The 57,671-nt window shown below is 62.4% G+C and carries 40 protein-coding genes and 4 tRNA genes (2 of these 44 cut by a window edge); 8 read left to right on the top strand and 36 right to left on the bottom strand.

From position 1 onward, the window contains the following. From JX292_RS02690 to argS, 3 genes are all read right to left on the bottom strand, one after another. Positions 1 to 871, bottom strand: partial view of a homoserine dehydrogenase gene (locus JX292_RS02690; protein ID WP_204861152.1) — the 5' portion only. It extends 419 nt beyond the left edge of the window; 871 of the gene's 1,290 nt are visible here — the first part of the coding sequence; its start codon is at positions 869 to 871; the stop codon falls past the left edge of the window. 241 nt (positions 872 to 1,112) lie between these two features. Then, positions 1,113 to 2,633 carry a diaminopimelate decarboxylase family protein gene (locus JX292_RS02685; RefSeq protein ID WP_204861151.1) on the bottom strand — a complete coding sequence of 507 codons (1,521 nt, stop codon included), beginning with the start codon at positions 2,631 to 2,633 and terminating at the stop codon, positions 1,113 to 1,115. 209 nt (positions 2,634 to 2,842) lie between these two features. Next, positions 2,843 to 4,507, bottom strand: a complete 1,665-nt coding sequence (argS, locus tag JX292_RS02680) for an arginine--tRNA ligase (RefSeq protein WP_204861150.1) — start codon at positions 4,505 to 4,507, stop codon at positions 2,843 to 2,845. 74 nt (positions 4,508 to 4,581) lie between these two features. Here argS and JX292_RS02675 point away from each other — a divergent pair. The 3 genes from JX292_RS02675 (at position 4,582) to JX292_RS02665 (ending at position 7,077) form a co-directional block, all read left to right on the top strand. Further along, a tRNA-Arg gene (locus JX292_RS02675) sits at positions 4,582 to 4,655 on the top strand. A 219-nt stretch (positions 4,656 to 4,874) separates the two neighbouring features. Further along, positions 4,875 to 5,813, top strand: a complete 939-nt coding sequence (locus JX292_RS09080) for an NADP-dependent oxidoreductase (RefSeq protein WP_275586145.1) — start codon at positions 4,875 to 4,877, stop codon at positions 5,811 to 5,813. A gap of 58 nt (positions 5,814 to 5,871) precedes the next feature. Further along, positions 5,872 to 7,077, top strand: a complete 1,206-nt coding sequence (locus tag JX292_RS02665; protein WP_204861148.1) for an alpha/beta hydrolase — start codon at positions 5,872 to 5,874, stop codon at positions 7,075 to 7,077. Positions 7,078 to 7,159: 82 nt separating this feature from the next. Here JX292_RS02665 and JX292_RS02660 read toward each other — a convergent pair whose 3' ends face one another. Continuing rightward, a complete protein-coding gene (locus tag JX292_RS02660; RefSeq protein ID WP_204861147.1) occupies positions 7,160 to 7,621 on the bottom strand; it encodes a helix-turn-helix domain-containing protein in 462 nt (153 codons plus the stop codon). 296 nt (positions 7,622 to 7,917) lie between these two features. On the opposite strand from JX292_RS02660, the gene hrpA reads away from it, so the two are divergent. Further along, the gene (gene hrpA / locus JX292_RS02655; RefSeq protein WP_204861145.1) at positions 7,918 to 12,360 is read left to right on the top strand and encodes an ATP-dependent RNA helicase HrpA; all 4,443 of its coding nucleotides are present in this window, start codon (positions 7,918 to 7,920) and stop codon (positions 12,358 to 12,360) included. A gap of 300 nt (positions 12,361 to 12,660) precedes the next feature. Here the strand turns inward: hrpA and JX292_RS02650 are convergent, their stop codons facing one another. The 7 genes from JX292_RS02650 to glnA form a co-directional block, all read right to left on the bottom strand. After that, positions 12,661 to 14,046, bottom strand: a complete 1,386-nt coding sequence (locus tag JX292_RS02650; RefSeq protein ID WP_204861135.1) for a hypothetical protein — start codon at positions 14,044 to 14,046, stop codon at positions 12,661 to 12,663. A gap of 166 nt (positions 14,047 to 14,212) precedes the next feature. Continuing rightward, positions 14,213 to 15,205 (bottom strand): HNH endonuclease, encoded by a 993-nt coding sequence (locus JX292_RS02645; protein ID WP_204861133.1) that lies wholly within the window; start codon positions 15,203 to 15,205, stop codon positions 14,213 to 14,215. Between the two features lie 547 nt (positions 15,206 to 15,752). Next, positions 15,753 to 15,824 (bottom strand) — tRNA-Val (locus tag JX292_RS02640). Between the two features lie 24 nt (positions 15,825 to 15,848). After that, positions 15,849 to 15,919, bottom strand: a tRNA-Cys gene (locus tag JX292_RS02635). Positions 15,920 to 15,966: 47 nt separating this feature from the next. Continuing rightward, positions 15,967 to 16,039, bottom strand: a tRNA-Gly gene (locus JX292_RS02630). 377 nt (positions 16,040 to 16,416) lie between these two features. After that, positions 16,417 to 19,752, bottom strand: coding sequence for a bifunctional [glutamine synthetase] adenylyltransferase/[glutamine synthetase]-adenylyl-L-tyrosine phosphorylase (locus JX292_RS02625; RefSeq protein ID WP_204861131.1), 3,336 nt, complete (start codon positions 19,750 to 19,752; stop codon positions 16,417 to 16,419). Positions 19,753 to 19,901: 149 nt separating this feature from the next. Then, positions 19,902 to 21,242, bottom strand: a complete 1,341-nt coding sequence (gene glnA / locus JX292_RS02620; protein WP_204861129.1) for a type I glutamate--ammonia ligase — start codon at positions 21,240 to 21,242, stop codon at positions 19,902 to 19,904. Positions 21,243 to 21,550: 308 nt separating this feature from the next. Between glnA and JX292_RS02615 the strand changes: the two genes are divergently transcribed. Both JX292_RS02615 and panB read left to right on the top strand, forming a co-directional pair. Then, entirely contained in the window at positions 21,551 to 23,368 is a 1,818-nt protein-coding gene (locus JX292_RS02615; RefSeq protein WP_204861115.1) for a geranylgeranyl pyrophosphate synthase, read from the top strand. Positions 23,369 to 23,421: 53 nt separating this feature from the next. After that, complete coding sequence (gene panB / locus JX292_RS02610) at positions 23,422 to 24,336, top strand: 3-methyl-2-oxobutanoate hydroxymethyltransferase (RefSeq protein ID WP_204861114.1); 915 nt, start codon at positions 23,422 to 23,424, stop codon at positions 24,334 to 24,336. Between the two features lie 139 nt (positions 24,337 to 24,475). Here panB and JX292_RS02605 read toward each other — a convergent pair whose 3' ends face one another. Further along, positions 24,476 to 24,730: a hypothetical protein gene (locus tag JX292_RS02605; protein ID WP_204861113.1), complete on the bottom strand. Its 255-nt coding sequence runs from the start codon at positions 24,728 to 24,730 to the stop codon at positions 24,476 to 24,478. 262 nt (positions 24,731 to 24,992) lie between these two features. Between JX292_RS02605 and map the strand changes: the two genes are divergently transcribed. Further along, positions 24,993 to 25,904 carry a type I methionyl aminopeptidase gene (gene map, locus JX292_RS02600; protein ID WP_204861112.1) on the top strand — a complete coding sequence of 304 codons (912 nt, stop codon included), beginning with the start codon at positions 24,993 to 24,995 and terminating at the stop codon, positions 25,902 to 25,904. 103 nt (positions 25,905 to 26,007) lie between these two features. Continuing rightward, the gene (gene ppgK, locus JX292_RS02595) at positions 26,008 to 26,859 is read left to right on the top strand and encodes a polyphosphate--glucose phosphotransferase (RefSeq protein ID WP_239653595.1); all 852 of its coding nucleotides are present in this window, start codon (positions 26,008 to 26,010) and stop codon (positions 26,857 to 26,859) included. Positions 26,860 to 26,994: 135 nt separating this feature from the next. On the opposite strand, the gene nrdR is transcribed toward ppgK, so the two are convergent. From nrdR to dinB, 24 genes are all read right to left on the bottom strand, one after another. Next, positions 26,995 to 27,450: a transcriptional regulator NrdR gene (nrdR, locus tag JX292_RS02590; protein WP_204861110.1), complete on the bottom strand. Its 456-nt coding sequence runs from the start codon at positions 27,448 to 27,450 to the stop codon at positions 26,995 to 26,997. 205 nt (positions 27,451 to 27,655) lie between these two features. Beyond that, positions 27,656 to 31,198: a DNA polymerase III subunit alpha gene (gene dnaE / locus JX292_RS02585; RefSeq protein ID WP_204861108.1), complete on the bottom strand. Its 3,543-nt coding sequence runs from the start codon at positions 31,196 to 31,198 to the stop codon at positions 27,656 to 27,658. A gap of 135 nt (positions 31,199 to 31,333) precedes the next feature. Beyond that, positions 31,334 to 32,308, bottom strand: coding sequence for an RluA family pseudouridine synthase (locus JX292_RS02580; RefSeq protein WP_204861106.1), 975 nt, complete (start codon positions 32,306 to 32,308; stop codon positions 31,334 to 31,336). Between the two features lie 66 nt (positions 32,309 to 32,374). Further along, positions 32,375 to 33,043, bottom strand: coding sequence for a signal peptidase II (gene lspA / locus JX292_RS02575; RefSeq protein ID WP_239653594.1), 669 nt, complete (start codon positions 33,041 to 33,043; stop codon positions 32,375 to 32,377). 284 nt (positions 33,044 to 33,327) lie between these two features. Further along, a complete protein-coding gene (locus tag JX292_RS02570; RefSeq protein ID WP_204861105.1) occupies positions 33,328 to 33,861 on the bottom strand; it encodes a DivIVA domain-containing protein in 534 nt (177 codons plus the stop codon). A 325-nt stretch (positions 33,862 to 34,186) separates the two neighbouring features. After that, the gene (locus tag JX292_RS02565) at positions 34,187 to 34,486 is read right to left on the bottom strand and encodes a YggT family protein (protein WP_049332665.1); all 300 of its coding nucleotides are present in this window, start codon (positions 34,484 to 34,486) and stop codon (positions 34,187 to 34,189) included. A 10-nt stretch (positions 34,487 to 34,496) separates the two neighbouring features. Then, positions 34,497 to 35,273: a cell division protein SepF gene (locus JX292_RS02560; RefSeq protein WP_204861101.1), complete on the bottom strand. Its 777-nt coding sequence runs from the start codon at positions 35,271 to 35,273 to the stop codon at positions 34,497 to 34,499. A 227-nt stretch (positions 35,274 to 35,500) separates the two neighbouring features. After that, positions 35,501 to 36,352 (bottom strand): YggS family pyridoxal phosphate-dependent enzyme, encoded by an 852-nt coding sequence (locus JX292_RS02555; RefSeq protein ID WP_204861099.1) that lies wholly within the window; start codon positions 36,350 to 36,352, stop codon positions 35,501 to 35,503. 35 nt (positions 36,353 to 36,387) lie between these two features. Then, complete coding sequence (locus tag JX292_RS02550; RefSeq protein WP_204861762.1) at positions 36,388 to 37,239, bottom strand: polyphenol oxidase family protein; 852 nt, start codon at positions 37,237 to 37,239, stop codon at positions 36,388 to 36,390. Between the two features lie 139 nt (positions 37,240 to 37,378). Beyond that, a complete protein-coding gene (gene ftsZ, locus JX292_RS02545; protein WP_204861088.1) occupies positions 37,379 to 38,560 on the bottom strand; it encodes a cell division protein FtsZ in 1,182 nt (393 codons plus the stop codon). A gap of 198 nt (positions 38,561 to 38,758) precedes the next feature. Continuing rightward, the gene (locus tag JX292_RS02540; protein WP_204861085.1) at positions 38,759 to 40,288 is read right to left on the bottom strand and encodes a cell division protein FtsQ/DivIB; all 1,530 of its coding nucleotides are present in this window, start codon (positions 40,286 to 40,288) and stop codon (positions 38,759 to 38,761) included. Between the two features lie 9 nt (positions 40,289 to 40,297). Next, positions 40,298 to 41,800: a UDP-N-acetylmuramate--L-alanine ligase gene (gene murC / locus JX292_RS02535; RefSeq protein WP_204861083.1), complete on the bottom strand. Its 1,503-nt coding sequence runs from the start codon at positions 41,798 to 41,800 to the stop codon at positions 40,298 to 40,300. Then, positions 41,800 to 42,900, bottom strand: coding sequence for an undecaprenyldiphospho-muramoylpentapeptide beta-N-acetylglucosaminyltransferase (gene murG, locus JX292_RS02530; RefSeq protein ID WP_204861080.1), 1,101 nt, complete (start codon positions 42,898 to 42,900; stop codon positions 41,800 to 41,802). The genes murC and murG overlap by 1 nt, the downstream gene beginning before the upstream one ends. A 181-nt stretch (positions 42,901 to 43,081) precedes the next feature. After that, positions 43,082 to 45,100 (bottom strand): putative lipid II flippase FtsW, encoded by a 2,019-nt coding sequence (gene ftsW, locus JX292_RS02525; RefSeq protein ID WP_204861078.1) that lies wholly within the window; start codon positions 45,098 to 45,100, stop codon positions 43,082 to 43,084. A gap of 175 nt (positions 45,101 to 45,275) precedes the next feature. Next, complete coding sequence (gene murD / locus JX292_RS02520) at positions 45,276 to 46,865, bottom strand: UDP-N-acetylmuramoyl-L-alanine--D-glutamate ligase (RefSeq protein ID WP_204861068.1); 1,590 nt, start codon at positions 46,863 to 46,865, stop codon at positions 45,276 to 45,278. Then, positions 46,865 to 48,070 carry a phospho-N-acetylmuramoyl-pentapeptide-transferase gene (gene mraY, locus JX292_RS02515; protein WP_204861066.1) on the bottom strand — a complete coding sequence of 402 codons (1,206 nt, stop codon included), beginning with the start codon at positions 48,068 to 48,070 and terminating at the stop codon, positions 46,865 to 46,867. Before mraY ends, murD begins: the two co-directional genes overlap by 1 nt. A gap of 6 nt (positions 48,071 to 48,076) precedes the next feature. After that, positions 48,077 to 49,687 (bottom strand): UDP-N-acetylmuramoyl-tripeptide--D-alanyl-D-alanine ligase, encoded by a 1,611-nt coding sequence (locus tag JX292_RS02510; RefSeq protein WP_204861063.1) that lies wholly within the window; start codon positions 49,685 to 49,687, stop codon positions 48,077 to 48,079. A 3-nt stretch (positions 49,688 to 49,690) separates the two neighbouring features. Further along, a complete protein-coding gene (locus JX292_RS02505; RefSeq protein ID WP_204861061.1) occupies positions 49,691 to 51,445 on the bottom strand; it encodes a Mur ligase family protein in 1,755 nt (584 codons plus the stop codon). Between the two features lie 168 nt (positions 51,446 to 51,613). Beyond that, entirely contained in the window at positions 51,614 to 53,479 is a 1,866-nt protein-coding gene (locus JX292_RS02500; protein ID WP_204861058.1) for a peptidoglycan D,D-transpeptidase FtsI family protein, read from the bottom strand. A gap of 59 nt (positions 53,480 to 53,538) precedes the next feature. Then, positions 53,539 to 54,543 (bottom strand): amino acid ABC transporter ATPase, encoded by a 1,005-nt coding sequence (locus tag JX292_RS02495; RefSeq protein ID WP_239653593.1) that lies wholly within the window; start codon positions 54,541 to 54,543, stop codon positions 53,539 to 53,541. A 62-nt stretch (positions 54,544 to 54,605) separates the two neighbouring features. After that, positions 54,606 to 55,664: a 16S rRNA (cytosine(1402)-N(4))-methyltransferase RsmH gene (gene rsmH / locus JX292_RS02490; protein ID WP_204861055.1), complete on the bottom strand. Its 1,059-nt coding sequence runs from the start codon at positions 55,662 to 55,664 to the stop codon at positions 54,606 to 54,608. A 144-nt stretch (positions 55,665 to 55,808) separates the two neighbouring features. Continuing rightward, on the bottom strand, positions 55,809 to 56,240 hold the full coding sequence (mraZ, locus tag JX292_RS02485; protein ID WP_204861053.1) for a division/cell wall cluster transcriptional repressor MraZ: 432 nt from the start codon (positions 56,238 to 56,240) through the stop codon (positions 55,809 to 55,811). Positions 56,241 to 56,852: 612 nt separating this feature from the next. Next, on the bottom strand, positions 56,853 to 57,257 hold the full coding sequence (locus JX292_RS02480) for a DUF3040 domain-containing protein (RefSeq protein WP_239653592.1): 405 nt from the start codon (positions 57,255 to 57,257) through the stop codon (positions 56,853 to 56,855). 260 nt (positions 57,258 to 57,517) lie between these two features. Then, positions 57,518 to 57,671, bottom strand: the final stretch of a protein-coding gene (gene dinB, locus JX292_RS02475) for a DNA polymerase IV (RefSeq protein ID WP_204861758.1). The gene runs 1,217 nt beyond the window's last position; only the last 154 of its 1,371 coding nucleotides appear in the window; its start codon lies off the right edge, out of view; it ends in the stop codon at positions 57,518 to 57,520.

Raw genomic sequence — 57,671 nt, 5'->3', positions numbered from 1 at the left:
CGTTCTCCGCCTCAACAAACACGGCGTTGAACGCACCATGCACACCAGCCAACGGATGCTGGCGCGGAATCAGGGTCGGGTTCACACGGATGTTCGCGCCGTCCTCCCCCTCACGCTCGCAAATAGCCAGCAGCTTAATGACGTAGCCATCGGCGTCTGCGGCCGCAACATCATCGGCGGTGATAGCGGTAATGCCCTCAGTATGCACATCATCAATCGTGAAATCCGAGTGGAACGCCAGCGAAGCAACAATAGCGGCCTTCGACGCGGCATCGTGACCCTCAACGTCAGCGGTGGGGTCAGCCTCAGCATAGCCGAGCTTCTGGGCGTCAGCCAGCGCATCCGAGAAGGAGGCGCCGGTAGTGTCCATCTGATCAAGAATGTAGTTGGTGGTGCCGTTCATGATACCCAGCACACGGGTCACACGGTCACCAGCCAGGGAATCACGCAGCGGGCGAAGAATCGGAATCGCACCGGCCACGGCAGCCTCATACGACAGCTGTGCACCGGATGCGTCAGCGGCCGCCTGCAACTCCATACCGTGCTTAGCCAGCAGAGCCTTATTACCCGAAACGACAGACTTGCCAGCATTCAGCGCACGCAAAATGCGGGTGCGCGCCGGCTCAATGCCGCCGGTCAGCTCTATTACGACATCGGCTGCATCAATCAAAGCCTCAGCGTCGGTGGTGTACAACGAGGGGTCGGCATTCCAGTGGCGAGTTGCCTGGGTATCACGCACAGCAATGCCGATCAGCTCGACAGGCGCACCAATGCGCTTCGCAAGAACGGCGTTATCCTCTACCAGGATGCGCGCCGCCTGGGAACCGACATTACCGGCACCCAGCAGGGCAACTTTGATCTTGTCAGCCACGATAGTCTCTTTCTACGGTCGTTCCGGGGCGTTCCCCCGGGATCTCTTCGGGCTACGGTGCGGTGCGCTACACGGAGCACGCACTCTACACCACTTTATCAAGAGGCAGGATGAAGCTATCGGCCTCAAGCTGCGACTTTTATTCTCTGAGATGAGGCATCCCTCACAGTCGAGGGGTGCCCGGTGTACAGGGTCACGAAGCCCTGCCCTCTCTGCGACTCATCGGCAATCTACCGGAATTTTAGATATCCGACCCCATGTCCAGGGAGAGCATGTCGTCCTCACTCTGGCGGCGAATCATCACGCGAGAGGGGCGGCCCTCAGCGGTCGCAATCACCGGCGGTCGAGTCAGGAAATTGTAGTTCGACCCCAACACGTAGCAGTACGCGCCAGTCGCCGGAACCGCCAGAATATCGTCGGCCTGCAGGTCAGCGGGCAGGTAGCAGTAACGCACCACAATATCGCCGGATTCGCAGTGCTTACCCACCACGCGGCAGAGCACCTGCTCACCCTCCGGGGCGCGGTTCGCCAGAGTCGCCGAGTAGTCCGATTCGTACAGCACCGGGCGGGCGTTATCGCTCATGCCGCCGTCCACCGAGACGTAACGGCGCACACGAATCTCGCCGTTCTCGTCCTCGATACTCACATTCTTGATGGTGCCCACCGTGTACAGGGTCGCACCCGAGGGACCCGAAATCGAGCGGCCCGGCTCGAAGGACATGTGCGGAATGGCCATGCCCAGGCGCACACAAGTGGCCGCCACCGAAGCGGCGATGGATTCGGTCACCTCGGCAATGGAGCGGGGACGATCAGCCTCAGTGTAGGCGATGCCGTAGCCGCCGCCCAGGTCCAGCTCCGGCAGGGTCACGCCCAGGTCGCGGTTGAGGCGGTTCATGAACTCCAGAGCGGTGGTTGCCGCCTGTTCGAAGCCCGCCGCCTCAAAAATCTGCGAACCGATGTGGCAGTGAATACCGCGGAATTCCAGGGAGTCGGTCGCGTTCAGGATCGCCGCCGCCAGCGTAGCGTAGGACTCGGAGGCATCCACACCCCAATGCTCCAGCTCTGCCTCGTCCAGGCCGGCCAGCGCGGCGGTACCCGGCTGCAGGGACATGCCGAACTTCTGGTCCTCGTGCGCGGTCGCAATCGATTCGTGGGTCGAGGCGTGCACGCCCGGGGTAATGCGAATCAGCACCGGGACGGGCGGGTAGGGCTCCTCCCCCTCCGCCACGCGCTCTGCGGCCAGCTCGGCGTACACCCGCTCAATCAGCTTAATCTCATCCACCGAGTCAGCCACCACGCGGCCCAGGCCGTTACGAATCGCGCGGGCAATCTCAGCCTCCGACTTGTTGTTGCCGTGCAGAGCGATGTGCTGACCGGGCATACCGCCGCGCAACGCCAGCGCCAGCTCGCCACCAGAGGCGGTATCCAGGCACAGCCCTTCCTCACGCACCCAGCGAACAACCGCGGTGGACAGGAAGGACTTACCGGCGTAGTAGACGCTCACCTGCGCGCCGTGCGCGGCAAAAGCCTGTTCAAATGCGGTGCGGTAGGCACGGGCGCGAGTGCGGAAAGTCGTCTCGGAGAAGACATACTGCGGGGTGCCGTGCTCCGCGGCCAAATCACTGACAGCCACGCCGTCAATGCAGAGCTCCCCCTGCTCATTGCGGGCGAAGGATTCGGTCCAGATGCTTCGGGACAGGTCGGCGGGGTTCTCGGGCAGGGTCAGCCATTCGGGGCGGTAGAGGGAACGAGCTTCACTCATCGGGTCTCTTTCTGGATGCTCTTGTTTCTGGATGCTTTTGCGCACCGCACGCGAAGGCGTAGATTCTCGCGGCACGGTAGCGGTTCTCTGTCTGTGAAGGGGATGAAAGGTGAAGGGTACTGCCAGCCGGGGTGCCGAAGCCACCGGCGGCGGCATACATTCAACCCCCGGCCCCGGCAATACCGGGTCGGGGGTTGAATCGAGGGGTATTACATGCGCTCGGGTGCGCTCACACCCAGCAGGTTCAGGCCGTTAGCCAGCACCTGCTGTGCCGCGTTATTCAGCAGCAGGCGGGTGCGGTGCAGGTCGGTGACCTCCTCGCCCGCCTTCGGGGCCACGCGGGAGACGCCGTACCAGCTGTGGTAGGCCGAGGCGAGCTGCTCCAGGTAGCGGTTCACGCGGTGCGGCTCGTAGAACTTCGCGGCGTCGCGCACAGCAGCGGGGAACTGGCCGAGCACGGCCAGTAGCTCACCGTCAGCGGCGGAGTCGAGCAGGGAGGTGTCCACGCCGTCCTCAAGCTTCACGCCGGCCTCCGCGGCGTTACGCGCCACGGCGACGGTGCGTGCGTGAGCGTACTGCACGTAGTAAACCGGGTTCTCGTTGCTCTTGGAGGTCAGCAGGCCCAGGTCGATGTCGATGGGGGTGTCCACCGAGTAGCGGGTCAGCTCGTAGCGGGCTGCGTCAACGCCCACGGCCTCGACCAGGTCCTCGAGGGTGACCACGGTGCCAGCACGCTTGGACATGCGCACGGGCTTGCCGTCCTTGACTAGGTTCACTAGCTGGCCAATCATGACCTCAATCTGGTCGGCGCGGTAGCCGAGAATCTGGGCGATGGCCTTCAAACGGCCCACGTAGCCGTTGTGGTCCGCACCGAGCATGTAAATTGCCACGTCAGCGGGGTTCTCGGCACGGGTCATCTTGTCCTGATAGTAGGCGATATCGCCCGCCACGTAGGCGTGGTGACCGTCAGACTTGATAACCACTCGGTCCTTGTCGTCGCCGTAGTCGGTGGTGCGCATCCACCAGGCGCCGTCAGCCTCGAAGAGCTGGCCGTTCTCGCGCATGGTGTTCAGCAGGGCATCCACCTTGCCGCCCTCGAACACGGAGTTCTCATGGAAGAACACGTCGAAGTGGGTACCGAAGGCCTCCAGGGACTCCTTGATCTGGTCGAACATCAGGTGGGTACCGATTTCGCGGAAAATCTCTTCGGGGTTCTCGGCCTCGAGCGCGTCGGGGCGCTGAGCCAGAATCTGATCCTTAATGTCGACGATGTACGCGCCAGCGTAGCCGTCCTCAGGGGTCTCCTCACCGCGGGCGGCGGCAATCAGAGAGCGCACGAAGCGGTCAATCTGGGTGCCGTGGTCGTTGAAGTAGTACTCGCGCACGACCTTGGCGCCCTCAGCCTCCAGCACTCGGGCGAGCGCGTCACCCACGGCGGCCCAGCGGGTGCCACCCAGGTGGATGGGGCCGGTCGGGTTCGCGGAGACGAACTCAAGGTTAATGGTCTTGCCGGCGAACTTGTCGCTGCGGCCGTAGGCCTCGCCCGCCTCAACGATGGTGGCGGCGAGCTCACCAGCTGCCGCGGCGTCCAGGGTAATGTTCAGGAAGCCGGGGCCCGCGATATCCACGGAGGCCACGCCGGGGATGGCGCCGATCTTCTCTGCCAGAAGAGCTGCTGCCTCGCGCGGGTTCTTGCCCACCTTCTTGGCGAGCTGCAGAGCGACGTTGGTGGCCCAGTCGCCGTGGTCACGGGACTTGGGGCGCTCAACTCGGACGGCGGGCAGTTCAGCGCCCTCCACGAGGGTCAGCTGGCCGGAGGAAATGGTTTCTTCAAGGGCAAGCGCAATGGCTTCGGAGAGTTCTTCAGGAGTCATAAGAACCTATTCTAGCAAGCATTGGGTCGGGGCTGACCGTTTATTCGGCGCATATCTGATACCATGGTGGGGTTGCCTCTGTAGCTCAGCGGATTAGAGCACCAGTTTCCGGTACTGGGGGTCGAAGGTTCGAATCCTTTCAGGGGCACGATGTTCTTATTCGAGAGGGAACACGGGAGCCGATACTCGCACAGCGGGTGTCGGCTCCTTTTTATTTCTCAGGTTATGTCTCGGGCAGAAACATCAGAGACTGGACACCTCCGCTCCCTTATTGTCCCGGGACCTCACAGTTGAGAGAATAGACAACACGCACACCGTTCAAATAAGCACGACAACACCACACCAGCGGAGGTAAACCGTGACCACCATGCGCCAGATCCAGCTCACCGAATGGGGCGACGAAAGCGTTCTGCACGAGGCGACCGTCCCCATCCCCTCCCCGGTGCGCGGTCACGTTCTCATCAAGACCGTCGCCGCGGGCGTGAACCCCATCGACGTGACCACCCGCAAGGGCCTGGGCCCCGCCGCGCAGCTGGCCGACCCCTCCTATAGGCCCTTTGTGCCCGGTTGGGATGTAGCCGGCACCGTGGTCGCCACCGCCGGCGACTACACGGGCTTCTCCGTCGGCGACGGCGTTTTCGGAATGGTGACCTTCCCGTACCCCGGCGGCGCGTACGCCGAGTACGTCCTCGCCCCCGCCTACCAGCTGGCCAAAGTTCCCTCCGACGTTCCCTGCGCCCAGCTTGGCGGTGCACCGCTCGCCGCGCTGACCGCCTACCAGTCACTCTTCGAGGTGGCGCGTCTGAAGGAAGGTGAGCGCGTACTCATCCACGCCGGTGCCGGAGGCGTCGGCCACCTCGCCGTGCAGCTGGCCGCCCAGGCAGGTGCGCAGGTTTTTGCGACGGCTTCCGCCGCGAACCACGAGTTTGTGCGCTCGTTGGGCGCCCAGCCGATTGATTACCGCACCGAGGACTTCCGCGCCGTACTGGGTCAGACCATGGACGTGGTGCTCAACTCGACCGGTAAGCAGACCTTCCTCGATTCGCTGGAAGTGCTGGTTCCGGGCGGGCGCATCGTGACGCTGACGAATCCCGACCCGCTGGAGGTGGCCCGCGAGCGCGGGTTCGAGGCGCAGTGGCTGACCGCGCACCCGGACCGCGTTCAGATGCAGGAGATTGCCCGGCTCATGTCTCTGGGTCTATTGAAGGTGCATGTGGAGAAGATTTTCCCCCTCGCCGAGGCAGCCGCAGCTCAGGAGCTTATGGCTTCCGGCCACACGTGCGGCAAGATTGTACTGGTTCCCTAAAGGACTTACAGAGAACAAAATCTATGAGAGACCGAGATCTTAAAGAACGGGCTGATTCATGCTAAATTCTGAGGCTGCGCAGAGCGTTATGAATGACGAGTATCGCTCCGGTTTTTACCGCCCCGAGGGGTTTTTCGACGGTCTATCCCTGCCCGGCTACGGGGATGAAACGCCCGTCACGAGGGAGGCCTTCGCCTACGACTTTTACCCCGCGCGCGGAGCTGAGAATTCTAATGTTGATAAGAAGTCCGGTATTGCTGAAAAGTCCGGCGCTACTGAGGGTTCCGATAGCACTGAGTCCAGTAGCGATGGGTCCAGCAGCGTTGAGCCCGCTCCCCTGCTCATCTGGGTGCACGGCGGCGCCTGGCGCTTCGGCACGAATCAAGGCCTGCGCGAAGTAGACATCATGACCCCCGAGGGACCGCGCACGAACCGGCAGACCCTCATGCGCCGCACCCTGCAGGAGCACGGCTGGGCGGTCGCATCCATCAATTACCGCTACTCGCACCAAGCGATTTTCCCGGGCGACCTGCACGATGTGAAGGAGGCGGTGCGCTTCTTCCGCGCCCGCGCCGCTGAGTTCGGCATCGACCCCGAGCGCATCGCAATTGCTGGTGGAAGCGCCGGCGGGCACCTGAGCATGATGGCCGCCCTGACCGGCCCCGACACAGCCGGCTACGCGGGCGGGGACCCCGAACTGCACGAGTACTACGAGGGGCGCGCCTCCAGTAGCTACCCGCCAGTAAGCTCAACGGTTGCCGCGGCTGTCCCCTTCTACGGGGTTAGCGACCTGCGCACTATCTTCACCGACCGTCCCCTCGCCGGCTACGCACTGGACCATCCCGAAGATGACGGCGCCGAGTGGCGCCTGCTGGGTTGCGACTACCCCCTATCTGAGGAGCACGAGTGGGTAGAGCACGTGCCCGGTATTGGCCGGGAGCGCGCCGCGCAGAATTGGGAGCGGGCGCATCCTTTGGACCTTGCGCGTGGAGTGCACGCTAGTGGCCCCACCGGCGAAACCTGCACCGACAAACAAAGCAAGGAACACACGACAAGCGGGAAGAGCGCACCCATCATGCTGGTGCACGGCATTGCCGACTCGTGCGTTCCGTACCAGCAATCGGCGCGGGTGTATCAGGCCCTGCGCGCGCGGCAGACGCCCACCGATATGGTGCTGGTTCCGGGCGCTGAGCACGGGGATCCACGCTGTTTTACTCCCGAAATCGTTCAGCGGATGCTGTCATTCCTAGAGGCTACCGTGTAGGCGGTTCAATACCTGCCGTGGGGCCGCCGGTTGATTCATAGACCCTGGACCACCGCATGGCTCAGTCCGTTGAACACTCAGCTTATCGGCTACGGCGGCTGACGTACTCGTGTTCGAGGCGGTAGCGCTCCACATCGTCGAACGCCACGCGGCGGTGCGTATTGATACGTTCGAAGGGAATCTCGCCGCGTTCAAGTAGCCGCACAATGGTCGGTCGTGATACCCCCAGGTAGTCGGCGGCCTCCTGGGTGGTCATGAGGCGATCCTGACGGACCACGCACACCTCTTTACGGTCGGCAAAGGCGCGAGCCACCGAGGTGATGGGGCCGTACATTTCGGGGGAAATCTGCACCCTTTCCCCATCACCAGTCACGAGGTACAGGGTTTCCGAGGAGCTCAGGCGTTCAAAGTGCGTGCGAAGACTCGCGTGAACGAGGGCTTGGAATAGCTCTTCGCAACGGTGGTGAATTTCTTCGTGGCGTACGTCCTCGCAGCAGCCCAACACTGCAGTGTGTGAGGGGCTGTACGTCTTAGAGGTCGGCATAGTCGCTCCTTCATTCCTGTGTTATACACCACTGTAACACCTGAACGAAAGTATCGAAAGGAAGTCGAGGAAGATGTTTATTTCGTATCCGTCATACTTGAAATACCAATGATCAATTTATTGATTTTTCCATGAATATTGATGGACTTTAAACTACTTTAATTTCAGCCTTGTGGGCATCAAGATGATGTGACTTCCGTTTCGATGTCGGCAAATCCCCCAAATATGACGCAATATTCGCCCGGTGCATACTCCCGTTCCCCGCTACGAAAGGGGGCGAGTACACTAAATAGGATATGTCTGAGCAGAAAACCCATCACGCAGATAAGACCTCCCGCGCGCCTCAAACCGGGGCCCCCCGAACCGCCCCCACCATGGCGAGCATGGCCGCCGCCATCCACGCGGCCAAGGTGCGCGCCTCCGAAAAGAGCACCAAAAAAAGCGTTGAAAAGCCCGCTAGCAAGAACGCCGAGAAAACCGGCAACAAGAACGCCGTAAAGAACGGCACGCAGAAAAATAACACCGACCGCGGCGCCTCTCGATCCAACCGACGCGGAGGCGGCAACAAGCGTAACCAGCAGGGCGGCAAGCAGAACCGCACCGCACCGCACCGCTACGAGCCGTTCATTCCCGAGGTCATCACCTACCCCGAAGAGCTGCCCGTCAGCGAACGCCGCGAAGACATTATGAACGCGATTCGTGACAACCAGGTCGTCATCATCGCGGGTGAAACCGGCTCCGGTAAAACCACCCAGATTCCCAAGATGTGCCTCGAGCTGGGCCTGGGCGAGAAGGGCCTCATCGGCCACACCCAGCCGCGCCGCCTCGCCGCGCGCTCCGTCGCCGAACGCATCGCCGAAGAACTCGGCCAGAAAATCGGTGAAACCGTCGGCTACCAGGTGCGATTCACCTCCGAAGTCGGCGAACACAGCGCCATCAAGCTCATGACCGACGGTATTCTGCTCGCCGAAATCCAGAACGACAAGCTGCTGCGCCGCTACTCCACCCTCATCATTGACGAGGCGCACGAACGCAGCCTGAATATCGACTTCATCCTCGGCTACCTCAAGCGCATCCTGCCGCAGCGCCCGGATCTGAAGGTTATCATCACCTCTGCGACCATCGACCCGGAGCGCTTCGCTCGCCACTTCTCCCCCAGCTACGTGCCGGGCAAGGGCATCGTCGACGAAAACCTCAGCGACGAAGAACGCGAAATCGCCGAAGCAATCCTGCCCGACGACGCGCCGCCCATCATCGAGGTCTCCGGCCGCACCTACCCCGTCGAAATCCGCTACCGCCCCCTCAAAGGCGAAGAAGACGCCTACCTGGACGACGAGGAAGTGGACGAAGACCGCGACCCCACCGATGCTATCCTCGATGCCATCAAGGAGCTCGCCAAAGAAGCTCCCGGCGACATCCTCATCTTCTTCTCGGGCGAGCGCGAAATCCGCGACGCCAAGGACGCCATCGAGGCGATGGTTCTCAAGTCCCCGCGACTAAACTACGAAGTGCTACCCCTGTACGCGCGCCTCTCGCTCGCCGAGCAGCACCGCGTGTTCTCCCCCGGGTCCCGCCCGCGTATCGTGCTCGCCACGAACGTTGCCGAAACCTCACTGACCGTGCCCGGTATCAAGTACGTCATCGACACCGGTACCGCGCGCATCTCGCGTTACTCGGCACGCACCAAGGTGCAGCGCCTGCCCATTGAACGCATCTCGCAGGCAAGTGCCAACCAGCGTTCCGGTCGATGCGGCCGCGTCAGCGACGGTATCGCGATCCGCCTCTACTCCGAGGAAGACTTCGCCTCGCGCCCCGAATTCACCGACCCCGAAATTCTGCGCACCAACCTCGCCGCCGTCATCCTGCAGATGATCGCAATCGGCGTGGTGCGCGAACCCGGCGACATCTCACGCTTCCCGTTCGTGCAGCCGCCCGCATCCCGCGCTATTAACGACGGCGTGAACCTGCTACGCGAACTCGGCGCGCTCACCGAACGCACCCGCCGCAAGGGACGCGGCGGCAACAACAGCGCAACCCTCACCGCCATCGGCCGAGCCATGGCGGCCTTCCCCGTGGACCCGCGCCTGGCCCGCATGATTATCGAAGGCAGCCGCCGCAACTGCGCCAAGGAAATGATGGTGCTCGCCGCAGCCCTGACCATCCAGGACCCGCGCGAACGCCCCGCCGACGTACGCGCCGAAGCCGACGCAATGCACGCCCGCTTCGTCGACGACACCTCCGACTTCTCCTCCTTCCTGCTGCTCTGGGACTACATCAACGAGCAGCAGGCGGCGTTGTCCTCCTCGCAGCTGCGCAAGATGTGCCACCGCGAATACATCAACTACCTGCGCATCCGCGAATGGCAGGACCTCTTTGCTCAGCTGCGCGAAATGGGACGCACCGCCAACATTCACGCCAGCGGCGGCCGCGATATCAACGCCTCCGCCCACGAAATCGACATCCACAAGAGCCTGCTCTCCGGTCTGCTCTCCCAGGTAGGTGTCAAGGAAGAACGCGAAAAGGACTCCAAGGGACGTACTCGCGGCCCCCGCGAATACCTCGGCGCACGCGGCACTAAATTCGCCATCTTCCCCGGCTCCGGCCTATTCAAAAAAGGCCCCGACTGGGTACTCTCCGCCGAACTCGTCGAAACCTCCCGCCTATGGGCACGCACCAACGCCTCCATCGACCCGCAGTGGATTGAAGAAATCGGCAAGCACCTCATCAGCGTGCAATACTCCGAACCGCACTGGTCCCTCAGCTCCGGCGCGGCCGTCGCCTACGCCAAGGGCACGCTCTTCGGCCTGACCATCTACGCCGACCGCCCCGTGCAGTACGCCCGCGTGGACGCCGCCGCGGCCCGCGAAATCTTCATCCAGTCCGCCCTCGTCGAAGGCCAGTGGCACACCCAGCACAAGTTCTACCTGCGCAACCAGCGCGCCCTCGCCGAGGTCGAAGAGCTTGAGGCACGCCTACGCCGCCGCGACCTGCGCGTGGACGACTCCGTGCTCTTCGCCTTCTACGACGCACGCATCCCCGCCCACGTGACGGATGTGCGTGCCTTCGACAAGTGGTGGAAGCAGGCACGCCTCGAAGACGACAACTTCCTGGACTTCAACCCCGAGAAGCTCATCAACGAGGAAGCCTCCGACTACGACGACTCGCAGTTCCCGCGACAGTGGGTGCAGCGCACTGACAGCGGCGAACTGACCCTCGACCTGCGCTACGAATACGCCCCCACCGCCGGCATCGGAGGCGCCCGCACCGACGCCGCCAAGCGCGACGGCGTAGCCGTGCAGGTGCCGATTCTCTTCCTCAACCAGCTGAGTCCCGAACCGTTCCGCTGGCAGATTCCCGGCCTGCGCCACGAACTCGTGACCGCGCTCATCAAGTCGCTACCCAAGGCGATTCGACGCAACTTCGTGCCCGCACCCGACGTGGCACGCGCCGCCTGCGCCGCCCTGGAAGAGGACTACTCTCCCGCAACCGACGAGCTGCTCCCCTCCCTCGCGCTCGTGCTACGCCGCCTGCGCGGCGTGGTCGTCGAACCCGAAGCCTTCAACTGGGACGCCGTGCCCGAGCACCTGAAGATGAGCTTCCAGGTGCGCAACGCCCGCAATAACATCCTGGGCGAGGGCAAGGACCTACGAGCCCTGCAGCAGCAGCTGCACAAGGAGATTCGTAGCGCCCTCGCCGACTCGCTCGGCGCATCCGACGAGGCCATGGCGAAGATGGTTGCGCTCGCCCAGGGCGGCACTGGCAACTCGGCTGACTCCGCTCGCCCCGGCGCTAAGAAGGGCGCGAAGACCCCCGGCGCCCAGGCCAACGCGGGTGCATCCGGCGGAGTACGCGAGGTCACAGGCCTCACCGCTTTCCCCGCCGATATGTTCCCCGACGGAGCCATTCCCCGCAAGGTACAGCGCGTCATCGCGACCCAGGCGGTCAACGGCTACCCCGCCCTCGTGGACGAAGGCTCCAGCGTGGGCCTGCGCATCTTCCCCACCGAAGCAGAGCAGCTGCACGCGCAGCGTCGCGGCATCATCCGCCTGCTCCAGCTGCAGGTGCCCTCGCCCGTGCGATACGTAAGCGAACACCTCTCCCACAAGGAGAAAATCGTCTTCACGCAGAACCCGCACGGCTCCATCGACGAACTCATCCGCGACTGCACCGTCGCGGCGCTCGACCACCTGGTGCCGCACACGCCCATCTTCACGCAGACCGAATACAGCGAGCTCTACGAGCACGTACGCGCCGAACTCATCGAGACAGTCTTCGACGTCACCAAGCTCGTCGCCGAAATCCTCTCCGAGGCCACCGCGCTGAAGAAGGCTATCAAGAAGGCAACCTCGCTGACGACCATGCACGCCGTCTCCGACGTGAAGGCTCAGATGGAGAACCTGGTCTACCCCGGGTTCGTGGCGCAGACCGGCTACGACCAGCTGGTTCACCTGCCGCGTTACCTGAAGGCCGCCCAGGTGCGCCTGACGAAGCTCGGACCGAACCTACACCGCGACAACCAGCTCATGCTCACCGTGCAGGATTTGGAAGACTCCTACGATAACGCGGTCAAATCGCTACCGGCCGGCACCATCGTTCCGGATGCGCTCCGCCGCGTGAACTGGATGATCGAGGAGCTACGCGTCAGCTTCTTCGCCCAGGAGCTCGGCACCGCCTACACGGTCTCTGAGAAGCGCATTGCGAAGGCTCAGCGTGAGGCACTGGACGCTATCAAGCGCTAGCTTGCGAGAGTACGGGTTGTGCGGATGGCGGTGTTCGTCCTCGCTCCTACAGGGACACCCGCCCTCGCAGAGCTCGGGCACCCTGATGTCGCTACGGACGACACCGCCTGTCCGCGGTAGGTTCCCGCCTCAGCGTGCTCTTTGCTATATTGCAGGTGCAGCCGCGTTTTCCGGAAGCGCCCTCAGGGTGTCAACCCGGACGCTCTCCGATGCGGAGCGAGGAGAGGGCGGAGCGTCCGGGTGACGGGTGCCCCTGCGTAGGCGCGGAGGAAACATGCGGCGCACCGCCCCTCAAGCGCCTCAGCGGGAGAAGCGTTTAGGCAGCCCCGCCTCGCAGAAAGTCACCGTCACCGAACCGTTACCGCGGTCATGCATCCACTGCGGCGCGTTCTCAGCCGAAACAATCGCACCCTCGCTCACCGACGGTGCAATGTACGAGCCGCCCGCGCCACCGGCGCCACCCTGCATCGTGTAGCCGATGCCCTGACGTACGCCGGTCGGGCTGTTCAACCACTTCTGGGTCAGCACGATTGAGGAGACGGACTGTGCCGCGCCGGAACCGCCGCCGCCGTAGCCTGCGCCGCCGCCACCGGACACCACGGACTGGTAGCCGTTGAAGTTCTGTGCGTACGCGCCCTCGTCGTTGTAGATGTCCAGGTCCCAGCTGCGGTCCTCGTAGGTGCCCTTCTCATGCACGCTGGCGGGGTTCTCATCCAGCTGGTAGGAGTATGCGCCCGCACCGTCGCCGCCGTTGCCCGCGAAGCCGCTCGTGCCCGCGTTACCGGCAACAAACTGGCTGAACAGCACCTGGTTGTTGGTGGTTTCAAAGCCGATGATGGGGCCGCTTGTCGGCAGGGTGCCCGCCGCGCCGCCTGCACCGCCAACGCCCGCTGCGCCGCCGAAACCAGAGTTGTAGGTCAGGACCTTGGTGCGTTCAGCGTTGTAGATTTCGGAGCCGGGGGTGCCGTTGGAGCCTGCCGCCGCGGAGGCGCTACCCGCCGCGTCGAACTGCGGGGAGGCATCCGAGCCGAGGGCCGCCACGCCGGCGTCAATCTGACCGTTGAGGTTGGAGTACCAGGGGTCTGCGTAGGACACGCCGGAGGTGGTCATGCCCGCGCCGCCACCGCCGCCAGCCACAGCGATTACGGTGCCGTCGATGAGCAGTGCGGAGGAGCCGCCGCCTGATGCGGCGTAGACCTGGCTCTTGGAGTTCGCCGGGTTGGGGTATTTGGCGTCGACCTGCGCGGTGACGTTGGCGGGGATGGTGTAGGCGGGTACGGAGCCGCCGTTGCCGTAGCCTTCACCGCCGGCGGTGGGGGTGAGGGAGCCGTCACCGATACCGCCTGCCGCGGCGATGATCTGCACGGTGGAGCCGGGGGTTACGGGGATGATGCCGCTAACCTTCGCGCCGGAGCCCGCCGGGGTCATGCGGTTGTTGGTGCCACCCGCGCCGCCGACCAGTTCGAAGCGGAGCTTGTGGACGTTGTTGGGCACGGCGAAGCTCTGCACGGTTTTGGCGCCTTCCTCGGTGCCGGAGATGTTGTACGCCGGGCTAGCTGCCAGGATGCAGTCGTTCGTGGCGGCCACGGATGCTGCGTAGGAGGGGATGGTTGCGGAAGCTGCGACGACCGGTGCCGCCCAGGCTGCGCCAGCGACGAGCTTGCGGCGGGTCATGGAAGTAGACATGGTATGCCCTTTATTCAGGTGGGGTGATGTGTTTGTGGCGCGGCGCCGATTTTCTTTCCAAAGCAAGCCTCGAATTGCTTGCTTTGGAAAGAAAATCGGCGCCGCTCAAAAGAATACCCTTAACCTCAGCTTTAACGTAAATTTCAATGATTATCGCTCATCGGGCCTATACGCGCAGGGCTCGCCCACGCACACAACGCCAGCAGAGGGTCTGCAGGTTCTCAGGCTCGTTGTTGCCGCCTTCGGATAGCGGGACCTTGTGGACGACCTCTAGGATGAGGATTCGTTCACGCATGATGGAGTTGCCGCATCCGGGGTTTTGGCAGGTGTAGTTGTCGCGTTCTTTGATGCGTTGGCGTAGCTGGGCGGTCATGAGGGTGCGTTCGCCGCCTTCGGGCCATGCCCAGCGTATTTTGCGTTCGAGGGTTTCGGAGAGCGCGTCGAGGGTTGGGGTGTCGAGGGTGACGGTGACGGCGCGGCTTTCTTTGCCGTTGAGTGAGGTGTATTCGAAGCGGTAAACGGGGTACGGTACGGTCAGCCCCACGTGGTAGACGTTGAGTTTGCTCCAGAACTCGTCGGCGTAGTGCTTGGTGATGAACTGGGGCGGGTTGATATGTGCGATCATGTCGTCTTCGCGGCGTCGCACGTTGTCGACGGCGGTTTCGAGGCGCGCGATATCGTCGGAGAGGCGCTGCACGTCTTTGAGGGTTTGCAGGTCAGCTTCGATGTGGAAGTATTTGGTGAGGCTGCCGATAGGGTCCCGCTCGGCTTCGAGAACAACCTGTTGGGAGGAGTTATAGACGTGCGGGTGGCGTTCTTCGGGTTTCTTCCGCAGCAGCGTCTTCCAGGTTTTGGGTTGCTGAACTTCGACGGTGGCGAGGTGGCCATACATGCCGTTGGTGGAGGTGCCGAGTTCGTAGATTCCGTGCGTGTAGATGTCGTGTATGTAGCTGGAGACTTCGTTGTATTCGCTGGCGAGTGTGGCGGTGCGTTGGCGGTGCGTCTGGAATTCTGGGGAGGCGAAGTATCGGTTTTTGCGAATAACCCGTACGAGGAGCACAATCAACCAGATAATGGCAACACCAAGGATGACATGCGAGAACGAGAGGGCAAGGCATCCTAGGAGAATGATGCCAGTCCATTTAAAGAAGGACTTCACGAATATTTTTCCTTTTGTGATACGACAACGTATCTGTGAGTGATAGATTTCCTCCATTAGGGTATCGGAGGCAGGTGTCCTGCGCAAAGCATTTGGTCATGTCGGAGACGTGTAGGCTTCCGCGCCGCTCCCTTCCTTCGCTCCTGCAGGGGAACCCGCCGCACCCGGACGCTCCGCTCTTCCTTGCTTCGCTGCGGAGAGCGCCCGGGCGGGCACCCTGATGTCGCTTCCGGAAGGTGCGGCGCTGGGGCACAATTTCAGCTCACCTGTCCGGCGGAGCCAGCAGAAGACCGAGAAGGCGACAGCCCCCTCCCCTCCCAGTTCGTTATGCCGGTATCGCACACAAGCCCTGCGCTTACTGAACCGGGGTCGAGTGTTTTACCTACGGGGCGGAGGGATGGTGTCCTCCGTCGTGACATCAGGGTGCCCGAAGCGAAGCGAGGGCGGGTTCCCTGTAGGAACAAGGAGGGCACTAGCCCTCCGCAAACCAAGAAAATAAAAAGTTAAACACAAAAGCCCTGATTCCGAAGAATCAGGGCTTCATCTGTGCGCGATACTGGGATCGAACCAGTGACCTCTTCCGTGTCAGGGAAGCGCGCTACCGCTGCGCCAATCGCGCTCACAAAACAGTTGTTTTGTTGCGAGGTGAGGACGGGATTCGAACCCGCGTACACGGCTTTGCAGGCCGCTGCCTAACCACTCGACCACCTCACCGCATACGCTCCACGAGGGAACGTGTTCGAACTCTTGGAGTCCTTACGAGCGGTTGACGAGACTTGAACTCGCGACATCCACCTTGGCAAGGTGGTGCTCTACCAACTGAGCTACAACCGCATATCAGCGTATTCAATTTGAATCATTCCGCGGAGTTTTTCTCTCCGTCGTGCTGACAGGTAAATACTATACGGGGTTTTTGAGTGTTTGCCAAATCCTTTACTAGACACCCCGTGTTCCGCGTGTTTCCGGGACAAAACGGGGTATTTTACTTCTTTTTTGGGTCATGCGAGCAAAATTTATTTTCATGGTGCCAGTCACATTTTGGGTTCTGAGGCAATGGGTTCTGCGACAAAGGCCGTTCCGGTTACGGTGAGATCTGAGAGAGCAAAGTCCGCAGAAAAAATTTCAGAGAACGCAGCAAGAGGGGTGGGAAACAAAGTTCCCCACCCCTCCCCTATGAAAACCGCGTCCGCTAAAACGCTTGGCTCATGGTTTTAGAGCTCGTCGAAGAAGAGACGCTCATACACCTTGCGGGCGTTGCGGGTCTGGCGCAGGTAGTCCTCCTCGAGGGCGCGGGCGCTGCCGGCGGGGTATCCGCACCAGCGCGCAATCGCCTCCAAATCATCACGACCCGATGGCAGGGTGTCGGATTGGCGCACGCCGCGTAGCACGTTGCCGCCACGAATCTTCGTGGCGAGCAGCCATGCACCACTGAGCACCTCGGCGTCCGCGGCGGTGACCAGGCCCGCCTCGACCGCCGCATCCAAAGCCTTCAGCGTGGAGGTGGTACGCAGGCCCGGCACGGCGTGTGCGTGGCGCAACTGCAGCAACTGCACGAGCCACTCGACGTCCGACAGGCCGCCGCGGCCCAGCTTGAGCTGGCGGGTGCGGTCCGCGCCGTGAGGCATGCGTTCGTTCTCCACGCGTGCCTTCATGCGACGAATCTGTTGCACCTGCTCGGGCGTGAAGGTGACCGGGTAGCGGTACGGGTTGATAAGCTCCACGAAGACCTCGCCGAGCTCGGAGTCACCTCCGATGAGGCGGGCGCGGGTGAGCGCCTGGAACTCCCAGGTTTCCGCCCAGCGCTCATAGTAGGAGCGGTAGGAGTCGAGGGAACGCACGATGGCCCCTTGCTTGCCCTCGGGGCGCAGATCGGCATCCACTTCGAGGGGACGTTCGGCACGAATCGGGGGCTTGACGGGCTGCTTGAGCAGGGCGAGGGTGCGGTTCACGATGCGCGCGGCCTGTTCCTGCGCGGCGTCCTCGTCAGCACCCTCAAGGGGCTCGTGGACGAACATGACGTCCGCGTCAGAGCCGAAGCCGTTCTCGGCCCCGCCGAGGCGACCCATGCCAATGATGGCGATGCGGGTGAGCAACCGCTCCCCCACTGATTCCCCAGGTTCAGCGCCTTCCGGTGCCGCCTGGAGCTCGCGCAGAGCAATCTGCAGCGCCGCACCGATCGTGCACTCGTCAATGGCAGCCAGGCCGGCGCAGGTATCCTCAATAGTCACAATGCCCAGAGTCCAGCCCATGGCGGTGCGCAGGGTTTCGCGGCGGCGCAAGTAGCGCACAGCACGCATTGCCTCGACCGCATCAGCGTGACGAGCCAGCAAAGAAGACACCTCGGAAGCGAGCGCTTCCTCCCCCAGCGGTTTGAGGTCGGCCACCTTATCCAGCCATGCAATGGACGCGGAGGCATCCTCCAGCAGGTCGGTCATGAGGCGCGAACTCGACAGTAGCTGGCTCAGGCGCTCGGCGGCGGCCGGCGAGTCACGGAGCATGCGCAGGTACCAGCTGGTACTGCCGAGCGATTCGGAGACGATGCGGAATCCGAGCAGGCCGGCGTCCGCATCCACACCGCGGGCGAACCAGCCCAGTAGCACGGGCATGAGGTGCCGCTGAATATCTGCACTGCGCGAAAGACCCGTGGTGAGGGCCTTGATGTGGCGCATGGCGCCGCGCGGGTCGCGGTAGCCGAGGGCGGCCAGACGGTCCTGTGCCGCCTGCTCGCTGAGGACCACCTCGTCGCGGCTGAGTGTGGAGACAGCGGCCAGCAACGGGCGGAAGAAGATTCGTTCGTGGAGCGAACGGACGTTCCGTTTAATTTTCCGCCACGCTTTCAGCATCTGCTCGGCAGAAAGCGTGCCGTTGCGTTCCGGGGAGAGAATCGAGCGGGCCAGGGCACGCTGTTCGGCTTCCTTCTCGGGCATCAGGTGGGTACGGCGCAGCTGCTGCAGTTGGATGCGATGCTCCAGCACGCGTAGCTTCTTGTAGTCACGGCTGAACGTCTCAGCGTCGGTACGGCTGATGTAGCTGACCGCCGTCAGCGCGGCCAAAGAATCTACCGTGGACTTGGTACGCACCGCAGGGTCGGTTCGGCCGTGCACGAGCTGGAGCAGCTGCACGGTGAACTCAATATCGCGCAGGCCACCCGGGCCCAGCTTGATTTGGCGGTCCACCTGGTGCGAGGGGATATTGTCGGTCACGCGGGCGCGCATCGCCTGCACGGATTCCACGAACCCGTCGCGGGCGGCGGACTCCCACACGAAGGGGTCAATCGCGCGGGCGTAGCGGGCACCCAGCTGCGCCGAACCGGCGATGGGTCGTGCCTTGAGCAGCGCCTGGAACTCCCAGTTTTCGGCCCAGCGCTTGTAGTACTGCACGTAAGATTCGACGGTGCGCACGAGCGGGCCGTCCTTGCCCTCGGGGCGCAGGTTCGCGTCGACCTCCCAGAGGGCGGGCTCGGGTGCGGGGCCCATGATGGCGCGGGTGAGGGCGTGCACGAGCTCCGTGCCGATGGTGGAACATTCGTTCTCGGTGAGCTTGAGCGGGGCGGTCTCCCCCTCCGCCCCGGCGCCGGGCGCGGTACCGGGTTCGACCGGCGCGACCACGTACACCACGTCGACGTCGGAGATGTAGTTCAGCTCGCGGGCACCGCACTTGCCCATGCCGATAATCGCCAAATCCAGGGCATCCACGGCCTCACCGCGGCGAGGCGCCGCTAGGCCGGGGCCTAGCCCCTCCGCCACCTCGGTGCGCGCGATGGCGAGCGCCCCCTCCAGCGCGGCGGCGGCCAGGTCGGCGAGGTGACGGCCGATGGTCGGCATCATCTCTACCGGGTCTTCGCAGCACACGTCGATCATGGCGATGCGCGCCAGGGCGGCCCGGTAGGCCACGCGCAGGGTTACGTAGCCGTCCTTGCCGGTCTGTTCGGCGGCCGCGCGCGGACGCTCCGCGTGCGGGTCGGCGCCGAGAGCGGTGAGGATATCGCGGCGGTAGGGGGTGTCCAGCGGTGCGATGGGGGTCAGGAATTCCCCGTCGGTTTCCGGCAGAATCGAGGCCGGATGCTGGGAACGAATGAGCGCACTCTCAGCCGGGTACACCTGTGTGTCGAAGAGCGGGTCGATGAGCTCGGGATGGCGGTAGAGGAAGTCACCAATCGCCTGGGAAGCACCGAGCAGGCGGTACATGCCGAATTCTTCCTCGCCGCGGTTCGCGCGCTCGGCGACCGCCGGGTGCTTCTCGATAAGGCGCACAAGGGCGGGCAGGGCGATATCCGGTGAGGGGGCGAGGCGCAGCCCGGCAAAGAGCGCATCCTGCGAGACGTTCTTCAGTTCGGGCGCGTTAAGCCAGCGTTCTGCCTTGGACGGGTCGTGGAAGCCGGTGGCAATCATGCGGGTGCGCAGGCGTAGCTGGGCTTTGCGTTCGGCTTCGGCGCGTTGCTCGTCATCAAGCGCGTCGGGAGCAATCTCGGTGAGCGGCTTGGGTTCTTTAGCAGGATCAATAATGCGGATGAGCCCGGTGGCCGGGTAGTGGGAGCTGTCAGTCATAGCGTGAGAACCGTGGGTAGAGAGTAGAACCGTGGGGTGGGGAGTAGAAATTTAGGCGAAAACAGGTAATGCTGATACGCCTGTGGGCGGCACCCACCGGTGTGTTACCGGTTGCGGGTACCGCCCCGTTCCGTCAGCAATCGCCCAATTTAGAGGATTCCGAGGTTGTACTTGAGCTCGTAGGGGGTCACCTGCGCCTGATACTGGTCCCAGTCGGCACGCTTATTGCGCAGGAAGTGGTCGAAGACCTGCTCGCCCAGAACCTCGGCCATGAACTCGGATTCCTCGGTGATGTTAATGGCTTCACGCAGGGAGGCGGGCAGCGGGCTGTAGCCCATAGCGCGACGCTCGGCGTTGGTCATGGCGGCGAGGTCTTCGGTCACGGCGGGCATGAGCGGGTACTCGTTCTCGATGCCCTTCAGGCCGGCAGCCAGGATCACGGCGTAGGCCAGGTAGGGGTTGGAAGCCGAGTCGAGGCCGCGGTACTCGATGCGGGCGGACTGCATCTTGTTCGGCTTGTACAGGGGTACGCGCACGAGGGCGGAACGGTTGTTGTGGCCCCAGGAGACGTAGGAAGGTGCCTCGCCGCCGCCCCAGAGTCGCTTGTAGGAGTTGATGAACTGGTTGGTGACCGCGGTGAATTCGGGGGCGTGCTTGAGGATGCCCGCGATAAAGTGGCGCGCGGTCTTGGAGAGCTGGTATTCGGAGCCGGCTTCGAAGAAGGCGTTGGTGTCGCCCTCGAAGAGGGAGAAGTGGGTGTGCATGCCGCTACCGGCGTACTTGGTGAAGGGCTTAGGCATGAAGGTGGCGTACATGCCCTGCGAGTAGGCGACCTCCTTGATGACGGTGCGGAAGGTCATGACGTTGTCCGCGGTCTGCAGGGCATCGGCGTGACGCAGGTCAATTTCGTTCTGACCGGGGCCGGTTTCGTGGTGGCTGAACTCCACGGAGATGCCAACCTCTTCGAGCATAGTCACGGCCTTGCGGCGGAATTCCTGCACGATGCCGCCGGGGGTGTGGTCAAAGTAGGATTCGTGGTCCACGGGCACGGGGAAGCCGTCTGCACCGAGCTTGGAGGACTCGAGCAGGTAGAACTCAATTTCAGGCGAGGTGTAGCAGGTGAAGCCCATCTCAGCTGCCTTGTTGAGCACGCGCTTGAGCACACCGCGGGTGTCGGAGGCACTGATTTCGCCGTCGGGGGTGAGCACGTCGCAGAACATGCGGGAGGTGATGTCTTCCTCACCGCGCCAGGGCAGGATCTGGAAGGTGGAGGGGTCGGGCTGCAACAGCATGTCGGACTCATAGACGCGGGAGAAGCCTTCGATGGAGGAGCCGTCGAAGCCCAGGCCCTCGTCGAAGGCGCTCTCAACCTCGGCGGGTGCGAGTGCGACGGATTTGAGGGTTCCGACTACGTCGGTGAACCAGAGGCGGATAAAGCGGATATCGCGTTCTTCGATGGTGCGCAGTACGAATTCCTGTTGGCGGTCCATGGGTGGCCTCTCGCTTGGGGTGCCGGTGCGTCGGGGCGCATCCTTGCGGGGTGCGAGCACCGGGTGTCTGTTCCTTGTCCCTCTAGCCTATCGGGTTCGGCGGCGCGAGGGGCGGGCGCGAGGTTTCGTTTGTGTAAATTCTCACCGCGAGGCTCCCCAGCCGGCGCTCTCTCCTTTCGACGCTCGGCACCTCGCGTGCTCCCTCCCCCGTTCGGCCCGTCTCGGCCAGTTTCCGTCGAGGCCCGTCCGCATACCGGCAAATAACCGTCGGCGCGGTGACGCCGTATTCGCCTTGCCATAATGGACGTATGCTACATTCCCTCCCTCTCTCTTCAGTCGCGCAGATTCCGCCAGCGGCCGGTATCGTGGGTGCCGACCCCACCGGTTTAGAGTGGCTACTGCTGGTCGCGGCGCCGATTGTTTTCCTCGTCATCTATCTGGCTTGCCTCATGGTGATTGCCGCGTTTGGCCCGCTGGTCATGAGGAACAACAGGTCTGGTGGCACGACCTACCTGTTGGATCGGCCCTCCCGCATCGCGTTTAAGACTCGTAACGTGGCGCTGTTTGCGCTGATTGGTGCGGCGGTGGAGCTTCACTGGCTCGGTTACACGGGCCGGGTGGGGTCGAGCGTCGTGATTCCGATTGTTCTCTTCACGTGGTCGTGGAAGTTCGCGTTCTTCTTCCTGCCCCTTCAGCTGATTCGTTCCTGGTATGTGCAGGCGACGCGCGGCAAGTATGACGCGCTCTCGGCCGAGGGCGCTCAGCGTCGAGAGAAGCTGAACGGGAAAAGCGCCTACGCGGTGTCGAAGATGATTCAGCGCAACCCGCAGCAATTCGCGATGAACAAGGAACTGCATACTCAGGCGCGCGCCCAGAAGATTGCGGTGGTGCGTCCTTTCCAGAATCTTGATGAGGCGGGCAAGAAGCGCCGCACGAACTACACGGTGGAGCTGGCGCTGGCGCAGATGCAGCTGCGGCAGATGAACCCCGGCAAGCTCCCCTCGGAGGCCTTTGGGGAGAGCATCCTGGGCGTCGGCACCGCTGCCTATTCGCCGAAGTCGGTGGAGCAGACCTGGCTGACGCTGTGCACGGAGCGAGTGAACGCGGTGGATGCGCCGAGCTACCCGGATTCGCTGTACCCGGTGTCGGCCCGTTTCTCGCTGTTTACCACGATGTCGTTGTTGCAGCCGGTGATGGGTCGTCCCTATTCGCCCTTTGCCGCTGAGGACGCCACCCGTTTTACTTCCCGAGATTTCTCCGCCGATACGGTGCGTCTGAAGGCGGGGGAGCTGGGCAAGAAGACCCTGGGGCAGAGCGGAATTTTCCGTCAGATTCACGAGCGTCTTCTGCCGCTGCATCAGCAGCAGCCTCAGCTGGTGGATCGCCGTGCCCTGGCGTACTGCGGTGCTCTGCGGGCAACCGTCGCGAAGGCTGAAGTGGAGAGCCAGCGCTTGACGAGCCAGGTGCTGGCGGCGGTGGCTTCGGAGCGCGGCGTGCTGCCCTACGGCCTGTTCTCGCAGGTAGCCGAGGACTATCAGCGGGTTCAGCGCCTGTTGAATCTGATGGTGAAGGCGACGGCCGACGTTCAGCGCTTCGTGAATTCCGTGGACGCCCTCGTGCAGATTTACGCGCAGGCGGCGCAGCCCTCCGGCGTGGCCCACGAGAAGGCGCAGATGGAGTACATCGCCGCTCTTCTGGACGTTATTGTCTTCTCCTCGCACGCCCCGCTGGCCGGTTCGGTTCAGGCGTCTTACGCCCTGCTGAAGGCAGACTATGAGGCGTTTACGTTCAATAGCTCGGATGAGTTGAGCCGCAGCTACTGGCTGCAGTATTCGAAGAACGCGGTGAGTGCCTGCGATACCGGTCTCTCTCAGGGTTACGAGGGTTTCTTCGGCTCTGACGAGGCGGCCTTGAAGGCGTTGGAGTCCTACGCTCAGGATGTGGTGCAGGAAGTCTGCAACTACTCAGTCATGCAGGTCTACTGGGATGCCATGGTGCAGCAGGCGCTCCTTCAGCGCGATTTGCCGCGCGAGTTCGAGGAGGCCTCCCTCGCCATTCCGGAGCTTCTGCGTAAGAATACGAATGCGTCATTCCCAACCTACTACATCAACCTCATCTGGAACTAGGTCCGGACAAGCGGTGCGCTAGGGTGAAGCCGTGCAGGGTTAGAATAGTCAGCATGACTACTGAGCGTTCTTCCGAGATCTCTTCACCCTACGCGGCACAGCCTGCCGCAGCCACCGTTTCTACCACCGCGCCCACTAACGCGTCGAAGCCTTTTGACCTGGATGCCGTCAAGAAGGTGCGCACTGTTCATTTGGCGCAGGCGAAGGCGACCGGGCAGAAGTTCTCCATGCTGACCTGCTATGACGCTCTGACCGCGCAGGTCTTTGACCGCGCCGGCATCGAGATGCTACTGGTGGGTGATTCTGCAGCGAACGTGGTGCTCGGTTACGAGTCGACCCTGACCATTACTCTGGACGAGATGATTCCGTTGGTCGCGGCGGTTTCTCGCGGTGCATCCCGCGCCATGGTGGTTGCTGACCTGCCGTTTGGTTCTTATGAGCAGTCGCCGCAGCAGGCGGTGGCGAGCGCTGTTCGCCTCATGAAGGAGGGCGGCGCGCACGCGGTCAAGATTGAGGCCGATGCCTCGATGACCGAGTGGATTCGTGCTCTGGTGCGTACCGGTATTCCGGTGGTGGCTCACGTCGGTTTCACCCCGCAGTCGGAGCATGCCCTCGGCGGTTTCCGGGTGCAGGGTCGCGGCGAGGCTGCCGAGCGCGTCCTTGAGGATGCCGTGGCGCTGGCTGAGGCTGGCGCGTTCTGCGTGCTCATGGAGATGGTGACCGCGGAGACCGCGCACCGCGTGGATGAGGCAGTCGGCGCGGTACCGACCATCGGTATCGGTGCGTCGAATGTGACGACCGGTCAGGTTCTGGTCTGGCAGGACATGATGGGTCTGCGTGAGGGCCGTGTGCCGCGCTTCGTGAAGCAGTTCGCGCAGATTGGCAAGGTCATGGAGGATGCTGCCCGTGCCTACCGTAATCAGGTTCGTTCGGGAGAGTTCCCGACTGCTGAGCACACCTTTGAGTAGGCTTGAGGTATAGAAAACTTGAGAAAAGTGAAGGCCCCCGTATCCGGTGTTTCCGGGTTCGGGGGCCTTCTGCAGGTGTAGGGGGTATGCGCCCATCGGGTTCGAGATTCCGATTGTGTTGGGCTTTTAGAGTTACGTTTTAGAGCAGGCCGCTGTCCTTATCCCATGCTTCGTTGCGTTCACGGGCGCGGTCCATGGCGTGGGCCGCCTCCTCGTAGGTTTTGAAGGGGCCCCACAGGGAGGTGACGGCGCTCTGCTGGCCGCGTTCGACCTCGCCGGTGGCGAGGTTGTACCAGTATTCTTCATCCTGGGGGCTGGCGTCGGTAGCGGCGTGCAGGGTCTTTTCGACCACCGATTGGATAGCTTCGCTCAGATGGCCTTTCTTCTCGCTCATGGTGCTCCTTTGACGGTTTTGAGTCAGTATGTCCAGCATCTCATACGCGTACGCGTGTAGCAATGAGGCCGGTGCGGCCTCTCAAGCAGCGTTCTCCTTCTCGCGGCCCGCTTCCATCTCGTCCCCGATCTCGACGCTGGCAGGCCGCCGACGGTCCTGAAACTTTATTCACAATCTGGGAAAAAGGTACGGGTTTCGTTTTGCCCAATTTTCCGTGCCTCCGCACCAGACAGATACCCCTCAAGCCCGGTAAGATGAAGCTATGTCTTCAACCAAAACGAATTCCTCACACAACTTGCCCGCCGAGCCCGGCCACGCACCCGTCGGTTGCCTAACCCCCGGACGCGTCAGCCCGATGCGCCCGGTCCCCTCGCACATTGTTCGTCCCGAGTACGTGGGTAAGCCCACCGCCAACGAGGGTAACGACTCGAACATGTACACCCCCGAGGAAGTTGAGCGAGTCCGTGCCGCCGGCAAGATTGCTGCCGGTGCCATCGTTGAAGCATCCAAAATTTGTGTACCCGGCACCACCACCAATGAGATTGATGTGCTGGTTCACGAGTACATCTGCGATCATGGCGCGTACCCCTCGACCGTTGACTACCGCGGCTACCCCAAGTCCGTGTGCACTTCCCTGAACGAGGTCATCTGCCACGGCATCCCGGACACCACGGTGCTGGAGGACGGCGACATCCTCAACTTGGACGTCACCGCATACCTGGACGGCATGCACGGCGATACCAACAAGACCCTGCTCATCGGCAACGTGGACGAAGAGTCTCGCCTGCTGGTTGAGCGCACCGAGGAGGCCCTCAACCGCGCGATTAAGGCTGTGAAGCCCGGCCGTCAGGTCAACGTGATTGGTCGCGTCATTGAGAAGTACGCAGCACGTTTCGGTTACGGCGTGGTCCGCGACTACACCGGTCACGGCGTGGGTCGTGAGTTCCACTCAGGCCTCATCATCCCCCACTACGATGCGGCACCCGCCTACGACACCGAAATTCGCGAGGGCATGATTTTCACGATTGAGCCGATGCTGACCCTCGGCACTATCCAGTGGGATTTGTGGGATGATGATTGGACCGTCGTCACTCGCGACCGCAAGCGCACCGCGCAGTTCGAGCACACCCTCGTGGTGACTGCCGACGGCACTGATATTCTGACTCTCCCCTAGGTCCCCCCAGTTCTTTCGGCCATCAGCCGAATCTCTCCATTTATTATCACTCGTTATCACAGACATGTTCCTTCCGTGAATTACGGAGGACAGAAAGGGAATCATGGCTAACTACGCTGAGCCCAGCCTCATCAACGAGCTACCCGCACCCACCCCCAAGGACCTGCAGATTGGTGTTGACATCGGAGGTACCGGCATTAAGGGCGGCATCGTCGACCTGCGCACCGGCGCCCTCGTTTCGGACCGTTTCCGTATCGACACCCCGAAGCCCGCAACCCCCGAGGCCGTGGCAGAAGTTGTTCAGCGCGTTGTGGCCGAGCTGCAGGGCCGCGACTTGGCTCCGGACCCCGAGTCGGCCGTGGGTATCGATTTCCCCGCCGTGGTGAAGAACGGTATGGTCTTCTCCGCCGCTAACGTGGACGATTCCTGGATCAACACCGACCTGGAGCAGGTCATGAGCGAGGCTCTGGGCGGCCGCACCGTCTACGGCCTCAACGACGCCGACGCAGCCGGCCTGGCCGAGGCCACCTACGGCCAGGGTCGCGATCGCGACGGTCTGATTGCCGTCATCACCCTGGGCACCGGCATCGGTTCCGCACTCATCAACGACGGTGTGCTGATTCCGAACACCGAGCTGGGCCACCTGGAAATCGACGGCCACGACGCCGAATCTCAGGCTTCTGCCCGCGCCCGCGAGGTGCATGAGCTGTCCTGGAAGAAGTACGGCAAGCGCCTGTACCGTTACTTCGACCACGTGCAGATGCTCTTCTCCCCCGACCTGTTCATCATCGGCGGCGGCATCTCGAAGAACCCCGAGAAGTTCATGCCGTACTTCGAGAACCACATCCGCACCCCCATGGTGATGGCAACCCTGCGCAACAACGCGGGTATTGTCGGCGCGGCTCTGTGGGCTGGCGGGATGCTGCGTGAGCGTAAGCGCCGTGGCGAGGCCTAAGAGCCCGCTCCCCCGCTAACCCGCGCGGACCGCAACGGTACCGCGGCAAGGCGGCTAAACGCAGTAGAAGGGGCCGTCTTCCGAATCATTCGGAAGACGGCCCCTTCTGTACACCTCTATAACCTCTAGCAGACACTACGGGTTAATGCGGTCCTCACGCAGACGAGCGATCGCTTCTTCAAAGTCCTCGAGGTTCTCGAAGGCCTGGTACACGCTCGCGAAGCGCAGGTAGGCGACCGCATCCAGCTTGGACAGCGGCTCCAGGATGGTCAGGCCCACCTCGTGAGCGTTAATTTCTGCCAGGCCACGGGCACGGATTAGCTCCTCGACCTCCTGGGCCAGCTTGGCGAGGTCGTCCTCCCCCACGGGGCGGCCCTGGCAGGCCTTGCGCACGCCTGCGGCAATCTTGGAGCGGTCAAAGGGTTCGGTCACACCGGAACGTTTAATCACCGAAATGGTGGTGGTTTCGACCGTGGTAAAGCGGCGAGCGCAGGAGGTACACTGACGGCGGCGGCGAATGGCGGCGCCGTCATCGGTGGTGCGGGAGTCGATAACGCGCGAATCGGTGTGCTTGCAATAGGGGCAGTACATGCGTTTCTCCTTGGCTGGGCGCTCGGTGTGGCGCCCGTATATACAGCGCTCAAGAATATTTATACCTATTCTAACGCGAGACACGGCGGATGTGCCGAATAGTGACGTTGAATATACGCAAATATACGCTCAGGGTGGACTCCAACGTTTATGAACGTTCGGAATCCACCCTGAGCGGTACCCTCCTCACGGAGCTCTTCTGCCTTTAGCGACGAATACAGCTCGGACCGAAAATCGTCTTGATCTCACCGAAGAGGCTCGGGTTCGGTTCCACGCGCACACTCGCGTCCAGAAGCACCAACTGCTCCTTATCGCGGGTACGGATGAGCATGCGCACATCCGCAGTGCCCTTGTGGTCGCGCAGGGTCTCCTTCAGCTCGCGCAGCTTCGCCTCGGTCACCAGGTATTCGGGCACCGCAATCGTGATGGGTGCGGCGCGGCCGTCGTCGCTGATTTCCAGAATCTGCAGTTCCTGCGCGCTCATGTTCACGCTACCGTCGTCGCGGCGCTGCACGCGGCCTCGAATCGAGCAGATGAGGTCGTCCGCCAGGGCGGCGCCCATCGTCTCGTAGGCGCGGGAGAAGAACATGACCGTAATGGTTGCACCCGAGGGGTCCTCCAGCTCCACCGAGGCGTACTGGTTACCGCTGGACTTGGCGATGCGACGCGAAACGCCGGTAAGCATGCCCGCAATCGTGACGGTTTCGCCGTCGCGCACGTGCGAGTCCTCGCTAATAATGTCGTGCACCGAGTGGGAGGCGGCGTCCGAAAGGGCGCGTTCCAGGCCACGCAGCGGGTGGTCCGAAACGTACAGGCCCAGCATGTCGCGTTCGAAGTTCAGCTTCTCGCGGCGATCCCATTCGGGCACGTCCGGGATGGTCACGGTCAGCTCGTCGCCCAGGGCGTCGTCCATGCCGAGGGAGCCGAAGAGGTCGAACTGACCCGCCGCCTCCTTACGCTTGACGGCCACGGCCGCATCCACCGCCGCCTCGTGGATGAGGGACAGCGAGCGGCGGGTGTGGCCCAGGTCGTCGAAGGCGCCGGCCTTAATGAGCGACTCGATGGTGCGCTTGTTGCACACCTGTAGCGGCACCTTCTTCAGGAAGTCGTTGAAGGACTCGTAGCGACCCTTCTCCTCGCGGGCGGCGACCATGCCCTCGACCACGTTCGCGCCCACGTTACGGATCGCTCCCATGCCGAAGCGGATGTCCTCACCCACGGGGGTGAAGGTCAGGGAGGATTCGTTGACGTCCGGGGCGAGCACGGTGATACCCATGGCGCGGCACTCGTTCAGGTATAGCGCGAGCTTGTCCTTGTTATCGCCCACACTGGTCAGCAGCGCGGCCATGTACTCCTGCGGGTAGTGCGCCTTCAGGTAGGCCGTCCAGTAGGACACCAGGCCGTACGCGGCGGTGTGGGCCTTGTTGAACGCGTAGTCCGAGAAGGGCAGCAGAATATCCCAGAGGGCTTTCACGGCGCCCTCGGAGTAGCCGTTAGAAATCATGCCGTCGTGGAAGGTGGCGTACTGCTTATCCAGCTCCGCCTTCTTCTTCTTACCCATTGCACGGCGCAACAGGTCTGCCTCACCGAGCGTGTAGTTCGCGACCTTCTGGGCAATCGCCATCACCTGCTCCTGATACACGATCAGGCCGTAGGTGGTGTCGAGGATGTCCTTCAGCGGCTCGGCCAGCTCGGGATGAATCGGCTCAATTTCCTGTTTGCCGTTCTTACGTAGCGCGTAGTTGGTGTGCGAGTTTGCACCCATCGGGCCGGGGCGGTACAGCGCGAGCACTGCCGAAATGTGCTCGAATTCCTCGGGCTCCATGAGCTTGAGCAGGGCGCGCATGGGGCCACCATCGAGCTGGAACACTCCGAGGGTGTCGCCTCGGGCCAGCAGACGGTAGGATTCGGGGTCATCCAGCGACAGGGACTCCAGCTCCAGGTCAATGCCTCGGTTGTTCTTAATGTTCTCGATGGCATCGGAAATAATCGTGAGATTACGCAGACCCAGGAAGTCCATCTTGATTAGGCCCAAGCCCTCGCAGGTGGGGTAATCAAACTGGGTGATGACCTGGCCGTCAGCCTCGCGGCGCATCACGGGAATCACGTCCACCAGGTTCTTGCTGGACATAATCACGCCCGCGGCGTGCACGCCCCACTGACGCTTCAGGCCCTCCAGGCCCTTCGCGGTCTCGAACACCTGGCCGTAAATCTTATCGACCGGGTCCTCGATGAGGGTGCGTAGGTCGGCGGCCTCAGCGTAGCGCTTATCCTCCTCGTTGTACACGTTGGCCAGGGCGATGTTCTTGCCCATGACATCCGGCGGCATGGCCTTGGTCAGGCGCTCACCCACCGAGTACGGCTGGTCCATCACGCGGGAGGCGTCCTTAAGCGCCTGCTTCGCCTTAATAGTGCCGAAGGTGACAATCTGCGCAACCTTGTCCTCGCCGTACTTATCGGTCACGTAGTCGATGACCTCGCCGCGGCGACGATCGTCGAAGTCCACATCGAAGTCGGGCATGGAGACGCGGTCGGGGTTGAGGAATCGCTCGAAGATCAGGTCGTGGTCGAGCGGGTTCAGCTCGGTGATGCGCATCGCGTACGCCACCATGGAACCCGCACCGGAGCCACGGCCGGGGCCCACACGAATACCGTTGCGCTTAGCCCAGTTGATGAAGTCCGCCACAACCAGGAAGTAGCCGGGGAAGCCCATGGAGGTAATGACCCCCACCTCGTACTCTGCCTGTTTACGGACCCTATCGGGAATACCGTCCGGGAAGCGGTAGTGCAGGCCCTTCTCGACCTCCTTCACGAACCAGGATTCCTCGTTCTCCCCCTCGGGCACGGGAAAGTTCGGCATGTAGTTCGCCTTGGTGTTGAACTCCACGTTGCAACGCTCAGCAATCTCGAGGGTGTTCTCGCAGGCACCGGGAATATCGCCGAAGATCGAGTACATCTCCTCGGGCGAGCGCAAGTAGAAGTTATCCGCATCGAACTTGAAACGTTTGGGGTCGGTCAGGGTCGAGCCAGACTGCACGCACAGCAGCGCCGCGTGAGCGGTGTGGTCTTCCTGACGGGTATAGTGCAGGTCGTTGGTGGCCACGTAGGGCAGGTTCAGCTGCTTAGCCAGGCGGTGCAGGTCCTCCTGCACGTTGCGTTCGATGTCGAGGCCGTGGTCCATGACCTCGCAGTAGAAGTTGTCCTTGCCGAAGATATCGCGGAAGTCGCTGGCGGCCTGCAGCGCCTCGTCGAACTGGCCCAGGCGCAGGCGCGTCTGAATCTCGCCGGAGGGGCAACCGGTGGTCGCGATCAGGCCCTTCGAGTAGGTCTGCAGCACATCGCGGTCCATGCGCGGCTTGTACAGCTGACCCTCGAGCGAAGCAATGGAGGAGGCACGGAAGAGGTTGTGCATGCCCTCAGTGGTCTCGGCCCACATGGTCATATGGGTGTAGGCGCCACCACCGGACACATCATCGCGGGAGCCGTCGCCCCAGCGCACACGCGAACGGTCAGTACGGTGCGTGCCGGGGGTCAGGTAGGCCTCCACGCCGATGATGGGCTTAATGTCGTGGGCCTTGGCCTGGCGCCAGAAGTCGAAGGCGCCGAAGAGGAAACCGTGGTCGCTGGTGGCCATGGAGCTCATGCCCAGCTCCTTGGCATAGCTGAAGAGGTCGCCCAGGCGCGCGGCACCGTCCAGCATGGAGTACTCGGTGTGCACGTGCAGGTGCGCAAAGTCTTTGGTTGCCACGGATATCTCCTGAAGGTGTGGGGGTTGTTCCGGCCGATTCGTTTGACGGTCGGCGGGGCTGTAGCCCCGGGGTGAGCCGCGCGATGCCGGGCCGGGGCCCGGGCGGCTCTTTGGCTGAGCTGGGGTGTGCGATATCTACCCGAGCTGCACGCGGCCCTCGCGCAGGGCGTTGAGTGCGTAGGCCAAATCCAGCGGGTACTCACTGGTGAAGCTCACGCGCTCGCCGGTGGCGGGGTGCTCAAAGCTGAGGTGGTGGGCATGCAGCCACTGGCGGGTCAGGCCCAGCTCGGCGCTAAAACGTGGGTCAGCGCCGTAAGTCAGGTCGCCGCAGCAGGGGTGCCGCATCGCCGAGAAGTGCACGCGAATCTGGTGGGTTCGGCCGGTCTCCAGGTGAACCTCCACCAGGGAGGCTGGGCCGAAGGCCTCGATGACGTCGTAGTGGGTGATGGAATTACGGCCACCCTCGACCACCGCGAACTTCCACTCGTTACCGGGGTGACGGCCAATCGGCGCGTCAATCGTGCCGCGTAGCGGATCGGGCAGGCCCTGCACCAGCGTGTGGTAAATCTTATCGACCGTGCGCTCCTTGAAAGCACGCTTGAGTTCGGTGTAGGCGCGCTCGCTACGGGCCACGACCATCAGGCCGCTCGTACCCACGTCCAGGCGGTGCACGATGCCCTGACGCTCGGCTGCGCCGGAGGTGGCCACGGAGATACCCTCGCCCATCAGCGCGGAAATCACGGTGGGGCCATGCCAACCGGGTGAGGGGTGCGCCGCCACGCCGGCGGGCTTATCCACCACGACAATATCGTCGTCCAGGTACACGATGCCGAAGCCGTCCACCTTCTCGGGTCGAATATCGGCCAAATCGCGCGGCGCCGGGGCATCCACGACGACCACATCTCCTGCGGAGAGCTTGTACGACTTACCGACCTTCACGGCGCGCCCACCGTTGGTGATGCGCACGTGCCCGTCGCGAATCCACCCGGAGGTGCGGGTGCGCGGCGCATCGAGGGCACCGGCGAGCGCGGCGTCCAGGCGCATTCCAGCCAGGGCGTCCTCAACGGTGAATTCGGCGCGGATGCGCTCCGCGGTGGTTTCCTCGCTCATGATTCTCTCCTCGCGCTGCGGTCTGTGCTGTGGGTTGCGGTCTGTGCTGTGCGTCGTGACGTGCCGTTAGGCGTCAGCGTTCTCGCCGTCAGCTTCCTCGTTCTTCGGGGTCTTAGCCTTCTTCGAGGCGCTCTCCTGCGGAGCCTTCGTGCCGTTGAGGTTCAGACCCATGAAGTTTAGGAGCACGACGAGCGCCATGCACACGCTAATCGCCGAGTCCGCGACGTTGAAGATGGCGAAGTTCGGCACCGAGATGAAGTCCACCACATGCCCGGAACCGAAGCCGGGCTCACGGAAGAGGCGGTCAAAGAGGTTGCCGCAGATGCCGCCGAGCAACCCACCCAGCGACAGGGTCCAGGCCAGTGAGCGCGTGCGGCGCAACAGGTAAAGCACCACGATGACGGCAGCCACCATGACGAGGGTAAAAATCCAGGTCACATTCTCGCCCATGCTGAACGCGGCACCCGAGTTACGAATCGAATACCACCACAGCAACCCGTCAATAACGGTAATGCGCTCCCCCAGATGCATCTGAGTAACGACCAGGTACTTGGTCCCCTGATCCACTGCGAAGACGAGTACGGCCAGCACCAGGGCACTCAGCCAAACGGTGCGGCCGCCCAGGATGCGCGGTGCGCGGCCGGTGCTCTCGACAGCCTGTGTGGTGCTCCCCACGGCGGTTTCCGCGGTATGTACGGGGGCCGAGGATTCAGCATGATTCGGGGTGGTGGGCAAGGCTCTCCTCGGGTCGTGTGAATAGTGGCGACGGCAACGGGACGGTCCCCGCGGCGACGCGCTACGGTGCCTCTCTAGCTTAGCAAATGAGGGGAAATCCTCGGGCGCAGCCCGTCGTCTCGTCACTGCCTCCCGCGCGAGGCGGCGAGATGGTCAGGCCCCTCTCAAAAGCGCAAAATACCGCCCGGTTCCTTATCCGCGGCTTAGGCCTAACCCGCAAGTGCGGGCCGATAAGAATCCGGACGGTAGCACCGTAGCACCCCTCGGCGGGGTCGTGCGGCGCTTTAGGCGGAAGCATCGATGGGCTTGAGGTTCTTCAGCTCCTCCACCTGGGTGTTCAGGTGGTCCAGCAGCTTGGTGCGGTAACGGCTCTCGAAGCCACGCAGTGCCTCCACGGCAATTTCCAGCTCTTCCTTCTCGTCGGTCAGGCGAGCCAGAACCTCTTCGCGCTGCTGTCGAGCCTCGCTCACGAGGGCGTCGGCCTTCTTCTCTGCCTCGTCCAGCAGCTCGGCCTTAGCCTTCTCACCCTGGGCCACGTAGTCGTCGTGTACCTTCTGGGCCATAGCCAGCAGGGCTGCGGCGTCCTGAGCGCCAGCGGCGGAGGGAGCATCCTGGGAGACAGCGGCAGCCGGGGATGCGGGGGCCGAGGCGGAAAGCTGCTCCACCTGACGCTCCAGGGCGTCACGTTCGGAGTACAGGGCACGCAGCTCAACAACGAGCTCGTCCAGGAAGTCGTCGACCTCGTTGCGGTCGTAACCGGACTCCTCGGTCACGATCTTAAAGCTCTTCGTAATCAGGTCTTCGGGGGTGATGGCCATGTGGCTTCTCCTCTAGTACGGGTTGGGTTCGAAGTTGAGTGCGCCGATGGGGCAACCCGGCGGGAGCGTTCGGCCCCCGCATCGGGCGCGGTGTGCCGCATCGCGCAGACAGTCGTTGGCACCCATTTTACTATCATTGGACCTCGGCTCCGGGGTTTCTGCCGCGCAGCCAACAAAATATGCGCATGGCGCAACGGCCCCGGCCCCCGCTCCCCCGGAGCGTTTGCGCACGTCCGTGGCCCATTAAGCGGGTGTATCCCGTTAAACGTGTGCGCCCCGCAGAATGTTGAGTAACATTCCGCGGGGCGCATCCAGGCTCCGGTCGTTAGGAGAATCGGGCGGTCAGGCTCATCATGGGGCCCAACAGCATCGACACGACCACAATCAGAATCAGAAAACCGGTATCCAGCGCGACATTACCCACGCGCACCGGAGGAATCACTCGGCGCAGCTTCTCCATAGGCCAATCCGTCACAGCGTAAACGGCGCTCGCGCACAACAGAGCGATACCCTTGGGACGCCAACCAGGTGCGAACATACGTACCCAGTCGAAGAGCATACGCAACAGCATGAAAACGTAGAACAGGTACAGCGCAATCGTTACGAGAGCGAAAAGATAACCCATTACTCAGCCCTTAGCCCTGGTCGAAGGGAAATTCACCCTCGGAGTTGAAATCTGCGGCGTTCTCAGAGTTTGCGACACCCAGCACCTCAAGGTTGGAGGGAGTCAGCAGGAAAACCTTCGAGGTCACACGCTCGATGCGACCCTCCAGCGCGAAGGCCAGACCGGAGGCAAAATCCACCAGGCGCTTAGCGTCGGCGTCGGGCATCTCCTCAACGTTCATAATCACGGGGATGTTCTCGCGGAACGCCTCACCGATGATCTTTGCGTCATTGTAGGAGCGGGGGTGGATGGTGGTGATACGACGCAATTCGTCCTCTTCTTCCTCGTAACCGTAGGTGTATCCGTTGGTCTCTTCGGGCTCATAGCCCTGGTCGTAGTAGCCGTCGTTCGAGTAGGTGTCGGCATACTGCTCGGTGTATTCGGTGTTCGGCACCGGGGCGTCCTCCCAATGGTCTGCGGGCTCACTCGCGGGCTCGTTCCGAGGCTCATCGCCTCGGCGACTCTCGCGAGATTCCTCCGCCTCGTCTGTGGTTTCGGGTATGTACGGGTGTGCGGCTGCGGGCGCAACGTGCTCAGCTGCGGTGTGTTGTTCCCCCTGCGAGAGATCCCGATCAGCGCGCCCGTCGGCTCGGGACTCTTCGATATGAGCCTCCGCGCGGTCCGAATGCTCCTGGGAGCGGGGCTCCTCGGGCGCAGTATCCGCGGTGTTGGAGTCCTGGGCGTCAGAGTCCTTGGCGTTGTAAGGCTCCAGGCCGAGGAAACCCGCCAGGCGGCTTTGCTTCGGCATGCTTCTCTCGCTTCGCTAGGGTACAGGGACAGGCTACTGAATACGGGCGGCCGCCTGTTGAGGTGGTGCCTCTCGAGGAACGCCGCGGGCGGGCCCCTCGTTCAGAAGGTTCGGTCGCACATCAAAACGTCGTGCACCGGCATGTATATATTACCAGCGTAGAGGCTCTTCCAGCCGGTAGAACAGCGTCCGGATTCTCACAGCGGCGGCATATCTGCCCGCCGTCTCTAGTGTGCGGGGCGGCGACCCATGATGTCGCTACCCACGCGCACACAGGTGGAGCCCCAGCGGACGGCCGCCTCCAGGTCACCACTCATACCCGCCGAGATTTCAGTCGCATGCGGCAGGAGCTCGCGCAGCCGGGCCGCCAAACCGTAGAGCTTCTCGAAAGCGACGTCCGGGTCCGCATCCAGAGGCGCCACCGCCATCACGCCGGCGCACCGCAGGTTCGCATGGTTCTCGATGCGTTCGGCCAGTTCTAGAAGCTCCGAGGCGCTCGTGCCGCCTCGCGCGCCCTCGGCGGCATGGCCGGCCGTCGCCTCCTCAGCCAGGGAGACCTGCACCAGGCAATCCAAGCCGCCGTTTTCCAGGGCCGCGGGGGCCGGTGCCTCCCCCGCCTCGTAACGGGCCAGCTGATTCGCGTAGGCCTTCGCTAGGGCATCGGCCAGTGACGGGCGGTCTACAGAGTGCACGCTGGAGGCGTACTTGACCACGGACTTCGCCTTATTCGTCTGAAGCTGGCCGATAAACGCCCAGTGCGGGGGCTGCACCGCACGCTGCTCGCAGTAGGAGGCCAGCTCGCGGGCCTTCGCGCTGGCCTCCTGGTCGCGGTTCTCACCGAAGAGGGTCACGCCTCCGTCCAGCAACGCCGTCGCATCCGAGGCCGGGAAAAACTTGGTCACAGTCACCAGGCGTACGGGCGCGCTCTGCTCGGTGCGCACTCCGCTATGATCATGCTCCGCCGCTCGGATGCGCTCAAGCACGCGTCGGTAATTCTGCAACAGCTGCTCGGCGCGTTCGGGGGTGTACCCCAAATCCTGCGCTTCGACGTTCACGCCGGATCCGTTCGGTTCAGACATTTTGTTCTCCTTCAGCGACTCTATCTTCAGCGGCTCTATGCGGCGGGCTCTGCTAGCTTCTCAACCCACACCAGGCCCGCGATGCGCCCGGGCTTCTCGCCACGGTTTGTAAACCCGCGATGCGAGTACACGCTCGGCTCCTCGTAAGTGCAGCGGGCGCACTCCGTGGAAACCTCCACGCCGGCGGCCTCCAGCACCGCGCGGGCGCCGGCCGGCAGGTCCAGGCCCGGGGTGTTCGCACCCGTCACCGAATGCACCTGCGGGATCAGCTCGGTGGACTCGGCGCGCATCGCCTCGGGCACTTCGTAGCAGGCACCGCAGATGCTGGGACCCAACCACGCGGTGATGTGCGTAGCGCCCAGCTCCCGCATGCGAGCCACGGTAGCCTGCAGTACCCCGTCCAGCAGGCCGCGGCGGCCCGCATGAGCCACCGCCAGAACGGGCATGGCGTTCTCATCCTCGACGGAGCCTGCCAGCACCACGGGGATGCAATCGGCCACCATGATTGCCATCGGGCGGCCCTCGACACTCACCGCGGCGTCGGCCACGGGGGCCAACTTCGCGATGGCACGGGCACGCTCGACGGTACGGTTAGCGGGGGCACCCGGTGCGTAGGAGGCCGGGTCGTAGTCCTCGGGACGGGCCACCTCAACGCCGTGCACTTGGTTCAGGTAAAAGAACGGCCCCGCGCCCAACGCTTCCTCCAGCGTCGCACGGTGGTTGAGGGTGCGCACCATCGAGGCGTCCATGCCGCCACCCAGCTCGTCATCCACGTGCAGACCCAGGTTACCCGCCTCGCGTGAGGTGAAGCCCACCCGCACGCGCCAGGGCCCCAGGATGCGGGTGTCGGCGGTGGCCAGTAGCGGGGTTGCGGGGGCGTTGCTCATCATTGTCCCTTTCTCGGGGTCTGTACAGGGTGCTAGGGCGAAAGCGGGTAGCGCGAAGGGGAGCTGAGAACAGTTGGACTATTCTCAGCTCCCCTCCATCAAAACCCTACGGGGCGGCGTGCTAATGCACGCGGCGCGACTACTTCAGGAAGTCGGGGACGTCCAGGGTGTCGCGGCGAGCCGGTGCTTCCTCAACGACCGGGGGCAGGTCAACGTCGAAGCCAGCGGCGCCGGTGGAAGCCGGAGCAGCGGCGGGAGCGTTGAAGCCGTAGCTGTTAGAAGCCGGAGCGGCAGCGTTCGAGCCGCCGAAGGAGCCCTGTGCACGCTGGGGCTGAGCGGAAGCCGAAGCGTTCGAGTTGGTCTCGGGGTTCACAGCGTCAAAGCCAGCGGCAATCACGGTCACGCGAGCCTCGTCACCCAGGGCGTCATCAATGACGGCACCGAAGATGATGTTGGCATCGGGGTGAGCCACTTCCTGAACCAGGCGCGCAGCCTCGTTGATCTCGAACAGACCCAGGTCGGAACCACCCTGAATCGACAGCAGCACGCCGTGCGCACCATCGATGGATGCTTCCAACAGCGGGGAGGCAATAGCCAGCTCGGCTGCCTTCACGGCACGGTCCTCACCCGAGGCCGAGCCGATACCCATCAGAGCCGAACCCGCACCCTGCATCACGGACTTAACGTCAGCGAAGTCAAGGTTAATCAGACCCGGGGTGGTAATCAGGTCGGTAATGCCCTGAACACCGGAGAGCAGCACCTGGTCAGCGGACTTGAAGGCGTCCAGCATCGACACGTTGCGGTCCGAAATCGACAGCAGTCGGTCGTTCGGAATCACAATCAGGGTGTCAACCTCGTCGCGCAGAGCGGCAATACCGGTCTCAGCCTGGTTGGAGCGGCGACGACCCTCGAAGGTGAAGGGGCGGGTCACAACACCGATGGTCAGAGCGCCCAGGGAGCGGGCGATGCGTGCCACGACGGGTGCGCCACCGGTACCGGTGCCACCACCCTCACCAGCGGTCACGAAGACCATATCTGCGCCCTTGAGGACTTCCTCAATTTCCTGCGAGTGATCCTCGGCTGCCTGACGGCCAACCTCGGGGTTTGCGCCCGCGCCAAGACCGCGGGTCAGCTCACGACCAACATCCAGCTTGACGTCTGCATCAGACATGAGCAGAGCCTGGGCGTCAGTGTTAATAGCAATGAACTCAACGCCGCGCAGGCCAACCTCAATCATTCGGTTGACTGCGTTGACGCCACCGCCGCCGATACCAACGACCTTGATGACTGCCAAGTAGTTCTGGGGAGTTCCAGCGTCCATGTAATCCTCGATTGTTCCGTGTTCCAGCTTCGGAAGACCCCCAGCTCAATCTAAGCCTAAAGGTTTCCTCTAAAGAATGACTTTATCTGTTAGGATACCAAACAGTTTTTGGTGGTTCCTAGCTACACAGCGCAATTACCCCCTCTTTTTGCGGAATTCACACAAAAAGGAGAGGGAAAGCACCCAACAGTAGTTCCCCTAACGGGTCACCGGCACGCGCGGAGCCGACACATCATAGACGGTCACCTTCTGCGCCTGAGCCCCGGAAGAAGCATCTTCCTGAGCCCGCTGAGCCACCGCCTGGCGGAGTGACAGAAGCACCTTAGCCTTCAGCTCACTCTCCTGAGCAGTACCCCACTGCACCGTCGTACTATCCCGCAACGTGAAGGTAATACTCGAAGTTGAGGTCGCACTCGCTTCCTTCACCTGAGCCAGAAGCTCAGCCGGCATCGCAGACAAGGCCGTCGAAATCGTGCGGAACTCATCCGAATGCTGCGGGTCACCACCATTCAATCGTACCAGGGGAACCGAAGTGCTCGGCTCGGAGGAAGACTCCACGAGGCTCACCCCGTCAGTATCCACGGTATGGTACGTCTCCCCCTCCTTGACGACTGCAATGGCGGCACGCTCCTTCAAAGTCACCACCAGCTCATGCGGCGGGCGGCTCTCCACCTGCACGCTACGAAGCACATTGTCCTGACCAATCAGCTCACGCACTCGCTTCTCATCGATGCGAGTCAGCGGAACCCCGCGCAGAGGCTCCAGCTTCTGCTCCACCTGAGCGGTTTCCAGTAAGGAGGCACCGCGCACCGTAATAGTCTGAGCAGCTAACAGAGGCGAGAAGAAGACCAGCACCACGTACAGCACCGCTACAATAGCCAACGCAATCACCGTGTACAGCAACTTACGGGCCCGAGTAAGCGGGGGGCGTTCCTTACGCGGACGCTCCTCAGCACGCAAACCATCCAGACCGGGATCCTTCAGGATACGCTCGTGCTGCGCTTCCCGACGCTCACGCTCCCGTTCCTTCTCAATCTCGGCGGCGCGCTGTTGCTCTCGCTCCACACGCCAACGACCGAAACGGCTTGCAGGGCGAACCTGCTCGACGGGCTCAGCCTCAGCAGAACCGTTTCCCGCCGACGAGGAATCGGAGGAAGCTTTCTTTTTGCTCGAGGTAACCCCGCCGCCAGTCTTTTCAGCCCGGCCGGTGTCCTCTTCAGGCTCCTTCAGGTGCGAGGATGCAGAGGGCTTCTCACTGCGCCTCTCCCCCACCGCAGCCTCCGCGTTCTCAGTCTTCACCGGCCGACCGGATGATTTCTCGGTATCCGCAGTCGAACTGGCTTCCCCGGGCGAATCCTCGAAAGCCTCCACGTCAAAGAGCTCCTGCGAACCGGAGGTAGCCGCGGGCACACGACGAATCGCACCATCCACGAGGGCCACGCTCTCGGCACGAGCCGGACTGGAAGGGCGAATCGTCGCACCCACAGGGCGACGACCGGCAGCAGATGCGGTACCCGCACGAGATTCAGAGGGATTCGATTCAGACCCGTGAGACTTCTGCTCGGAGGCGCCATCCGCGAGGCTCTGTGCGTCAGCGGCGGAGTGCGCCTCCGCCGCGTGCTGAGCCGCAGGCTGTTCCTGCGCAAGCTCCTGAGCACGTCGACGAGCACGCGAGCGCGGGGCCTTCGGCGCGCGCGAATGCCCCTCCGACGGGGGCATGGGACTCATCGGCACAGCCTAAGCCTCCGACTTCTGAGTCAGGTCGCCGCCATGACGAATCTGCAAGGCCTCCAGCAGACGCGGCCCAAGAGCCGTCACGTCACCGGCACCAACGGTCATCACGATATCACCGCTCTGAGCGCACGAAACGATGTCCTCAATAGCGCTCTCCGCGGTCGCGTAACGCACCTCAGAGAAGCCAGCATCCGTAATCAGCTTGCTGGTCACGCCCTCAATCGGAAGCTCACGAGCCGGATAGATATCCAGTACATAGGCGCGATCAGCCATCGACAAGGACTCCGCGAACTCCTTCGCGAACTCACGAGTGCGCGAGAACAGGTGCGGCTGGAAAATCACGTACAGGTTGTGGCCATCAGCCACGGTACGACCGGTCTGCAGGGCACGGAACACCTCGGTCGGGTGGTGTGCGTAGTCATCGAAAACCTTCACGCCCGCAACCTCGCCACGCAATGTAAAGCGGCGGTCAGCGCCCACAAACTCGCCCAGGGCAGCGGCAATCTCAGGGCCCTGAGCGCCGGTCAGCAGAGCAGTAATGAAGGCAGCCGCTGCATTCAGCTGATTATGGATACCGGGAACCTTTAGAACCAGCTCCTGCTCACCCTCAAAGCGCTCACCGCGACATTCGAAAGCCCACTCCATCGTCGACGAGGAAGAAGAACCCGCGCTCGTAATCTCGCGGATGCGCAAGTCAGCATCCTCGGACTCACCATAGGTCACGACCGGCACGCCAGCCGCACGAGAACGAGCGGCCAGGGATGCGGCACCGGAATCATCGGCGCAGGTCACCAACACACCACCCGGAGCCAGCGAACCCACGAAGCGGTTGAACGCCTCAAAAACGCGCTCGTCAGTCTTATAGAAGTCCAGGTGGTCGGGCTCAACGTTCGTCACCACAGCAATCGCCGGGCGGTAGCGGACAAACGAGCCATCCGATTCATCGGCCTCGGCCACAAAAATCGAGTCGGGGCCCTGCGCACCCAGGTGCGCGTTCGTGCCGCGGCCAGCAATTACGGTACCCACCGCGAAAGAAGGATCACGGCCCAGCTGATCAAACATCACAGAAATCATGGAGCTGGTCGTGCTCTTACCGTGGGTACCGGCCACCGCCACCACCTGCGAAAGCCCCATCACGGCGGCCAGCGCCTCAGAGCGGTGCAGAACCGGAAGGCCCTGCGCGCGGGCAGCGACCAGTTCAGGATTATCCTCGCGAATAGCGGTAGAAATCACCACGGTGTCGACATCAACGATGTTCTCCGCGGACTGAGGCACGCTCACACGGGCACCGGCAGCACGCAACGACTCAACAGTCGAAGATTCCGCCCGATCCGAACCACTCACCGTCACGCCGGCCTGCAGCATCAACGCGGCAATAGCGCTCATACCCGCGCCGCCGATGCCGATGAAGTGCACGTGCCCCAGCGCGTCCATCGCGTGGCGCTCAGGGAACGGCGGATTCAGGGGTGCCGGCAGCACCATCTCAAGGTTCATCAGTTCAGTCATTAGTTCTCAGCTGCCTTCAATACTGCTTCGGCCATAACGCGAGCCGCGTCACGGATACCAAGTTTATAGGCTGCAGCGCCCATGCGCTCCAGTTCTTCGGGGTTTGCCATCAATTCCGGAATCTCACGGGCAAACCACTCACCGGTGACTTCTGCGTCCTTCACCAGCAGGGCCGCGGAGGCCTCCACCAGGGAACGGGCGTTCAAGGCCTGCTCACCATTACCAATGGGAAGCGGCACAAAAATAGCGGGCACACCCACCGCGGCAACCTCGCTCACCGTAGCCGCACCAGCGCGTACCAGTAGCAAATCGGCGGCGGCGTACACATCCTGCATGCCGTTGCTGAATTCAATCTGACGGTAGTTCGGAGCGCTCAGAGGCTCGCCGTTCTCATCCAGAACGGTCTTGCCCTTACCGGTAATGTGCAGAATCTGGAATTCCCACTCGGCAAAGCGATCACGGCAAGCCGACACCGCATTGTTCAGGCTCAGCGCACCCAGCGAACCACCAGTCACGATGACGGTAGGCTTCTGCGGATCCAAACCCAAGTTGCGGCGAGCCTTCGAACGGTGCGCGTCACGGTTCAGGTAGGCCACCTCATCCTTCATGGGCATACCCACCAGGGTCGCGTGCGGGAAAGGAGTATTGGGGAAAGCCACACCCGTAAACTTCGCAAAACGGCCACCCAGACGGTTAGCCAACCCCGGCTTCGCGTTCGCCTCATGAATGACCACGGGAATCTTCGAGAAGAAAGCCGACAGGTACGCCGGCGGGCATACGTAACCGCCCACACCCACCACGACGTCAGCCTCAGCGTCCTTAAGGATGCGGCGGGTCTTCGACAAACCGCCCAGGAACTTCGCGGGGAAGGCAAATGCCGCACGATTAATGCTACGAGGGAAAGCAGCACGGGGAATGAACTCGATATCGAAGCCAGCCGCCGGAACCAGCTCAGCTTCCATCTTGTCAGCCGTGCCCAGCATCAGAATCTTAGCGTTCGGCTCAAGGTCACGAACAGCGCGGGCAATCGCAAGCATCGGATTAATGTGACCGGCGGTGCCACCACCGGCGAAGACTATAGAGGGTGCCTTCTTCGTCATAGGTCTCTCTCCCAATACATCGGTACAGCATCATTTTACGCTATCGCCCCATGCCACAGAGCGCGGCGGAACGCCCCCGGCCACGAGCTACAGCTCAGGTCGGGGGCGTTCTCAAAGCACGCGAGGCCAAGAGACAAGCCGTTCACGGCCTCGGTTCAGCTCGGTCCAGGGCGGAAAGCCTCTACTGCTCTCCCCCACCGGGCTGACGGCGCGGCGGCTGACCAAGCTGGCGCTGAGCTCGACGAGCGCGGTCCTCAGGATGCAAAGGCTGCAGGCCCGCGGGCAAGCCACCGCGTTGGTTCTGCGGACGACGGCGCGCCCCCTGTTCGGGACGCCGGCCCCGTACCTGCTGCTCCTTCGAACCCTGTTCAACCGGTCGCTGAACCGGACGGGCGGGCCGGGCCTGCTCGGCCTTGCGGGGCGCAGTCTTCCGGGAGGCTTCTGTCCCCGGAGCGCGCTGCTCTCGAGGCTTCTGTTCTCGAGATTTCTGCTCTCGAGTATCCCTCGTGCGGGTTGCCTTCTCGCGATCCGCCTTCTGACGTTCGGCTTCTTCCCGGGCCTTCTGACGTTCGGCTTCTTCCCGGGCCCGACGAGCCAGCTTCTGCCGCTCAGCCTTCTCACGAGCCGCCTCCTCACGGGCCAGGCGAGCTTCCTCACGAGCCGCACGGGCCTCTTCGCGAGCACGCTCCGCCTCACGCTGCTGTTCAACGCGCTTCAACTCGCGACGCTGCTCCGGATCAAAGCCAAGCCAGTGCCGCACCACACCACTCACACCGCTCAAACCACCCAGCTTCGACAGCGGGTTCCGCTCCTGCATCAGATAACCGCCCGCCTCGGCACGCTCCGCAGCCTCCTGCTCCACTACAGCCTGCAAGGGCAAGCGACGCTTCCAATCAGCATTCGCACGGCGAATCTCACGAGCACTCTGATTCTCAACATTCGACGGGGCCGTCGCACCTCGCAGAGGCGTCTGCCGGGCAAAAGCCAACAACAGACCCGCCGCGCACAACGAAGACAGCAACGAAGAACCACCATAGGAAACAAAGGGCAACGGCACACCAATCACCGGCAGAATACGAGACACCATACCCATATTGATAATCGCCTGCGAAGTCAGCCACACCATGATGCCGCCCGTCGCCAAACGCACCAGCGAATCGGCGGTGCGCAGCATGATGCGTACCGCACAGTACACCAAACCCACATACAGCAGCAGAACCGCCAACGTACCCAGCAGACCCAGCTCCTCACCAATAATCGCGAAGATGTAGTCGTTATGCGCTTCAGCCAAGTAGTTGTACTTCTGGCGCGATTGGCCCAGGCCAACGCCCAAGAAACCACCGGTCGCCAGAGCCACCTCACCAGAGTTCGCCTGATCACAGTTAGCGTTCGTGCACGAACCCCAGATACCGAAAATACGGGCCACACGGTTGGGGCTAGTCAACACACCCAACGCAGCCAACGCTAAAAATGCGCCGACAATCTGCAACATCGAACGGCGCGAAGCACCAGCCATCCACATCATGCCCAGGAAGATGAAGCCATACACCAGGGCGGTACCCATATCGCCACCGACCATAATCAGCAGAATCAGGGCACCCACACCGTAGATGGAAGGAAAAAGGGCACGCCAGAGGCTCCGCGAAATATCGCCCTGGCGGTTATACACCCACGCCAGCCACATCACAATTGCAAGCTTCGAAAACTCCGAAGGCTGCATCTGCATGGGGCCCAACTTAATCCAGTTACGGTTACCATTCACCTCAACGCCGACAACCACCACCGCCAACTGCAGCACCAAGGCCACAGCCAGCATCGCGTGCACCAAGGCCCGCTTATGGTACCAGCCCACCGGAATATTCGTAATGACAGCCATCGCCACCACGCCGAGCACCAGGAAGAGAATCTGCGAAGACACCTGAGAGAACGGCGACTGCCCCTGCGAAATCATGGTGACGCTTGAAGCCGACAGCACCATGATGCAACCAAAAATCGCCAAGCCCAAGGTCGTCACCAGTAGCATGACCGGCACATCCCACAAATCCGCCGTCTGACCGCGACGATACAGCCGCTTACCGAACGAACGAGCCGGTGCCGTCAACTCCTTCAGGGCAGTCCACGGAGACGAGGCGTGCCCGGTCTGTTCAGAACGGCCAGCCCGCGAAGACGCAGAACGCTTCGAGGATACGCTGGAACTCACATGCCCTCCTAAGGCTTAAAACGCCGTAATCCACAGCGAAGAATCACGGCGGCGATAACACATGGGAAAAGAGGCGGGGGTGGAACCCGAAACGTCCCACCCCCGAGAGCGCGGCTCACACGGCACGGGCCGCGAACGCCGCTACGCGCTAGGGTACCGGCCGGGGCCGAACAAGCTACGATTGAGCCAGCTGATCAGCCACGGCATTAGCAAACGCCTCACCGCGCACCGCATAATTCTTGAACTGGTCCATCGATGCCGCGGCCGGCGCCATCAGCACCGTGTCACCCGGCTGAGCAATCTCAGCAGCCTTCGCCACTGCAGCATTCATAATAGCGATACCGTCCGAGGGATCAGCCACCGAAGCGGTCAGATTATAGGTCGGAACCTGCGGGGCATAGTTAGCCAGGGCCGCCTTGAGGCCCGCAGTATCTGTACCAATAATAAGCACAGCCTTCAGACGCTTAGCATGATCAGCAATCAGCTCGTCGTACTCCACACCCTTCGACAGGCCGCCAGCAATCCACACCAGCGAGGGGTAACCGCTCATCGAGGCATTCGCCGCGTGCGGGTTCGTAGCCTTCGAATCGTTCACCCACATAATGTCGTTGGCGTACCCCACCAGCTGGTTACGATGCGCACCGGTCTTGAAAGAACGCAGACCAGCGCCCACAGCCTTCGGGTCGACATCGGCGGCACGGCACAAAGCAGCCGCAGCCAGGGCGTTCTCAACCGTGTACTGAGCCGGCATCTTGCCCGGTGCAGGAGCCAAATCCTGCACGACGCCCAGCTCGAGTGCCTCATTGTAGCGGTTCTTCAAGAAAGCACGGTCCACGATGATGTCCTCAGCCAAGCCGAGCATCGACACAGCCGGCATCTGAGTGGCGCTGAAACCAATCGCGCGGGCGCCCTCCACCACATCGGCCTCTTCCACCATACGCAGGGTGTCGGCATGGTCAGTATTGAAAATGCAGGCCACCTGAGTGTTCTCGTACACGCGGGCTTTATCAGCCTTGTAACGCTCGAAAGAACCGTGCCAATCCACGTGATCCTCAGCAATGTTCAGCACGACCGAAGCATAGGGCGACAGCGAGAAAGCCCAGTGCAACTGGAAGCTCGACAGCTCCACAGCAAAAAACTCGTAGGGCTCATCATCGGCAATCGCATACACAATCGGCATGCCCACATTACCCACCTGAATGGACTTCTTGCCTGCAGCCTTCAGAATTGAATCCGTCATACCCACAGTCGTGGTCTTACCGTTCGTACCGGTCAAGCACAACCACTTGGGGCTCGGACGGCCAGCGCGGTCATTAAGACGCCACGCCAGCTCCACGTCACCCCACACCTGAATACCACGCTCGTAGGCATCCAGCATCACAGGGTGGTCAGGGCGAATACCCGGAGAGGTGACAACCAGCTCGGGGTCCTCCCCCTCAACCTGCGGCAGGGCGAGCATGTGCTCGGGGCCGAACAGACCACTCACCGGGCCGTACGCACTCCGATAAATTTCAACGCGCTCACGCTTCTCAGGGGCATCTACTCCGTCGATAACCGTGATGCGCGCACCCAGCTGCGCCAGCACATCCACAGCAGCGTCACCACTGGTGCCCATACCCACGACCACAACACGCAGGCCAGCCCACGGGGCATCCCAGCTGGTCAACTGCGCGAGACGCTCATTCTCGTACACCGGATTGACGGCAATCGCCTGAGCATTTGCCTCACGGCGAGCACGCAGTGCTTCCTGTTCCATAGTTGACATTAGTGAATCACTCCAGAAGTCTGAGAGAACCAGTCACCGAAGAAAAGAGCCAAGGCTACCAGCACACACAGGGCGTTAACAACCCACAGGCGGAACACGGAGTTCACCTCACCGCTACTAACGGTACCGTGCGCAAGGCCCTTCTTATCAATTGAGTATTTGCCGTTCAAACCGGTCTTCTCCATGTGGTGGTGGAAAGGGGTCATACGGAAGTAACGATGGGCATGCAGAGGCTTCTCCCCCGCCGCAGCCGACCGCTTGCGGCTGGCCTTGAAGACAAACTTCTGAACGATAACGGAGAAGACCTCCAGCACCGGAATCAGCGCCATAACCAGCAGCAGAAGCTCAGTACGGGTAAACAGGGCGAAAGCAACCATCGCGCCGCCCAGGGCCAGAGAGCCGGAGTCACCCATGAAAATCTGCGCCTTCGAAACGTTCCACCAGAGGAATCCAGCCAAAGAGCCAATCAGGGATGCGGCAATCAGCGCCAGCGAACCCGGGTCGCGCACATCGTAGCAGGCGGCGCCGGCGCCCGCAGTGCAGGCGTGCACGTACTGCCAGATGCTGATAGTCAGGTAGCCCGAGAAAATCGTCATCATCACGCCACCGGCCAGGCCATCCAGACCGTCGGTGAAGTTCACGGCGTTCGTACCCGACAGGGAAATAAGGGTAATCCACACGGCCACCAGAATGGAACCAAACACCGCACCGGCAGCAAAGAGGTCAATCGGCAGGTCGCGCACGAAGGAAATCGCGGTGGATGCGGGACGCGCGCCGGACTCATTCGGGAACTGGAAAGCCAGGAAAGCGAAGGGAACGGTCACCGCAAGCAAACCGATGGTCTTCTGACGCTCGGTCAGGCCCTCGTTGCCCTTGTGGCGGAACTTCATGATATCGTCCGCCGCACCCACGCCGAGCATGCCCAGGGTAAATGCAATGGTCAGCCACGCGGTAGCGCTCGGCAACGGCGAGGTACCGAAGAAAATGGCGCTGATACCCATGGTCAGCAGGTACGCAAGAATCGCCGCCGGGATGAAAATCAGACCGGCCATGGTGGGGGTACCCGCCTTGTACTGGTGGGCGGCGGGGCCCTCATCGCGAATCAGCTGACCGAGCTTGAGGGACTTCATCTTCTTGATGAACACCGGAAGCGCGGTCAGAGAGATAAGGAACCCGAGGATTCCTGCAATCAACACGGTAATCATGAAGCGTTACCCTTCGTTGGTGGTCTGTGCGGTGGTGCTGGACTCGATACCGTCCAGGTGGGCGGCCAGGTGCTCGCTCAGGTCGGTAGCCTCAACAAAGTCGCCTGCAGACAACCAGGTCGGGGCCTCATCTTCGGTGAATCCGAAGCTCTCCTCGGCGAAGGCAATTTCGTCGCCCAGCAGGCCCAGCTTCGCGCCGTTCGAGGACTTGAAGAGCACGATATCGCCGGGACGCAACTCGGCACGCAGAATCTGAGCAGCCTCCTGCGGGGTCTGAACCCAGGTCGCCTCGTTGCCCCAGGAGCCTTCCAGGTGTGCGGCGTTATAAATAGGCTTAGCAATATCGCCAACCGCGATGAGCTTTGAGATGTTCATACGCACCACCAGGCGGCCGAGGTGATCGTGCTCCTGAACGGAAACATCGCCCAGCTCCAGCATGGCACCCAGCACCGCCCAGGTTCGGTGAGGCTTACCGGTAGCCGGATCCACAGCGCGGCCCAGCTGCGCGAGGGTGCGTAGCGCCGCCGCCATAGACTCGGGGTTGGCGTTGTAGGCATCGTTAATGACGGTCACACCGTCGGCGCGGTCGGTGCGGGCCATGCGCCACTTGGAGACCGCCGCCGCGCCGTTGAGCGCGCGAGCAATCTTCTCACCCGCAATACCGCTGTTGTAGGCAACAGCCGCCGCAGCCAGCAGGTTGTATACGTGATGCTCACCAATCAGGCGGGAGGAAATCTCGTGCTCACTACCGTCAGGCAGGCGCAGGGTGAACTCGGGGCAACCGGCATCAGTAGTGTGCAGGTTGAGTGCCGCCACGTAGCGTTCGAAAGGCTGACCGTTCTCTTCGGTCTTCTCCCCCACACCAAAGTAGGTGACGGGCGCGACCGAACGGGAGGCCATGCGTAACACGCGCGGATCATCCGCGTTCAAGGAGAGGGAGCCGCCGGGCTGAACGCCCTCGGCCAGCTCGCCCTTGGTGCGTTCGATATTGTCCACACCACCGAACTCGCCGGCGTGGGCGGTGCCAACCTTCAGGATTGCGCCGTGGTCGGGACGCACAATATTCGCCAGGTACTCAATATTGCCCACATGGTCTGCGCCCATCTCGATGACCAGGTAGCGGGTGGATTCATCCGCACGGAAAACCGTCAGCGGCACGCCCACCTCGCTGTTGTAGGAACCCACCGGAGCAACCGTGGGGCCCTCGGGGGTGAAGATAGCGGCCAGCAGATCCTTCGTGGTGGTCTTACCGGCCGAACCGGTAATACCGATAACCGTCAGCTCGCCCTGTGCGCGCATCTGCTCAATCGCGTAGCGAGCCAGATCGCCCATGGCCAACACCACATCGGGAACGAGGACGCTCGGGTAGGGAACACCCTGCTCATCGACGACTTCGCGCTCGACCAGGGCAAGCGTCGCGCCCTTCCCGAAGGCCACAGGAATAAAGTTGTGGCCATCCGTGACGGCACCGGGCTTCGCCACGAACAGGGTGCCGGGCTCTACCTCACGAGAGTCAGTGGTGGCGAAGGTTGCGTACACCTGCTCCTCACGGCCATCCAGGCCGATTGCGGTGCCGCCGGTCGCCTCCAGAATCTGGGCGGCGCTGAGCTTAATCATTCTCTACCTACCTTCAGCGGTCTCGGTCATCTTGGTGGCCTGCGCAACCCCTGCAGCATCAATCATGCGGCGGTAATCGGGGAGCACCTCGAAGCCATGGGCGTGCAAAGCGCGAGCGGTCTCTACACGGTCGTCCAGGGCGATATCCACGCCGTCGACATCCTGCTCGGTCTCGTGACCGCGGCCGGCAATGAGAATCGCATCGTGCTCGGTAGCCATAGCAATCGCCGCATCGATAGCCGCCGATCGCGGGGAAATATTCAAAATCTGCTGGGCGCGACGGTTCTCCGCCTTCTGCGCACCTTCCTCAACCGCGGCGCGAATCGGGGCGGGCTCTTCGCCGTGCGGGTCATCATCAGTCACGATAACAACATCGGCGTTCTGCGCGGCAATCGCACCCATGATGGGGCGCTTGAGGTGGTCTCGTTCGCCGGTCGCGCCGAACACAATCATGACCTTGCCGTCGCCGGGGCGGTCCATAGCCTCCAGCGCGCGGGTCAGGCCGTCGGGGTTATGCGCGAAGTCCACGATGGCGTGCGGCGCCAGCGAAATCAGCTGCATGCGGCCGGGCACCACGGGAGTGAGCGCCGGACCGGCAGCCAGGGCAGGCAGTAGCAACTCGCGCTCAGCGGCATCAGTATCGAGGTACGCCATGAGGGCAGCCAAGGCTGCATTCGAAACATTGAAATCTGCAGGCAGGCCCGTGTAGCATTCGATACTCTCGCCGGTGCCGTTCTCCAGGTAGAAACGGTGGCCCAGACCCTCTCGCTGCACGCGGACCACAGCCCAATCGCGCTCACCAAACTCTGCGGGGACCTCGGCGAGACCGGCGCCTCGGGCGGTCACCAGGCGGTACACGTGCTCGGCGCCCATCCGCTCGGCGGCGGAGGTGTACATCTTCTCACCCCAGCTATCATCCGCAGTAATGACAGCCAGCTCTGCACGCTCCGGAGTAAACAGCTGAGCCTTCGACTCGAAGTAACGCTCCATCGTGCCGTGCAAGTCCAAGTGGTCCTGGGTCAGGTTCGTGAAGCCAGCAACCGCATACTTCACGCCGTCCACACGGTGGTAATCAATCGCGTGCGAGGACACCTCCATTGCGGCGCAACGCACCTGATGCTGACCCATAATCGTCAGCAGAGAATGCACGTGAGGAGACTCCGGGGTGGTCATCTTCGAAGGAACCGACACACCATCAATCAGAATCTGAATAGTGCCAATCAGACCGGTTTTCACACCCAGGCCGGTGCGGAACACCGACTCCAGCATGTAGGTGGAGGTGGTCTTACCGTTCGTACCGGTCACCGCATAGCGGTGGGTGGCGGGGAACGAAGCCGAACCATAAATCAGCGCAGCCAACGGACCAACGTACTCGCGCAGGTTCTCAGTCACCAGGACAGGCACCGGCGCCTCACCCAGCAGTTGCGCACCGGCAGCATCCGTCAAAATAGCGGAAGCACCCAGCTTCAACGCGGCCTCAGCAAACTGCGCACCGTGCACCTTCGCACCGGGCAGAGCCACGTACAGGTCCTGGGGGCGAACGCCTCGGGAATCCATGCTGATACCGGTGACCTCAACGGCATCAGCGGATTCAGAACCCTGAACACCCTTAGCCGGCTGGGCACTCACCTGAGCGCCCAAGCCCTGCAGATGTTCGCGAAGGTGCGCCAAACTCACCGGGCGCACAGAATTCGGGCGCAGAGTCTGAGCGTCGCCGCCCAGCAGGTTCTGGCCGGGTGCGTGAGATGCGGTATCCATCGTCCTTCTTTCCTCCCCGCTGTCCAAAGCGGTGAGCTCTGTATGGTCAATGCGCTCAAGGCACACAGGGTCATTCAATATTCTACGGGCTTTAGGCTTCGACAGGTGTTCAGTATCGGAGCTTCTTCATCACGAATCAGCTACCGGGTACCTCTCCCCCATCTACCTTTAGCTCGTCTTATTGGGGCTATCCTCAGCGAAAATCGGAATCAACTCCGGTTCACCGGTAGAACGCGGCACATTATAGGTGTGCAGGGTCTTCTCCATAATCTTGGAGAACTCAGCCGTCGTACCGTTTACACCCACGCTACCCTCGGGACGCTGCATGGTCACGGCGACCAGGAAACGCGGATCCTCGATGGGTGCCAGACCGATAAACGAGGTCGTGTTACCGTCGTAGCCGCCCTTCTCGCTGGGCGTCTCAGCCGTACCGGTCTTGCCACCCACCCGGTAGCCGGTGACCTTCGCGGTGCGGGCGTGGCCCTGATCCACCATGTTCTCCATCAGCACGCGGCAGGAGGAGGCGGTCTCCTCGCTCACCATGCGCACGCCAGCCTCCACGGGGCGCTTGTGCTCGGTGCCGTCCGCGTCAATGATCGCGTCCACAATGCGCGGCTTGAGTCGCACGCCCTTATTACCCAGCGCCTGGAAAATCATGGCGGTCTGCAGCGGAGTCTGCGCCACACCCTGACCGAAGAGCACAGTGTACTGCTGACGGCCATCCCAATCGCGCCAATCAGCGATTATGCCCTGCTCCTCACCGGTCAGCTCAATGCCGGTAAACTCGCCGACGCCGTACTTCTTCAACCAGTTGTAGCGCTCTTCCTTGCTGAGCTTCTGAGCGATCAGCACCACACCGGTGTTCATCGAGTCAGTAATAATGCCCGAGAAAGTACGCTTCTGCGCCCCGTGCTCAAACGCATCCTTGAAAGTCTGGCCGTCAATCGTGAGGGTCGCGGGCACATCATACACGCTAGTCGGAGTCGTCAGGCCCTGCTCAATCAGCGCCGAAGCAGTCAGCATCTTCTCGGGCGAACCGGGCTCCACGTTCTGCGAAATAGCGCGTGGGGTCATATCCGCGGCGTCCTCGATGGTCTTCGCGCCGGGGTCCATGGTCGAGGAATCCGCCAGCGCCAGCAGGGAGCCGTCCCGCACATCCATAACGATGGCGGTACACCACTCAGCCTTCAGCTCCTCAGCGCGGGCGCGCACAACCTGCTGGGCGAAGTACTGGATGTCTCGGTTAATGGTCAGACGCACGTTCTTACCGTCCACCGCCAGGCGCTGCTCCTCCTTGGCCACGGGGATGCGCACACCGTCCGCGCTGATCTCGTAGGTGCGCTCGCCGGGGGTTCCGGCCAGCTCCTTTTCGAAGACACGCTCAATGCCCACGGAGTAGTTACGGGACACCGTACCGCCCGTACCGTTGCCGTCTGCCTCTTCAACAATGTTGTACTTACCGACCACGGAACCGCCCACACTACCGTTGGGGTACAGGCGCTGCGAGAAGGCCTCGCCGTAGATGAAGGGCGCGCCAAGGTCGTCAATCTTGTGGAAAATCTCGGGAGAAACGTCGGTCTTGATGACCGAGTACTTGGAGGTGCCGTCCAGCTTGGACTTGATGAACTCGTCGGTAATGCCCGGGTCAACGGTCTTGAGAATATCGACCATCTCGTACACCAGCTGGTTGGGGGTGACCTCAATCTTCTGGGTGCGGTCCTCGTTGTAACGCTTGAAGGTCGCCACAGCGCTCTGATCTGCGGTCAGGTTATAACGCTGCACGGTACGCGCCATAACGTTACCGTTGATATCGAGAATCTGGCCACGCACAGCAGGTAGCACCTGCGAGCGCAGACGCTTCTGACGGGACGCATTCGCCACTGCACCTGGGTCAAAGCCCTGGCGGATAAACAGGTTCGCACCGATGACGCCCAGAGCGCAGGTGGCTGCGGCGCCTGCGACGAAGCCACGGCGGGTCAGATCCGGCTGACCGGTTGCCGGTTCGTTCGCGTGATGGCGCGCGTCGAAGCTCATTCGGGGGTATCCTTTCGCGGTTCTCGTGCTGTGTGGGGTGTGTCGACTAAGGGTTGGGGCTAACGGGTAGTTTGGCCGTTCTGCGCGGCGCCGTTATTCGAAGCGCCATTGTTTGTGTGAGTAGCGTTCGCGCCGCTCGCAACGGCTGAGGCGCTCGGCTGGGCAGACTGCGCCGCACCGTTGTTCGTAGTAGCGTTGTTCGCGGCGTTATTGGCCGCGGCGGGGCTAGCCGTTGCGCTCGCCGAGGCGCTCGCGGCCGCGCTTGCGTGACGTTGCTGGGTGGTCTTATCCGCATCCACCACGCTCTTGGCGTAGCTTTCCTCGGAGCCTGCGGCCGGGGGCGCAACCAGGTTTTGTTCCTTGGTCGCGGCCTTGCCGGTGGGGCTGGCCACGGGCGCGGGGGTTCCCTCAATCTTGGAGGTCTGCAGGTTCAGGGTGGCCTGCGAGGAGCTGGCGAACATGCCCAGGGCGCTCGCGCGCACCGCTAGGTCCTGGGGCGCTTCCTTGAAACCGATCTCCTGCTGCAGGGCCTGGTTCTCCTGCACGAGACGCTGTTCCTGCGCGCGCAGGTCCACCATGTCGTACTGTCGGGTCACGATTAGCACGTTGAGCAGCAGGATAAAAATCAGGGTCAGCGGGATAGCGGCAAAAACGGCCAGCATGGTCGGCGGGCTCAATCGGCGGGCGCGGCGGGTCACCGCGGACAGCGGCGTGCGTCGGGTGACGACCTCTTCCTCGCGCGGTTCCTCGGTTCGGGCCGCGGCACGTACCGGTCCGGGAACGTAGCCCGCGGTGCGCTTACCCCCGTGGGAGGCGGCGGTGCTTGCCGGGCGAACCACGGGCTGAGAAGCGGTAACCGGATCCACCCGCGCGCTACGGGTACGGCCGGAATGTACACCCTTGGAGGTGCGGGTCACGCCCGCGCTGTGCGAGGCGTTCGAGGAGCCCAGGCTCGAGCTCAGAGCGCCGGATGCACCCGCCGAGGGGCGCGAAGAACCGGCGCGTCGAGTCCGCGGGGTACCCTGGGCGCGGGTGGGGCGCTGGGATGCGTGCTGGGTGCTCATTCGCTCTCTAATCTTCGTCTTAGGTGGTTACTAGCGTCTGTCGCCTGCGGGCGAGCAAATCGCTACTGGGAGGGGATTCGAATCTTCTCGGCGGCGCGCAACTTGGCGCTGGCGGCGCGCGAATTCTGCGCGATCTCTTCCTCGGTGGGCGGCTCCGCGCCGCGGGTAATAATCTTGATCGTGGGCTTGTGCTCCTCGAGTTCCACAGGGAATCCCTTCGGCGCCTTGGAGGTCGCCTCGGCTGTGAGGGCGCGCTTCACGATTTTGTCTTCCAGGCTGTGGTAGCTCATCGCAACGAATCGGCCGCCCAGGTTCAGCGCATCCAGGGCCGCGGGAACGGCCCGTTCGAGCGCCTCCAGCTCGTGGTTGACCTCGATGCGTAGCGCCTGGAAGGTGCGCTTGGCGGGGTGGCCGCCGGTACGCTGGGCCGCAACGGGAACCGCCTTCTGAATAATGCGCACGAGCTCGCCGGTAGTCTCCAGGGGCGCGTTGGCGCGGGCAGTGCAGATGGCGCGGGCGATGCGCGAGGCGAACTTCTCCTCGCCCCAATTGCGGATAATGCGGCGCAGCTGGTCCTCACTGTACTCGTTGACCACGATGCGCGCGGTGAGCTCGTCCTCGGAGTTCATGCGCATGTCCAGGGGCGCGTCGTAGGAGTACGCGAAGCCACGGGCGCGTTCGTCTAGCTGCATGGAGGAGACGCCAAGGTCCAGCAGGACGCCGTCAATTCCCTGCACCTCGGCGGTTTCCATGGCGCGGTCGATTTCGTCGTAGACCGCGTGTACAGGCACAAAACGCTCGCCGAAGCGTGCCAGACGCTCCCCCGCGATGGAGTGGGCCTGCAAGTCTCGGTCAATACCGATGAGCACCAGGTCCTCGAACCGCTCCAGTAACGCCTCGGAGTGGCCACCCATGCCCAGGGTTCCGTCAATCACGTAGGCAGTTCCACGTTCCTCCACAGCACGCTCAATGCCGGGCGCCAGCAGGTTAATGCAACGGTCCAGCATGACGGGTACGTGGCGTTCGCTGGCATCGCGCTCGGAGAGGTTGTCGATGGAGGCGCCGGTGACCTTCACCGAGGAGCCGGAAGTGCCGGCTTCGGGGGCGCGTTCTACGCTCATGAGTGCTCCTGTGTGAGGTAATCCTGCGGGGTAGTGAGTGGTGTATCGATAAGGTTATGGGGGCAGACCGTGCGTCGGGTCTGCACTGGCTTGTTAGCCCGGCCGATTCAGCGTTCCTGCCGATTCGACGGGTTCGCCGAGCCGTTAGAGCAGAGGACTGAAGGGGTCTTCGTCCAAAGCCGCAAACTCGGCCTCCGTGCGAGCCAGGTACTCCTCCCAGGCGGAAGCGTCCCAGATTTCCGCACGGGTTCCGGATCCGATGACCACGAGCTGGTCGCCAAGCCCGGCGTACTGCCGCAGAATCGGAGGGATGGTGATGCGCCCCTGTTTATCGGGTAGTTCGTCCGAGGCTCCCGAGAGGAATACTCGCAGGAAGTCGCGGGCGGCTCGACCCGGCAGGGGTGCGCTGCGCATCCGCTCGTGGATGCGCTCGAATTCCGCGGCGGGGAAAACGTACAGGCATCGTTCCTGACCACGGGTCAGAACGAGGCCTGCTGAGAGCTCCTCACGGAATTTGGCGGGGAGGATGATGCGCCCTTTGGCGTCCATCCGTGGCGAATAGGTTCCAAGGAACATTCGCGTCACCTCCCCCGTGTGTGCCTGACGCTGAGCTCGTCGTGCGCCCTCATTTTTTATCGCAAGCTTTTCGACGGCGCATGCAGAACGGACAAAAAGAAGGCGATGTGAGCCCTACGCCACAGTGAGAACAGGGGTGGGGCACAGTCAAGGACTGAAGCTTCAGCTTTCCCCTCCACTTTACCCCACTTTCCACCACCTCCCCCACCCCGAGGAAGGTCTTTTAGGGTTTTTATTCCTTCTTTTGCATTTTTTATCTTGGCGCACAGCTTCTTCACAGGTTAAGACCATTCAGAGGCAGATCTCGGCGACATAGCAGCAGGGTGACACAAGGCACACGCAAAAAAGTTAGCGCTTATTCCGGACGGGCTATATACCCCCTCGCCCAGGGCAACCGGCTCGCCGTGCACTGAAGGGCAGAAAGCAAAATCCATCCCCGAGCTATAAAGGGCCACTCAGAAAAGCACTGGGCGCGAAAAAGCGGAGGCAAGACACTATGTCTCGCCTCCGCTGTGAAAAGTTGTTATGGGTTTCGGCTCAAAACCTTCAGTCCAGCATTTTTACCTCAACCGCTCCAGTCCGGGACCTGCTATCCCAGGCCTTCATCGGGTTTTAATTCTGACCATTATTGCGCTCGTCCCAGCGCTCCTCCAGGCGGTTCATGAAGGCCGAACGTTCCTTCTGCTCGCGCGAGCGGGCGCGAGCGGCACCACTGGCTTTGCCTCCCAGGAAGGAATCCACGGGGGTCTTCTTACTGGTGCTGGCGAAGTACACACCGAAAGCCGCAAAGAGGAAGCCAAGCACACCCAGCCAAATGAGGTGAGAGGCCACAGCACCGATAATGATGCCCAGGCCGATGAGCACACAGAGAATGCCAAGCGCCAGCTGTCGAGCGCTAAACACGGGGGCAGTGTTGCCAGTGGAAGACATGGACGAGGCAAAGTTCGGGTCCTCATTACTCATGAGTTCTTCGAGCTGCTCAAGAACTTTCTGTTCACGCTCGGACAGTGCCATCATGTTCTCCTTTGTCTTTCTGACAACGCATTCGCGCCGGTATCCACGGCAGGCTGAAACGCATCCCGCGGCGTGCACGCGTTCTTTGGTTCCATCCTACCGCGCAAGGGGCTAGCAACGCACTATTTTTAGCCTCTCAGCTACTTATTTTACGAACCGTTTTACGGACCATTTCGACGCATGGATGCGATGGTGTCGAGGAGCTCACCCAGCACTCGCTTCATTCGCCCTCCGCCACAGCGAGAGGAACAGTCCCCGTCCTTCTACTCGTCGCGCAACTCTTCCACAGACTCTTCCGCAGAGTCCCTCTCGACCCCTCTCAGCCGGTCGTCAGCTCTCCGATCGGGCAGCGCAACCCCCGAGGCCGGCTTGATGCTCTCGGCCGAATACTTCCGCTGGATTGCATCCATGACGTGC

This window comes from Rothia mucilaginosa (genome assembly GCF_901875305.1).
Taxonomy (GTDB): Bacteria; Actinomycetota; Actinomycetes; order Actinomycetales; family Micrococcaceae; genus Rothia.
This window is presented reverse-complemented; position numbering and strand designations above follow the sequence as displayed.

What these genes read in the sequence shown, in the direction of transcription:
- murD (WP_204861068.1), bottom strand. Translation starts at nt 46,865, where the DNA reads ATGTCAACTATGGAACAGGAAGCACTGCGTGCTCGCCGTGAGGCAAAT.
- map (WP_204861112.1), top strand. Translation starts at nt 24,993, where the DNA reads ATGTCTTCAACCAAAACGAATTCCTCACACAACTTGCCCGCCGAGCCC.
- JX292_RS02625 (WP_204861131.1), bottom strand. Translation starts at nt 19,752, where the DNA reads ATGACTGACAGCTCCCACTACCCGGCCACCGGGCTCATCCGCATTATT.
- JX292_RS02665 (WP_204861148.1), top strand. Translation starts at nt 5,872, where the DNA reads ATGCTAAATTCTGAGGCTGCGCAGAGCGTTATGAATGACGAGTATCGC.
- JX292_RS02605 (WP_204861113.1), bottom strand. Translation starts at nt 24,730, where the DNA reads ATGAGCGAGAAGAAAGGCCATCTGAGCGAAGCTATCCAATCGGTGGTC.
- nrdR (WP_204861110.1), bottom strand. Translation starts at nt 27,450, where the DNA reads ATGTACTGCCCCTATTGCAAGCACACCGATTCGCGCGTTATCGACTCC.
- JX292_RS02495 (WP_239653593.1), bottom strand. Translation starts at nt 54,543, where the DNA reads ATGAGCACCCAGCACGCATCCCAGCGCCCCACCCGCGCCCAGGGTACC.
- JX292_RS02660 (WP_204861147.1), bottom strand. Translation starts at nt 7,621, where the DNA reads ATGCCGACCTCTAAGACGTACAGCCCCTCACACACTGCAGTGTTGGGC.
- JX292_RS02510 (WP_204861063.1), bottom strand. Translation starts at nt 49,687, where the DNA reads ATGATTAAGCTCAGCGCCGCCCAGATTCTGGAGGCGACCGGCGGCACC.
- murG (WP_204861080.1), bottom strand. Translation starts at nt 42,900, where the DNA reads ATGACGAAGAAGGCACCCTCTATAGTCTTCGCCGGTGGTGGCACCGCC.
- murC (WP_204861083.1), bottom strand. Translation starts at nt 41,800, where the DNA reads ATGACTGAACTGATGAACCTTGAGATGGTGCTGCCGGCACCCCTGAAT.
- JX292_RS02580 (WP_204861106.1), bottom strand. Translation starts at nt 32,308, where the DNA reads ATGAGCGAGGAAACCACCGCGGAGCGCATCCGCGCCGAATTCACCGTT.
- JX292_RS02560 (WP_204861101.1), bottom strand. Translation starts at nt 35,273, where the DNA reads ATGCCGAAGCAAAGCCGCCTGGCGGGTTTCCTCGGCCTGGAGCCTTAC.
- JX292_RS02500 (WP_204861058.1), bottom strand. Translation starts at nt 53,479, where the DNA reads ATGAGCTTCGACGCGCGCCATCACGCGAACGAACCGGCAACCGGTCAG.
- JX292_RS02650 (WP_204861135.1), bottom strand. Translation starts at nt 14,046, where the DNA reads ATGTCTACTTCCATGACCCGCCGCAAGCTCGTCGCTGGCGCAGCCTGG.
- argS (WP_204861150.1), bottom strand. Translation starts at nt 4,507, where the DNA reads ATGACTCCTGAAGAACTCTCCGAAGCCATTGCGCTTGCCCTTGAAGAA.
- JX292_RS02555 (WP_204861099.1), bottom strand. Translation starts at nt 36,352, where the DNA reads ATGTCTGAACCGAACGGATCCGGCGTGAACGTCGAAGCGCAGGATTTG.
- JX292_RS02565 (WP_049332665.1), bottom strand. Translation starts at nt 34,486, where the DNA reads ATGGGTTATCTTTTCGCTCTCGTAACGATTGCGCTGTACCTGTTCTAC.
- JX292_RS02615 (WP_204861115.1), top strand. Translation starts at nt 21,551, where the DNA reads ATGCTACATTCCCTCCCTCTCTCTTCAGTCGCGCAGATTCCGCCAGCG.
- JX292_RS02685 (WP_204861151.1), bottom strand. Translation starts at nt 2,633, where the DNA reads ATGAGTGAAGCTCGTTCCCTCTACCGCCCCGAATGGCTGACCCTGCCC.
- panB (WP_204861114.1), top strand. Translation starts at nt 23,422, where the DNA reads ATGACTACTGAGCGTTCTTCCGAGATCTCTTCACCCTACGCGGCACAG.
- glnA (WP_204861129.1), bottom strand. Translation starts at nt 21,242, where the DNA reads ATGGACCGCCAACAGGAATTCGTACTGCGCACCATCGAAGAACGCGAT.
- JX292_RS02505 (WP_204861061.1), bottom strand. Translation starts at nt 51,445, where the DNA reads ATGGATACCGCATCTCACGCACCCGGCCAGAACCTGCTGGGCGGCGAC.
- JX292_RS02480 (WP_239653592.1), bottom strand. Translation starts at nt 57,257, where the DNA reads ATGATGGCACTGTCCGAGCGTGAACAGAAAGTTCTTGAGCAGCTCGAA.
- JX292_RS09080 (WP_275586145.1), top strand. Translation starts at nt 4,875, where the DNA reads ATGCGCCAGATCCAGCTCACCGAATGGGGCGACGAAAGCGTTCTGCAC.
- JX292_RS02540 (WP_204861085.1), bottom strand. Translation starts at nt 40,288, where the DNA reads ATGAGTCCCATGCCCCCGTCGGAGGGGCATTCGCGCGCGCCGAAGGCC.
- JX292_RS02570 (WP_204861105.1), bottom strand. Translation starts at nt 33,861, where the DNA reads ATGGCCATCACCCCCGAAGACCTGATTACGAAGAGCTTTAAGATCGTG.
- rsmH (WP_204861055.1), bottom strand. Translation starts at nt 55,664, where the DNA reads ATGAGCGTAGAACGCGCCCCCGAAGCCGGCACTTCCGGCTCCTCGGTG.
- mraY (WP_204861066.1), bottom strand. Translation starts at nt 48,070, where the DNA reads ATGATTACCGTGTTGATTGCAGGAATCCTCGGGTTCCTTATCTCTCTG.
- ppgK (WP_239653595.1), top strand. Translation starts at nt 26,008, where the DNA reads ATGGCTAACTACGCTGAGCCCAGCCTCATCAACGAGCTACCCGCACCC.
- hrpA (WP_204861145.1), top strand. Translation starts at nt 7,918, where the DNA reads ATGTCTGAGCAGAAAACCCATCACGCAGATAAGACCTCCCGCGCGCCT.
- ftsZ (WP_204861088.1), bottom strand. Translation starts at nt 38,560, where the DNA reads ATGGACGCTGGAACTCCCCAGAACTACTTGGCAGTCATCAAGGTCGTT.
- mraZ (WP_204861053.1), bottom strand. Translation starts at nt 56,240, where the DNA reads ATGTTCCTTGGAACCTATTCGCCACGGATGGACGCCAAAGGGCGCATC.
- JX292_RS02550 (WP_204861762.1), bottom strand. Translation starts at nt 37,239, where the DNA reads ATGAGCAACGCCCCCGCAACCCCGCTACTGGCCACCGCCGACACCCGC.